General features: G+C 65.6%; 47 protein-coding genes and 1 pseudogene (2 of these 48 cut by a window edge). 31 read left to right on the top strand and 17 right to left on the bottom strand.

The window, feature by feature from the left end:
- From QJT82_RS16650 to QJT82_RS16640, 3 genes are all read right to left on the bottom strand, one after another.
- Positions 1-335 carry the 5' end (the start) of an IclR family transcriptional regulator gene (locus QJT82_RS16650; protein WP_028341598.1) on the bottom strand. The gene continues 472 nt to the left of window position 1, outside the view, so the window shows 335 of its 807 coding nt (coding positions 1-335); its start codon is at positions 333-335; its stop codon lies beyond the left edge, outside the window.
- 198 nt (positions 336-533) lie between these two features.
- Positions 534-2,273 (bottom strand): FAD-dependent oxidoreductase, encoded by a 1,740-nt coding sequence (locus QJT82_RS16645; RefSeq protein WP_028341599.1) that lies wholly within the window; start codon positions 2,271-2,273, stop codon positions 534-536.
- A gap of 10 nt (positions 2,274-2,283) precedes the next feature.
- On the bottom strand, positions 2,284-3,486 hold the full coding sequence (locus QJT82_RS16640) for an ABC transporter substrate-binding protein (RefSeq protein WP_196238180.1): 1,203 nt from the start codon (positions 3,484-3,486) through the stop codon (positions 2,284-2,286).
- A gap of 353 nt (positions 3,487-3,839) precedes the next feature.
- Between QJT82_RS16640 and QJT82_RS16635 the strand changes: the two genes are divergently transcribed.
- A complete protein-coding gene (locus tag QJT82_RS16635) occupies positions 3,840-4,769 on the top strand; it encodes an aspartyl/asparaginyl beta-hydroxylase domain-containing protein (protein WP_028341601.1) in 930 nt (309 codons plus the stop codon).
- 91 nt (positions 4,770-4,860) lie between these two features.
- Here QJT82_RS16635 and QJT82_RS16630 read toward each other — a convergent pair whose 3' ends face one another.
- Both QJT82_RS16630 and QJT82_RS16625 read right to left on the bottom strand, forming a co-directional pair.
- The gene (locus tag QJT82_RS16630; protein ID WP_196238181.1) at positions 4,861-5,016 is read right to left on the bottom strand and encodes a hypothetical protein; all 156 of its coding nucleotides are present in this window, start codon (positions 5,014-5,016) and stop codon (positions 4,861-4,863) included.
- A 462-nt stretch (positions 5,017-5,478) separates the two neighbouring features.
- Positions 5,479-6,414 (bottom strand): LysR substrate-binding domain-containing protein, encoded by a 936-nt coding sequence (locus tag QJT82_RS16625; RefSeq protein WP_028341602.1) that lies wholly within the window; start codon positions 6,412-6,414, stop codon positions 5,479-5,481.
- Between the two features lie 99 nt (positions 6,415-6,513).
- Here QJT82_RS16625 and QJT82_RS16620 point away from each other — a divergent pair, with 99 nt between their 5' ends.
- From QJT82_RS16620 to QJT82_RS16595, 6 genes are all read left to right on the top strand, one after another.
- Entirely contained in the window at positions 6,514-7,581 is a 1,068-nt protein-coding gene (locus QJT82_RS16620; protein WP_028341603.1) for an aldo/keto reductase, read from the top strand.
- Between the two features lie 13 nt (positions 7,582-7,594).
- Positions 7,595-8,725 carry an aldo/keto reductase gene (locus tag QJT82_RS16615; protein ID WP_028341604.1) on the top strand — a complete coding sequence of 377 codons (1,131 nt, stop codon included), beginning with the start codon at positions 7,595-7,597 and terminating at the stop codon, positions 8,723-8,725.
- A gap of 169 nt (positions 8,726-8,894) precedes the next feature.
- On the top strand, positions 8,895-10,592 hold the full coding sequence (locus tag QJT82_RS16610; protein WP_028341605.1) for an NAD-dependent malic enzyme: 1,698 nt from the start codon (positions 8,895-8,897) through the stop codon (positions 10,590-10,592).
- A gap of 384 nt (positions 10,593-10,976) precedes the next feature.
- Entirely contained in the window at positions 10,977-12,530 is a 1,554-nt protein-coding gene (ggt, locus tag QJT82_RS16605; RefSeq protein ID WP_245288763.1) for a gamma-glutamyltransferase, read from the top strand.
- A gap of 273 nt (positions 12,531-12,803) precedes the next feature.
- Complete coding sequence (locus QJT82_RS16600; protein WP_051447932.1) at positions 12,804-14,168, top strand: MFS transporter; 1,365 nt, start codon at positions 12,804-12,806, stop codon at positions 14,166-14,168.
- Positions 14,169-14,189: 21 nt separating this feature from the next.
- The gene (locus QJT82_RS16595; RefSeq protein WP_259266160.1) at positions 14,190-14,564 is read left to right on the top strand and encodes an SPW repeat protein; all 375 of its coding nucleotides are present in this window, start codon (positions 14,190-14,192) and stop codon (positions 14,562-14,564) included.
- 88 nt (positions 14,565-14,652) lie between these two features.
- On the opposite strand, the gene QJT82_RS16590 is transcribed toward QJT82_RS16595, so the two are convergent.
- Complete coding sequence (locus QJT82_RS16590) at positions 14,653-14,925, bottom strand: hypothetical protein (RefSeq protein WP_063607092.1); 273 nt, start codon at positions 14,923-14,925, stop codon at positions 14,653-14,655.
- Positions 14,926-15,132: 207 nt separating this feature from the next.
- On the opposite strand from QJT82_RS16590, the gene QJT82_RS16585 reads away from it, so the two are divergent.
- On the top strand, positions 15,133-15,357 hold the full coding sequence (locus tag QJT82_RS16585; protein WP_028341608.1) for a hypothetical protein: 225 nt from the start codon (positions 15,133-15,135) through the stop codon (positions 15,355-15,357).
- Positions 15,358-15,426: 69 nt separating this feature from the next.
- Here QJT82_RS16585 and QJT82_RS16580 read toward each other — a convergent pair whose 3' ends face one another.
- On the bottom strand, positions 15,427-16,128 hold the full coding sequence (locus tag QJT82_RS16580) for a fumarylacetoacetate hydrolase family protein (protein ID WP_028341609.1): 702 nt from the start codon (positions 16,126-16,128) through the stop codon (positions 15,427-15,429).
- A gap of 153 nt (positions 16,129-16,281) precedes the next feature.
- On the opposite strand from QJT82_RS16580, the gene QJT82_RS16575 reads away from it, so the two are divergent.
- A complete protein-coding gene (locus QJT82_RS16575; protein WP_028341610.1) occupies positions 16,282-17,460 on the top strand; it encodes a dipeptidase in 1,179 nt (392 codons plus the stop codon).
- A 6-nt stretch (positions 17,461-17,466) separates the two neighbouring features.
- On the opposite strand, the gene QJT82_RS16570 is transcribed toward QJT82_RS16575, so the two are convergent.
- Both QJT82_RS16570 and galE read right to left on the bottom strand, forming a co-directional pair.
- On the bottom strand, positions 17,467-19,278 hold the full coding sequence (locus tag QJT82_RS16570) for an ABC transporter ATP-binding protein (RefSeq protein ID WP_028341611.1): 1,812 nt from the start codon (positions 19,276-19,278) through the stop codon (positions 17,467-17,469).
- A gap of 109 nt (positions 19,279-19,387) precedes the next feature.
- Complete coding sequence (gene galE, locus QJT82_RS16565) at positions 19,388-20,401, bottom strand: UDP-glucose 4-epimerase GalE (protein WP_028341612.1); 1,014 nt, start codon at positions 20,399-20,401, stop codon at positions 19,388-19,390.
- 137 nt (positions 20,402-20,538) lie between these two features.
- Here galE and QJT82_RS16560 point away from each other — a divergent pair, with 137 nt between their 5' ends.
- Positions 20,539-21,579, top strand: a complete 1,041-nt coding sequence (locus QJT82_RS16560; protein ID WP_028341613.1) for a glycosyltransferase family 4 protein — start codon at positions 20,539-20,541, stop codon at positions 21,577-21,579.
- Here QJT82_RS16560 and waaF read toward each other — a convergent pair.
- Positions 21,561-22,625 carry a lipopolysaccharide heptosyltransferase II gene (waaF, locus tag QJT82_RS16555; RefSeq protein ID WP_028341614.1) on the bottom strand — a complete coding sequence of 355 codons (1,065 nt, stop codon included), beginning with the start codon at positions 22,623-22,625 and terminating at the stop codon, positions 21,561-21,563. The two genes, QJT82_RS16560 and waaF, sit on opposite strands and share 19 nt — an antisense overlap.
- A 135-nt stretch (positions 22,626-22,760) precedes the next feature.
- On the opposite strand from waaF, the gene rfaD reads away from it, so the two are divergent.
- From rfaD to QJT82_RS16525, 6 genes are all read left to right on the top strand, one after another.
- On the top strand, positions 22,761-23,741 hold the full coding sequence (gene rfaD / locus QJT82_RS16550) for an ADP-glyceromanno-heptose 6-epimerase (protein WP_028341615.1): 981 nt from the start codon (positions 22,761-22,763) through the stop codon (positions 23,739-23,741).
- A gap of 18 nt (positions 23,742-23,759) precedes the next feature.
- Entirely contained in the window at positions 23,760-25,232 is a 1,473-nt protein-coding gene (rfaE1, locus tag QJT82_RS16545) for a D-glycero-beta-D-manno-heptose-7-phosphate kinase (RefSeq protein WP_028341616.1), read from the top strand.
- A gap of 8 nt (positions 25,233-25,240) precedes the next feature.
- Positions 25,241-26,521, top strand: coding sequence for an O-antigen ligase family protein (locus QJT82_RS16540; protein WP_028341617.1), 1,281 nt, complete (start codon positions 25,241-25,243; stop codon positions 26,519-26,521).
- 84 nt (positions 26,522-26,605) lie between these two features.
- The gene (locus tag QJT82_RS16535; RefSeq protein ID WP_028341618.1) at positions 26,606-28,519 is read left to right on the top strand and encodes a nucleoside-diphosphate sugar epimerase/dehydratase; all 1,914 of its coding nucleotides are present in this window, start codon (positions 26,606-26,608) and stop codon (positions 28,517-28,519) included.
- 48 nt (positions 28,520-28,567) lie between these two features.
- Positions 28,568-29,782, top strand: a complete 1,215-nt coding sequence (locus tag QJT82_RS16530; protein ID WP_028341619.1) for a glycosyltransferase family 4 protein — start codon at positions 28,568-28,570, stop codon at positions 29,780-29,782.
- Positions 29,779-30,720: an NAD-dependent epimerase/dehydratase family protein gene (locus QJT82_RS16525; RefSeq protein WP_028341620.1), complete on the top strand. Its 942-nt coding sequence runs from the start codon at positions 29,779-29,781 to the stop codon at positions 30,718-30,720. Before QJT82_RS16530 ends, QJT82_RS16525 begins: the two co-directional genes overlap by 4 nt.
- A 10-nt stretch (positions 30,721-30,730) precedes the next feature.
- Here QJT82_RS16525 and QJT82_RS16520 read toward each other — a convergent pair whose 3' ends face one another.
- On the bottom strand, positions 30,731-31,741 hold the full coding sequence (locus tag QJT82_RS16520; protein ID WP_028341621.1) for a glycosyltransferase family 4 protein: 1,011 nt from the start codon (positions 31,739-31,741) through the stop codon (positions 30,731-30,733).
- Between the two features lie 10 nt (positions 31,742-31,751).
- Complete coding sequence (locus QJT82_RS16515; RefSeq protein ID WP_028341622.1) at positions 31,752-32,738, bottom strand: lysylphosphatidylglycerol synthase transmembrane domain-containing protein; 987 nt, start codon at positions 32,736-32,738, stop codon at positions 31,752-31,754.
- Positions 32,739-33,093: 355 nt separating this feature from the next.
- Here QJT82_RS16515 and QJT82_RS16510 point away from each other — a divergent pair, with 355 nt between their 5' ends.
- From QJT82_RS16510 to QJT82_RS16485, 6 genes are all read left to right on the top strand, one after another.
- Complete coding sequence (locus tag QJT82_RS16510) at positions 33,094-34,506, top strand: mannose-1-phosphate guanylyltransferase/mannose-6-phosphate isomerase (protein ID WP_028341623.1); 1,413 nt, start codon at positions 33,094-33,096, stop codon at positions 34,504-34,506.
- A 250-nt stretch (positions 34,507-34,756) separates the two neighbouring features.
- Positions 34,757-35,773: a Gfo/Idh/MocA family oxidoreductase gene (locus QJT82_RS16505; protein WP_028341624.1), complete on the top strand. Its 1,017-nt coding sequence runs from the start codon at positions 34,757-34,759 to the stop codon at positions 35,771-35,773.
- A gap of 33 nt (positions 35,774-35,806) precedes the next feature.
- A complete protein-coding gene (locus QJT82_RS16500; RefSeq protein WP_028341625.1) occupies positions 35,807-36,958 on the top strand; it encodes a DegT/DnrJ/EryC1/StrS family aminotransferase in 1,152 nt (383 codons plus the stop codon).
- A 102-nt stretch (positions 36,959-37,060) separates the two neighbouring features.
- The gene (gene murJ / locus QJT82_RS16495) at positions 37,061-38,590 is read left to right on the top strand and encodes a murein biosynthesis integral membrane protein MurJ (protein ID WP_028341626.1); all 1,530 of its coding nucleotides are present in this window, start codon (positions 37,061-37,063) and stop codon (positions 38,588-38,590) included.
- Between the two features lie 128 nt (positions 38,591-38,718).
- On the top strand, positions 38,719-41,028 hold the full coding sequence (locus QJT82_RS16490; protein ID WP_028341627.1) for a xanthine dehydrogenase family protein molybdopterin-binding subunit: 2,310 nt from the start codon (positions 38,719-38,721) through the stop codon (positions 41,026-41,028).
- A 114-nt stretch (positions 41,029-41,142) separates the two neighbouring features.
- On the top strand, positions 41,143-41,592 hold the full coding sequence (locus QJT82_RS16485) for a cytochrome c (protein ID WP_028341628.1): 450 nt from the start codon (positions 41,143-41,145) through the stop codon (positions 41,590-41,592).
- Between the two features lie 114 nt (positions 41,593-41,706).
- On the opposite strand, the gene QJT82_RS16480 is transcribed toward QJT82_RS16485, so the two are convergent.
- Positions 41,707-42,129, bottom strand: a complete 423-nt coding sequence (locus tag QJT82_RS16480; RefSeq protein WP_028341629.1) for a CHRD domain-containing protein — start codon at positions 42,127-42,129, stop codon at positions 41,707-41,709.
- A gap of 166 nt (positions 42,130-42,295) precedes the next feature.
- Here QJT82_RS16480 and QJT82_RS16475 point away from each other — a divergent pair, with 166 nt between their 5' ends.
- Positions 42,296-43,237 (top strand): cytochrome c, encoded by a 942-nt coding sequence (locus tag QJT82_RS16475; RefSeq protein WP_028341630.1) that lies wholly within the window; start codon positions 42,296-42,298, stop codon positions 43,235-43,237.
- A 112-nt stretch (positions 43,238-43,349) separates the two neighbouring features.
- On the opposite strand, the gene QJT82_RS16470 is transcribed toward QJT82_RS16475, so the two are convergent.
- Positions 43,350-43,595, bottom strand: a complete 246-nt coding sequence (locus QJT82_RS16470) for an Lrp/AsnC ligand binding domain-containing protein (protein WP_016845986.1) — start codon at positions 43,593-43,595, stop codon at positions 43,350-43,352.
- Positions 43,596-43,798: 203 nt separating this feature from the next.
- Between QJT82_RS16470 and thiD the strand changes: the two genes are divergently transcribed.
- The 4 genes from thiD to QJT82_RS16450 all read left to right on the top strand — a co-directional run bounded on the left by thiD (position 43,799) and on the right by QJT82_RS16450 (position 47,892).
- Entirely contained in the window at positions 43,799-44,596 is a 798-nt protein-coding gene (gene thiD, locus QJT82_RS16465; RefSeq protein WP_028341631.1) for a bifunctional hydroxymethylpyrimidine kinase/phosphomethylpyrimidine kinase, read from the top strand.
- Between the two features lie 349 nt (positions 44,597-44,945).
- On the top strand, positions 44,946-45,758 hold the full coding sequence (locus tag QJT82_RS16460) for a UDP-2,3-diacylglucosamine diphosphatase (protein ID WP_026193024.1): 813 nt from the start codon (positions 44,946-44,948) through the stop codon (positions 45,756-45,758).
- Positions 45,755-46,846, top strand: a complete 1,092-nt coding sequence (locus QJT82_RS16455) for a glycosyltransferase family 1 protein (RefSeq protein ID WP_028341632.1) — start codon at positions 45,755-45,757, stop codon at positions 46,844-46,846. Before QJT82_RS16460 ends, QJT82_RS16455 begins: the two co-directional genes overlap by 4 nt.
- A gap of 56 nt (positions 46,847-46,902) precedes the next feature.
- Positions 46,903-47,892 (top strand): threonine/serine dehydratase, encoded by a 990-nt coding sequence (locus QJT82_RS16450; protein WP_028341633.1) that lies wholly within the window; start codon positions 46,903-46,905, stop codon positions 47,890-47,892.
- A gap of 139 nt (positions 47,893-48,031) precedes the next feature.
- On the opposite strand, the gene QJT82_RS16445 is transcribed toward QJT82_RS16450, so the two are convergent.
- Positions 48,032-49,306, bottom strand: coding sequence for a hypothetical protein (locus tag QJT82_RS16445; RefSeq protein WP_028341634.1), 1,275 nt, complete (start codon positions 49,304-49,306; stop codon positions 48,032-48,034).
- A gap of 75 nt (positions 49,307-49,381) precedes the next feature.
- Here QJT82_RS16445 and QJT82_RS16440 point away from each other — a divergent pair, with 75 nt between their 5' ends.
- On the top strand, positions 49,382-50,584 hold the full coding sequence (locus QJT82_RS16440) for an MFS transporter (protein WP_028341635.1): 1,203 nt from the start codon (positions 49,382-49,384) through the stop codon (positions 50,582-50,584).
- Between the two features lie 25 nt (positions 50,585-50,609).
- On the opposite strand, the gene dgcA is transcribed toward QJT82_RS16440, so the two are convergent.
- Entirely contained in the window at positions 50,610-51,611 is a 1,002-nt protein-coding gene (gene dgcA / locus QJT82_RS16435; protein WP_028341636.1) for an N-acetyl-D-Glu racemase DgcA, read from the bottom strand.
- A 141-nt stretch (positions 51,612-51,752) separates the two neighbouring features.
- On the opposite strand from dgcA, the gene QJT82_RS16430 reads away from it, so the two are divergent.
- The 3 genes from QJT82_RS16430 to QJT82_RS16420 all read left to right on the top strand — a co-directional run bounded on the left by QJT82_RS16430 (position 51,753) and on the right by QJT82_RS16420 (position 54,648).
- A complete protein-coding gene (locus QJT82_RS16430; RefSeq protein WP_028341637.1) occupies positions 51,753-52,886 on the top strand; it encodes an ABC transporter permease in 1,134 nt (377 codons plus the stop codon).
- 2 nt (positions 52,887-52,888) lie between these two features.
- Positions 52,889-53,659 (top strand): ABC transporter ATP-binding protein, encoded by a 771-nt coding sequence (locus tag QJT82_RS16425; protein ID WP_028338275.1) that lies wholly within the window; start codon positions 52,889-52,891, stop codon positions 53,657-53,659.
- 119 nt (positions 53,660-53,778) lie between these two features.
- Positions 53,779-54,648 carry an MlaD family protein gene (locus QJT82_RS16420; protein WP_028341638.1) on the top strand — a complete coding sequence of 290 codons (870 nt, stop codon included), beginning with the start codon at positions 53,779-53,781 and terminating at the stop codon, positions 54,646-54,648.
- A gap of 261 nt (positions 54,649-54,909) precedes the next feature.
- On the opposite strand, the pseudogene QJT82_RS16415 reads toward QJT82_RS16420, so the two are convergent.
- Positions 54,910-57,671, bottom strand: a pseudogene (locus QJT82_RS16415) (negative regulator of septation ring formation); it runs 3,248 nt beyond the window's last position.

The following is a 57,671-nucleotide window of genomic DNA, read 5'->3' as shown; positions in this document are numbered from 1 at the left end:
TGGGTGCCCCAGACCGACAGCGACACCGCGTGATTGATGCTGTCGGCGAGCGCTGCGATCCGCGGCGTTGCGATCCGCACCGCGGACTGCCGGCGCAGGCTGATCAGGCCGAGCTCGAGCGCCAGCGCCCCGATCTCGTAGCGGCCGGTGGTCTCGTCCTGCTCGATCAGGCCGATGCGGGAAAAGCTGACGAGATAGGGATGCGCCTTGGCTGGCGGCATGCCGGCTTCGCGCGCGAGATCGCGCAGCATCATCGGTTCGCCGCTGCGGGCCAGCGCGCGGAGCAATTCTCCGCCGACCTCGATCGACTGTATGCCGCGGCTCTCTCTCGTCATGTGGCCCTGTTGGCGTTCCGGGTTCGCAATTAGCAGGAAACCTTGCCGTCCGCGAGACGCGAGGTGGCACATCAATCCTGGCGCATCAAATCCGTCTTCTCCTCCGTCATCCTGAGGAGCCGCGAAGCGGCGTCTCGAAGGATGCACGGCCACAGTCGGAGGCCGTCGATCCTTCGAGACGGCCGCGCTGCGGCCTCCTCAGGATGACGGGACTCTCGCCGTGCTGCTGCCTTCTGAGCCAGCAATGTGCTTGCCCGCGATATAGCCGAAGGTCAGCGCGGGCCCGAGCGTGATGCCGGCGCCGGGATAGTTGCCGCCCATGATGCTCGCCATGTCGTTGCCGGCGGCATAGAGGCCGGCGATCGGCTGGCCGTCGGCGTCGAGCGCGCGGGCATTGGCGTCGGTCCTTATGCCGGCATAGGTGCCGAGATCGCCGACCACCATCTTGATGGCGTAGAACGGCCCGTGCTGGATTGGCGCGATGCAGGGGTTGGGCCCGTGCAGCGCATCGCCCTGGTAGCGGTTATAGGCGCGCGAGCCCTTGCCGAAGGCGGGATCGCGGCCCTCCACAGCAGTGCTGTTGAACTCCGCGACGGTCGTCTCGAGCGCCTTGGCGTCGATGCCGGCCTGCGCGGCGAGCTCTGAAAGCGTCGCGCCGCGCTTGAGATAGCCGGTCTTCAGATGATGGCCGAGCGGCATCGGGCGCGGCGGCACGCAGCCGAGGCCATATTTGCGCAGCGTCTCGTGATCGCAGATGAGATGTGCCGCAATCTCCTCGCCGGGCTTCGCCGCCTTGATCATCGCCTGCACGAAGTCGTGGTAGGAATTGCCTTCATTGGCAAAGCGCCTGCCGTCGGCCATCACCGCGATCACGCCCGGCTTGGCGCGATCAATGAAATGCGGCATCACGCCCTTCGAGCCGTCCTTGCGCGTCGTGACCGAGACCGGCACCCAGGCCGCGGCATTCGGCAGCGAGTCGTCGATGCGGCCGCCGGCGGATTCCGCAAGGCGCAAGCCGTCGCCGGTATTGCCGACAGGGCCCGGCGAGTAATGCTCTTTTCCAGTAGGGGCATGCGGAAACATCTTCTGCCGTCGCGCGACGTCGTGCGGAAAACCGCCGCAGGCGAGCACCACGCCACGCTTCGCGTTGACGCGGATCGTGCGCCCTTCACGCACGACGATTGCGCCATGCACCGCGCCGTTCTCGACGATCAACTCGCGCACCGGCGAGTTGAGCCAGAGCGGGATCTTGAGGTCGAAGGCGGATTTCGCCAGCCGGCCGGCGAGCGCGTTGCCGTTGGTCAGCGTCATGCCGCGGCCGTTGCGCATCACGTCGATGGCGTGTTTCGACAGCCGCTTGGCGACATAGGCCGCCGAGGTCAGCGATCTCGTCGCGCGCATGAAATGCACGATCTCCTTGCCGGAGCCGAGCATCATGCCGAACACGGTGAGCTCGGGCAGGGGGCTGCCGAGATACTTAAGAGCGTCGCCGAGTTCGTGGGCGTCGAACGGCCGCGTCACCATCGAGCGGCCGCCCTGCGCGCCGCCGGGCGCTTCCGCATGATAGTCCGGGAAGGTCAGCGGCATGTCGAAGCGCACCGCGGTGCTGGTGGTGAAGAAGTCGACCGCTTTCGGCCCTTCGGTCAGGAACGCATCGACGCGCGCGGCGTCAAAGCTGTTGCCGGCCTCATGGCGCAGATAGGTTTTGGCCTGATCGGGGCTCTCCTCGATGCCCCAGGCCTTGGCCAGCGAGGTGCCGGGAATCCACAACCAGCCGCCGGAGCGCGCGGTGGTGCCGCCGAACCGCGGCTCCTTCTCGACCACCAGGACCTTGAGGCCGTGATGGCCGGCGGTGACCGCCGCCGACAGCCCGGCGCAGCCGGAGCCGACGACCAGCGCGTCGCAATGATACGTTTCCTGGGTTTCTTCGTTGGCCACGCGATCGATCCTATTTCTTGAGCAGCGGGCACTTCGACTCGGAGACCGGACGATAGGCGTCCTCGCCCTTCACCGTCTTGACGATGTCGAGATAATCCCACGGCTCCTTGGATTCCGAAGGCTTCTTCACCTTCGCCAGATACATGTCGCGGATCACGCGGCCGTCCTCGCGCAGCTTGCCGCCATGCACGAAGGTGTCCTCGATCGGCAGCTCGCGCATCTTGGCCATCACCGCCTTCGGATCGTCGGTGCCGGCGGCCTGGATCGCCTTGAGATAATGCAGCACCGAGCCGTAGACGCCGGTCTGGATCATGGTCGGCATCACATTGGCGCGGGCGTAGAACTTCTTCGACCAGGCGCGCGTTTTCTCGTCCATGTTCCAGTACGATGCCGTCGTCATGTAGGTGCCCTGCGCGGCGTTGAGCCCGATTGCATGCACGTCGGTGTCGAACATCAGAAGGCCGACCAGCTTCTGGCCGCCCTGCACGAGGCCGAACTCGCCGGACTGCTTGATCGAATTGTCGGTGTCCTGGCCGGCGTTGGCGAACGCCACCACGTCGGCCTTCGAGCTCTGCGCCTGCAGCGCAAAGGAGGAGAAGTCGGCGGTGTTGGTCGGATGCTTGACGCCGCCGAGCACCTTGCCGCCCATCTCGTTGATGAAGCGCGTCGCGTCCTTCTCGAGCTGCTGGCCGAAGGCGTAATCCGCGGTGACGAAGAACCAGGACTTGCCGCCTTCCTTGATCACGGCCGAGGCCGTCACCTTGGACAGCGCGTAGGTGTCGTAGGCGAAATGCACCGTGTTGGGGCTGCACAATTCGTCGGTCAGCGAGCTCGCGCCGGGGCCGGAGAGGAGCGCGATCTTGTTGCGCTCGCGCACCATGTTGTGCACGGCGATCGCGATGCCGGAATTCGGGATGTCGACGACCGCGTCGACCTTGCCGTTGTCGAACCAGCCGCGCACGATCTGCACGCCGACATCGGTCTTCATCTGGTGGTCGGCGGAGATGATCTCGATCGGCTTGCCGAGCACGGTGGGGCCGAATTCTTCCACCGCCATCCTGGCCGCCTCGACCGAGCCCGGGCCCGAATTGTCGCGGCCCCAGCTCGACAGGTCGGTCAGCACCCCGATCCGCACGACGTCATCGGAAACCTGGGCGTGTGCGGCCGTGGTCATCGCCGCGACAATGGCTGCCACCAAAAACTGTCTCATCATTCCTCCCTCTGGGTGTCCGCGCTCTTCGGCGGGTCACCTCAGGATTAGGAATTGTCTAATCAGTTTGTCAATGGCGAATTAGGTGTGTGAATAGTGTCACAAAGTTGGCGCCGGCGTGGCGTGGCGCTTCACATTTGGTGAGCGAACGCTTACATGGCTCATCCGGGACGGCACCGCGGCAAGGCTTCCGGCTCATTTGCCAGACCGTGGCGCAGTGCCAAGTCACTGTGAAACAGGGGAATTTTCGCGGACGGCGACGCGTTTCGCCGCCCGGACTGGGCCGCCCGTGAAGGGCAAGGCTCCTGCGGGGCGGGGCATGAAGGGCGTCGGCGGGCAGCGATCATAGACGGATCATGTTGAGACAGCTCTTCGCGCCGCAGCTCGTCATTCTTTACGTGCTGGTGGTCTCTACGCTCTACGTTCACTTCCGCGGCAAGCAGCGGTTGCGCTTCGCCCGCCAGCTCGGCGATCACTCGACCTACCTCGCGCCCTACAATGTGCTGATGTATGCCGGCTCCGCGGTATCAAACACGCCGGTGATTCCGGTCGAGCAGTTTCCCGAGCTCAAGAAGCTCTCCGACAATTGGGAGACGATCCGCGACGAGGCCACGCGCCTGTTCGACGAGGGCTTCATCCGCGCCGCGGCCAAGAACAACGACTGGGGCTTCTATTCCTTCTTCAAGAGCGGCTGGAAGCGCTTCTATCTGAAATGGTACGACGACTTCCTGCCCTCGGCGCGGACGCTGTGCCCGAAGACGGTGGAGCTGCTCAACTCGATCCCGAACGTGCATGGCGCGATGTTCGCGATGCTGCCGCCGGGCGGCAAGCTTGGGGCGCACCGCGATCCCTTCGCCGGCTCGTTGCGCTATCACCTTGGCCTGGTGACGCCGAACTCGAAACAGTGCCGCATCCTCGTCGACGGCGTCGAATGCGTCTGGCGCGACGGCGAGGCCTTCATGTTCGACGAGACCTTCATCCACAGCGCCGAGAACAAGACCGACGTCAACCGCATCATCCTGTTCTGCGACGTCGAGCGCCCGATGAAGTACGGCTTCATGACGGCGATGAACCGCTGGGTCAGTCACAACATCGTCAAGGCGTCGGCGACCCAGAACGTCGACGGCGAGCATGTCGGCGCGCTGAACAAGGTGTTCGGCAAGCTCTACGAGGTCCATCTCGCCAGCCGCAAGGTGAAGGAGTGGAATCGGAACGTGTATTACACGCTCAAATATTCCGCGACCGCGCTGATCCTCGGCCTGATCGTAATGTCGGCGCTGCGGTGATCGACTGCGTGGCCGCGCTGAAAGCAAAAGCCCCTGAGCGCGCTCCGGGGCTTTTTTCTGGGGCGTGAGCTGTGAGGTCCGACAGCCGAAATCAGTCGCGCTCGAAAACCTTGGCGCCGGGGTAGACTCGCCTGGCGTACGCGACGACCCACTCCCGGTCCTGGGTCTCGAGGAACGGAGTTCGGATCTTGCACGACCCGACGACGAGGTGCCACAGGCCATCCAGCTTCTGAATGTTGACGATCATTTGAGTGTTCCTCGAAGAACCCGCGTTCCAGTAGACACTTGCTTCTCGTGACAGTCTTGCGATTGTCTCCCCGGCGCAGTGATCCTGATCACAGATTTCGGAACACAATCCGCGCCCGCTGAGAATTGCTATCGTTGGTTGCGTCAATGGATAGACGCTGGGAGCTGTGCATCCGTTGGAGTAGCCGCGAGTATAAAAATCGCTCGCCGTCGCTCAACTGTACGAGCGTAAGCAGAGGGCATCTCAAGGAATCAGAGAGGCTATACTAAGGTATGTCGATGTCATATCTGTCTGGAGGTGCAGAGGGAGTGAATTGTCTTCGTCCCGCTAGGTCAGGGAACGCAATCGGAACGCGTACGACACGCCCAGATATTCAGTGACCGTGCAGACCTCGGCCTGATCGTGGTGTCAACGCTGCGGTGGAGCCGCTCAGAACGGATTTCCGGTGCGTAGGGCCGCACGTCAATCGGCGTCCGACGTCTTCACGATGGGCGGCAGGCCTTCATTCTGGCGGATCAGGTCGATCAGTTGACGCAAACCGACCGGCAATTGCCTGCGGCTCGAGTAGTAGATTGAAAATGGGGGCCCTGCCGAGGCCCACTCGGGCAAGACGATTTCCAGTGATCCGGCGGCGACTTCGTTGCTGATCCGTCGCTCCAGGCAATAGACGAACCCTGTGCCGCGCAGGGCCGCGTCGACCGAATACTCGGTCTCGTTCGCACATAGCGACCCCTGCACGGTGAGGCGGACCATGGCGTCGCCGTTGCCAAGCTCCCAGGGAAAATTGCTGTTGTCGCCGACGCGCATCCTGATGCACGGCAGCTGCAGCAGATCCTTCGGCTCTTTCGGCCGGCCGACGCGCGCGATGAGCTCGGGCGACCCCGCAGCGACCCATCGTAACGGCCGCGTCAGCGCGATCGCCACCATGTCGAGGGGAACGCGATCGCCGTAGCGGATGCCCGCATCGAATCCCTCCGCAACAATATCGACCAGACGGTCGTCGACCGTGACGTCGAGCTGCACATTCGGATAGCTGTCGCAGTAGCGGCGGATCACCGGTGCGAGCACGAGGCGCGCCGCATCCCGCAGGATGTTGAGACGAAGCTGTCCGACGGGAAACTGGCGATGATTGTCGACCGCGGTCAGCGCGTCCTCGATCGTTCGAAATCCCGTCTCGAGCGACGACGCCAGGGCCTGCCCGACTGGGGTTGGGCTGATTGAACGATTCGACCGATTGAGAAGCCTGACGCCGAGGTCAGTCTCCAGTTTGCGCAGCCGGTGACTGAGTGCCGACGTGCTGACGCCGAGCTCGATTGCGGCCTGCGCCATGCTGCCTCGCCGGAGGATGGTCATGAACACATTCAGGTCGGCCAACGTGTTTCGGTCGAACGTACTCACAATGCCTCTCAAGGGTTCGTTGAGCCAGACTCAACGAACCAGGTCTTAGCAGGAAAGTTTCTTCATCCATATTCAAGCTGCAACGAGAGGAGACTGATTATGGATTACGTTTCGCTTGGCCGGTCCGGGATCAGGGTTTCCCGCTACATCCTGGGAACCCTGACTTTCGCAGGCACCAACGGATTCGAAGCGCTCGGCAATATCGACGTCGACCAGGCAAGGACGATGGTCGACATGGCGCTCGACGCCGGGATCAATGCGTTCGACACCGCCAATCTCTATTCCAAGGGCGACGCTGAAAACGTTCTTGGCGAAGCTCTGATCGGCCGCCGCGACCAGGTCCTGCTGTTCAGCAAAGGACGCTCGGAAGTCGAGCAGGGCCCGAACGGCGGCGGGGCGTCACGCCTGCATTTGACGGCCCAGCTGGAGGGATCGCTCAAGCGTCTCAAGACGGATTGGCTCGATCTCTATTTCGTTCATCAGTGGGACGGCCTCACGCCGATCGAGGAAACGGTCGAGACGATGTCGGGCTTCGTGAAGGCCGGCAAGATCAGGTACTGGGGCGTTTCCAACTACAGCGGCTGGGCGCTGGCGAAGACCGCCCTGACCGCGCAGGCCGCGGGCTTCGTCGCGCCGGTCGCGCACCAGATCTACTACACGCCCGAAGCGCGTGAAGCCGAATACGAACTGTTGCCGGCTGCGGAGGAACTCGGAATCGGCTCGATGGTCTGGAGCCCGCTCGGACAGGGCCTGTTCGGCGGCAGGGTCAAGCATGACGGATCGGCGCCCGGCGAGACAAGGCAGGGCCACGCCGAATGGAAGGAGCCTTACGTCTCCGACCGCGCGCGACTCGAGCGCGTGCTCAAGGCGGTCGAAGCGGTTGCCCGGGAGACCGGACGAACCGTTCCGCAGGTCACGCTTGCCTGGTTACGCGCTCGGCCGGGGATCGGAACGATCGTGCTGGGCGCGCGAACCGGGCGGCAGCTTGCTGACAACCTTGCGTCCGACAGCCTCGTTCTCAGTCCGCAGCAGTCATCGTTGATCGAAGCCGCAGGCCGTCCGGCCCCGCTGTACCCATTCTGGCACCGCGCGATGTGGGGCGTGGATCGACCGACGCCTTCCGAACGCGCGTACCTCAAGGGCCATCGCCAGACAATCGGAATCTAATTGGAGAGAGACAATGACGAACCGCCGTGAGTTCCTGAATTTTGCCGCGCGCATCGCGGGTGGATTGGCGTTCCAGTCCACCGCCAGCGCAGCCCAGCCAACACCAGCAACAGGAGAAAGCAAGATGACGCAAGCAAACCGCGCCCATGACATCTTCAAGCCCGAATTCCGTTTCGGCCTCGGAGGCGTGCCGCTCGGCAACGAGTTCAACAAGATTACCGACAAAGACGCCGAAGACACGATGGAAGCGGCGTGGACCGCGGGCGTGCGCTATTTCGACGTCGCGCCGTGGTACGGCTTCGGCCTTGCCGAGCGGCGCTTCGGTCATTTCCTGCACAACAAGAACCGCGCCGACTATCTGCTGTCGTCGAAGGTCGGGAAGCTTTTCAAGGCCTCGAAGGCAAACAGGCACAAGGAGATATTTCCCCTGTCGGACTCGCCGAACGACGTGGTCTATGACTACACGGCGGACGGGGTTCGACGATCGGTCGAGGACAGCCTGCAACGGCTCGGCGTGGACAGTCTCGATGTCGCCTTCGTTCACGACATCTCGCCGGACTTTCCCTACTTCCCGAACTCCTGGCAGGAGCAGTTCGCAATCGCCGAGAAGGGCGCGTTTCCGGCGCTGTCGAAAATGCGCGAGGAAGGCATCATCAAGGCTTGGGGAATCGGCGTTAATCGTCCCGAGCCGATCCTGAGGGTGATCGAGGTCGCCGACCCCGACGTCTGCCTGTGCGCATCGCAGTATTCGCTGATCGATCACGCCAATGCGGTCAATCAGGTGTTCCCGGCCGTGCGCAGCAAGAACGTCTCGCTCGTGATCGGCTCGTCGCTCAATGCAGGCTTCGTGTCGGGCAGCCCGCGCTACAATTACGGGCCGAACAATTTCAAGATCTCGCCCGAACACATTCAGAAGCGCGACCGGCTTCGTGCCGTTGCCGCGCGGCATGGCGTGGACCTGCGGACGGCGGCACTGAAATTCTCATCCGCGCCCGATGTCGCGGTCGCCCTGGTCGTCGGGGCCAGCAGCAGCCGGCAAATCCAGGAGGACTACAACTCGATGCAGGCCAAGGTCCCCGCGGCATTCTGGCAGGAGCTGAAGGCCGAAAAACTGATCGAGGAGGCGGCGACAATTCCGGCCTAAGAGCTCAGGTCAGGGTGAGCAATCGGAAGAGGTCCCGGACGTCCTCCGTCCGGGAGCCTTCTTTTGTCAATTGTATTCAACTTTGCGAAGCACGGTGCCTTCGCGCTCCGATCCGTTACACGGGCGTGATAACGTCCCATCTGGCGTTTCGCATTGAGGGGACCTTGTCATGTCGGAGTCATCAGGAGCATTCGCGACCACTGCGCTGAGCGGCTACGAGCTGCTGGCCGATCCGCAGCTGAACAAGGGCACGGCGTTCTCCGAGGCCGAGCGCGAGGCGTTCGACCTGCACGGCCTGCTGCCGCCCAATATCCTGACGCTGGACGAGCAAGTCTCGCGCCGCCTCGAGGCGCTGCGCGGCTTTGAGACCGATATCGAGCGCTATGCCTTTCTGCGCGAGCTGCAGGACACCAACGAGACGCTGTTCTACGCGCTCCTGGTCGGCAATTTGGAAGAGCTGTTGCCGATCGTCTACACGCCGACCGTCGGCGAGGGCTGCCAAAAATTCAGTCGGCTGTTCCGCAAGCCGCGCGGGCTGTTCCTCAGCATCCCGCATCAGCACCGGATCGACCGCATTTTCGCCCATCCGCGCTTCGATCACGTCGAGGCGATCGTGGTGACCGATGGCGAGCGCATCCTCGGCCTCGGCGACCAGGGCGCCGGCGGCATGGGCATCCCGATCGGCAAGCTCGCGCTCTACACCGGCTGCGGCGGCCTGCATCCGGCGACGACCCTGCCGATCATGCTCGACGTCGGCACCGACAATCCCGATTGCCTCGCCGATCCGCTCTATATCGGCTGGCGCAACGAGCGCGTCCGCGGCCAGGCCTATGACGACTTCATCGAGGCGTTCGTCGCGGCGGTGGTGAAGCGCTGGCCACGTGTCCTGCTGCAATGGGAGGATTTCGCCAAGAACAACGCGACGCGCATGCTCGAGCGCTATCGCGACCGGCTCTTGACCTTCAACGACGACATTCAGGGCACCGCGGCGGTGGCGACCGGCGCCTTGCTCTCCGCCATCAACGTCACTGGCGTGCCGCTCACCGAGCAGCGCGTCGCCGTGCTCGGCGCGGGCTCGGCCGGCTGCGGCATCGCCAGCCTGATCCGCGCCGCGATGGTCGATGCCGGCCTGCCGGAGAGCGAGGCGGCGAAGCGCTTCTTCATGGTCGACCGCGACGGGCTGCTGCTCGAGGGCATGAGCGGGCTTGCCCCGTTCCAGCTGCCGTTCGTGCAGAACAGGCAGGCGATCGCCGGCTGGCAGCTCAGCCATCCCGACAAGATCGCGCTGCTCGACGTCGTGCGCAACGCCAGGCCGACCGTGCTGATCGGCGTCTCCGGCCAGGCCGGCGCATTCTCCGAACCGATCGTCCGCGCGATGGCCGAGTGCAACAAGCGTCCGGTGATCTTCCCGCTGTCCAATCCGACCTCGCGCGAGGAAGCGACGCCGGTCGATATCGAGGCGTGGACCGAGGGGCGGGCGCTGATCGGCGTCGGCAGCCCGTTCCCGCCGATCATGCGCGACGGCGCGCGCTTCAAGGTCGACCAGACCAACAACTCCTACATCTTCCCGGGTGTCGGCGTCGGCGCGCTCGCGGTCGGCGCCAGCCGGGTCAGCGACGGCATGTTCATGGCGGCCGCCAAGGCGCTGGCCAGCGTCTCGCCGGCGCGCGACAACCCGAAGCACAATCTGCTGCCGCCGGTCAGCGCGCTGCGCGAGGTCTCGCAGACCGTGGCGCTTGCGGTCGCGCTGCAGGCCCACAAGGAGGGATTGGCGAGGGACGTTCCGATCGACCAGGTCGAGGCGCGGATTCACGCCAAGGTCTGGACGCCGCGCTACGTGCCGTACCGCCGCAGCGATCGGGCTTAGAGCTCGGCGCGTCGGCGCGGCGCGATCCTCCGCGCCGGGCGCTGCCCCGCGTCGGTCTGGCTACCTCCTGATTCTGGCAGGGGCGCGAACTCGATCTCGCTCGCGCCTTCTCAACAGGCTTGACCGAAGTAAGAATTTTCTTCAATCTTGGTATGCCAAATGCCAGTGGCGGTCCTTCGGGGATTTGGACGTCGCGGTGTCCGCAGCCCGCGATCGCACAACATCGACACAACGAGGAAACGGGAGGGAAGTCGAATGGCCAATCTTGGCATGTCGCGCAGGGAGTTGCTGGTCGGGTCCATGCTCACGGCGGTCGCCGCGGCGGCGCCGCGACCGCTCTGGGCCCTCGACAATACGGGCGCGCTGGCGCGATCGAAGACCGGCATGGTGACGAGCCCGCACGAGCTCGCGACGCAAGCGGGACTCGAGGTGCTGCGCAAGGGCGGCAATGCGATCGAGGCGGTCATCGCCATCGGTGCCACGCTGTGCGTGACCTATCCGCATTTCAGCGGTCTCGGCGGCGACAGCTTCATGGTGATCAGTGACCGCAAGGGGAATGTGCGGACGCTGTCCGGCGCGGGTCAGGCCGCGCTCAACCTGCCGAACTACAGCGGCTCGGTCCCGATCCGGGGGCCGGGGTCGGCGCTGACCGCGGCCACGACCGTCGACGTCTGGGACCAGGCGTTCGATTTCAGCCGCAAGTCGTGGGCCGGAAAGCAAAGCTGGGCCTCGCTGTTCGCGCGCCCGATCGAATACGCCAGCAAGGGCTTCCCGGTCACGCCGTCGCAGCGCTTCTGGCAGGACATGGAAGCGAAGAACCTGAAGGACTGGCCCGACATCCAGCGCATCTTCATGCCCGCCGGCCGTATGCCTGAAATCGGCGAGCCGCTGGTCCAGGCCGAACTCGCGAAATCGCTGGAGATGCTGGCGGCAAATGGCGGGCGTGATTTCTACGAAGGAAAGCTCGCCGCGCGCATTGCGGCCGGACTGAAGCAGATCGGCTCGCCGCTGACCGCCGACGATCTGGCGCGCTGCCGCGCGCGCGACGAGACGCCGTTGCGCGTCGGCTATCGCGGCGGCGAGCTGCTCGGGCTGCGCCCGCCGACGCAGGGTCTCACGACGCTCGAGATCATGGGCATTCTCGACCGCTTCGAGCTTGCGAAATATCCGGAAGGGAGCGCGGACTACTATCACCTGCTGGTCGAAGCGGTGAAGCAGGCCTTCATCGACCGCGGCCGCTACATCGGCGATCCGGAATTCGTCGACGTTCCGGTCAATCAGCTGCTCTCGGCGAGCTACCTCGACGCGCGCGCGAAGGCGATCAACCTCGAGAAGGCGATGCCGTGGCCGCACGTGTTCAAGAAGGGCGACACGGTTTATCTCGCCGCGACCGACCGGGACGGCAATTGCGTCAGCATGCTGCAAACCGTCTACTACGATTGGGGAAGCGGCATGGTGGCCGGCGACACCGGCATCATCTGGCACAACCGCGGTGCGTCGTTCAACCTCGACCCGGCCAGCCCCAACTGCCTCAAGCCGGGCAAGCGGCCGTTCCACACGCTCAATCCGGGAATCTATCTCAAGAGCGGACGGCCGCGTCTGCTGTACGGCACGCAGGGAGCCGACGGCCAGCCGCAGACGCTCGCAGCGGTGCTGACCAGGCTGATCGACTACAACATGGATCCGCTCACCGCGCTGTCGCGACCGCGCTTCCTGCTCGGCAAGACGTTCTCCGATGCGCGCGACAGCCTGAAGCTGGAGAAGGATGCCGGTGAAGAGGTCTTCAAGGCGCTCGCCGGGCGAGGCCACGAAATCAGTCCGATACCGGCCCAGAGCCCGCTCGCGGGACATCCGGGTGCGATCCGGATCGACGCCGACGGAAGCATCACCGGGGCGCACGATCCGCGCAGCGACGGGCGGGCCCTCGGCCTGTCATGAGACGAAGCGCGGCAGATTGACGGAGCCGCCCGGCGGCTGCCGGGCGCATCCGGCAGCCATGTGCGAAGCATGGTCCGCCACTCGGTGGGCGAGCCGTGGCGGACGACGCGTTCGGCGCGTTGCGACCTGTCGCTCGCCATGGCCGACTGAAGGCCGACTAAAGTTCAAGCCTCGACGGTCCGTTCCGGTGGAACTTTCCCGGGCGCGTTATCGTTCGTACTCAAACGAACCACCGTCAATATCCGTCCGGGGGCCTGCGAGGGAGACACCCCCATGGCAACATTTGGCCCAACGCTTCGTCCAACCCCCGGCCTCGACGCTAACCAGCTCACGCCGTCCGAGCATCAGGTCCAGCTGCGCCGCGCGGTGATCGCCTCCACCGTCGGGACCGCGATCGAGTGGTATGACTTCTTCCTCTACAGCACTGTCACCGGCCTGGTTTTCGCGAAACTGTTCTTTCCGCATTCCGATCCCTGGGTCGGCACGCTCGAGGCCTTCGCCATCTATGCGGTCGGCTTCGTCGCGCGGCCGATCGGGGCTGCGATCTTCGGGCACTATGGCGACCGCATCGGCCGCAAGTCGACGCTGATCGCGACGCTGCTGTTGATGGGCCTGGCGACCGCTGCGGTCGCATTGGTGCCGACCTATTCCAGCATCGGCATCTGGGGCGCGGTGATCCTGACCGTGCTGCGCTTCATCCAGGGCGTCGGCGTCGGCGGCGAATGGGGCGGCTCGGTGCTGATGTCGATGGAATGGGCGCGCAACGATCGTTCCCGCGGCCTGATCGCGTCGTGGCCGCAATTCGGCGTGCCCTGCGGGCTGTTCCTCGCCAATCTTGCCGTGCTGGCTTTCAGCCAGATGTCGGGCGACCAGTTCCTGGCGTGGGGCTGGCGCGTTCCGTTCGCGCTCAGCATCGTCCTGGTCGGCGTCGGCCTCTACATCCGACTCGGCATTCTGGAAACGCCTGTGTTCAGCAAGCTGCTGGCCGAACGTCAGCTCGACCGCACGCCGATGCTGACGGTGATCCGCGACCATCCGAAGGAGATCCTGCTGTCCGCCTTCGCGCGGATGTCCGAGCAGGCGCCGTTCTACATCTTCACCGCCTTCGTGTTCTCCTACGGCGTCGGAACGCTGCACGTCTCGCGCGACTTCCTGCTGACCGCGGTGCTCGCGGCCTCGGTGCTGTCGTTCGTCTCGATCCCGCTGTGCGGGCACATCTCCGATCAGATCGGCCGCAAGAACATGTACATGATCGGCGCTGCCGTGACCGGCGTGTTCGGCTTCATCTATTTCGCGATGCTTAACACCGGATCGGAAACGATCATCTTCCTCGCGATCTTCCTGTCGCTGATTCCGCACGACATGCAGTACGGCCCGCAGGCGGCCCTGATCGCAGAGAGCTTTACTGGTCGCCTGCGCTACAGCGGCGCCTCGCTCGGCTATCAGCTTGCTTCCGTGATCGCCGGCGGTCCGGCACCGCTGATCGCGACCTGGCTGTTCGGCACGTTCCATTCGGCGATCGCGATCGCGGCCTATATCGCGGCTTGCGCAATCATCACGCTGGTCGCGACCGCGATGATGACCGACTACACGGGCAGAGACATCAATGCGCCCGAGGCGCATCAGCAGCGGGTTTGAGCAGCAAGGGAGCAATCGATGATGAAGTGGCGAAAAGAATCGGCGCTCGATCTCTATAACCTCGTCGCAGCGATCTTCCTGCTCGCCGCGCCGTGGCTGTTCGTGCAGGTCAACCCGACCGCAGCGATCGATCTCAGGATCAGCGGCGCGGCGATCGCGATCATGTCGCTGGCGGCGATCGTCGCGTTCTCGATCTGGGAAGAATGGATCAACCTGGTCGTCGGCTGCTGGCTGATCGTCTCGCCCTGGCTGCTCGGCTTCGCACATACCCGCGCGATGCATTTTGCCATCGCCGCCGGCGCGGTGGTGGCGTTCATGGCGCTGCTCGAGCTGTGGCTCGAGTACGAGAAGACGCATTTCGGCCCGGCCACGTCGCAGATCGCCGAACGGCAGTAAGATCCGCCGCCGGCGAGACCGAGGTGTGGCTCTTTGTCTTTGAGCATGGTCCTCGGGAGACCGCTTCGCAACTTTTCCGGATCATGCTCTAGCAGCCGCGGCAAATGCCTTTGATCTTGCGGTCGACAAGCGCGTCCTCCTGATCGATGACTTGCTGCGATGTCGATGTCGTCGCCGGAATATCGGCGGCGCGCGGCTGGCGATGGCCGACCGGCGCCGACCACGGCCTGCTCGCGGTTTCGTTTGACGCATAGGCGCGGGGCTGCCGGACCGCCGCCTGTGCGAAGCAAGCGGTCGCCATTGCCGCGGACATAATCGCAGCCAAGCCAAGCCGTACGCCGGGTCGTCGAAGATCGATCATGAAAATCTCCATGCCGTCATCGCCGCGTTTGCGCGCGGCCTTGATGACATGGAGTGCCCCGGTCGCTCCGGTATTCCCCGCTCCATCTGATGTGATCGGGCGCTCGCGGCGCGGTGATCGCGCGTGATGAAATAATTTCCGGGCGCGCGCGGTCCTGATCACAGGAGCCGAGCTAGGTCGGCTTCATCCACCGTACGGAGAAATCCCATGACCAAATTGACCCTCGCAGCGCTTGCGCTGGTTGCGGCAGCCGCCTGTTCGACGCAGGCGTCCGCCGCCGGCAACAACGCTGCGGTGCGGCGCGCCAATGCTTCGATGACGACAACGACGGTCAGCAGCAAGACCACCGATTGCGTGCGCGCGCCGAAGGTTGGATCGTTTGCGACCGCTCCCTTCACCGAGCCGCCCTGCATGCCCGGCACGATGCGCTGACCGCGCACAGCAAAAAGCCCCGGACCTGAGGTCCGGGGGCTTTGGGCCTTGCCTCGTCTCCCGAGGCGGTTATTCCGGTTTGCCGATCGTCACAGCGAGCTTGCCGACGCCGTCGACGCCGCATTCGAGCTTGTCGCCCACCTGCAGCTGCGAGACGCCGGCGGGCGTGCCGGTCATGATGATGTCGCCGGCGGCGAGCTTCACCTGCTGCGAGAGCTGCCAGATGATTTCAGGCACGTTCCAGATCAGCTCGGTGAGGTCGCCCTTCTGGGCTTCCTTGCCGTTGACGGTGAGCCAGATCTTGCCCGCGGTCGGGTGGCCGATCTTCGCGGCCGGCTGGATCGCCGAGCAGGGCGCGGAATAGTCGAACGACTTGCCGATCTCCCAGGGCCGCTCCTTCTTGCGCGAGGCGATCTGCAGGTCGCGGCGGGTCAGATCGATGCCGACGGCGTAGCCGTAGACATGCTCGAGCGCCTTGTCGGCGGGAATGTTCAGCCCGCCGCTCTTCATCGCCACCACCAGCTCGACCTCGTGATGCAGGTCCTTGGTCAGCGGTGGATAGGGGATGGTCGCGCCATCGGGCACCAGCATGTCGGCATGCTTGCCGAAGAAGAACGGCGGCGCGCGCTCGTCATTGCCCATCTCCCTGATATGCTCGAGATAGTTGCGGCCAACGCACCAGATGCGGCGGACCGGATAGGTGCCGGATTCGCCGACGACGGGAAGCGAGGGCTGCGGGGGAAGCGGAATGACGGTGGATGCGGCGTTCATGAACGGGTCCCGGAGGGTTGAAGGAGGGAGCGCGGGCGGTATTTACGCGCTTACGCCGCTCAGGGCTAGTGGCCGCGGCTGCATCCGGCGCAGAGGTGAGGCCAGCTTTCCGCCGAGCGCGGCCGCCTTTGGTCGACAAAGGCGGTGGTGCCCATGAGGAAATGGCTTTCGATCGGCCTGGTGCTGGTCGCCGTGGTCCTGATCGCCGCCGCGGTTCGCTTTTTCACGGTCGCCCCGGAGCGGATCGACCAGGCGCAGAACAGGGTCCAGCGCGTGGCGCTGGACATCACGCCCGGCGCAACGGCCCTGCAGGCGACGCTCGACGTAGCGGACATGCATGCGGACAGCCTGCTGTGGAAGCGTGACCTGATCGCGCGATCCGATCGCGGCCATATCGACCTGCCGCGCCTGATCGAGGGACACTACGCGCTGCAGGTGTTCTCGTCGGTCACCAAGTCGCCCAAGGGCCAGAACTATGATGCCAACGGCGCCGATACCGACACCATCACGAACCTCGCCATCATCGATCTGCAGCCGCCGCGGACGTGGTTCTCGTTGCTGCAGCGCTCGCTGTGGCATGCCGAGAAATTGCACAGCTTCGCCGAACTGTCCGCCGGACGGCTGCGCCTGATCGCAACGCCGGCCGACCTCGACCGCCTGCTCGCCGACCGCAAGAGCGGCGCGACGGTGGTCGGCGGCATGCTCTCGATCGAGGGTTTGCAGGACATCGAGGGCAACATCGCCAATCTCGACGTGCTCTATGCCGCCGGATTCAGAATGGCCGGTCTCGCGCACTTCTTCGACAATGATGTCGCGGGCTCGATGCACGGCGTCGCAAAGGGCGGACTGACGCCGCTCGGCCGGCAGGTGGTGCAGCGGATGGAGGCGATGGGCATGATCGTCGACCTCGCGCATGCGAGCCACGCGGCGGTCGCCGAGGTGCTGGCGATGGCGACGCGCCCGGTGGTCTCGAGCCATGGCGGCGTTCAGGCGACCTGCAAGGTCAACCGCAACCTCACCGACGACGAAGTCCGGGGTGTCGAGCGGACCGGCGGCGTGGTCGGCATCGGGTTCTGGCAAGGCGCGGTCTGCTCACTCGATCCGAAGGACGTCGCGAGGGCGATCGCGTATGTCCGCGACCTGGTCGGGATCGACCATGTCGGCCTCGGCTCGGATTTCGACGGCTCGACCACGACGGGCTTCGATGCCAGCGAGATCGTCGCCGTGACCCAGGCGCTGATGTCGCGCGGGTTCTCGGAGGACGACATCCGCAAGGTCATGGGCGGCAATGTCCTGCGCGTGCTGCGCGCAGGCATTGCCCGGAGGGGATGACAGGCCCTAGCCGGTGGCGCTGATCGGCGCCAGCGCCAGCGGTGACGGGTCATGGTGGTGCTGCAGGCGGAAGAACGAGGCGTAGCGGCCGCCGCGGCGCAGCAACTCCTCGTGCCGACCGCGCTCGACGATCTCGCCGCCCTCGACCACCAGGATCGCATCGGCATGCATGATGGTGTGCAGGCGGTGCGCGATCACGATCGTGGTGCGGCCCTGGCAGAGATGCTCGATCGCTTCCTGCACCTGCTTCTCGGACTCCGAGTCGAGCGCGGCGGTGGCCTCGTCGAGCAGGATGATCGGCGCGTTCTTGATCAGCGCGCGGGCGACCGCGATGCGCTGGCGCTGCCCGCCGGACAGTTGGGTGCCGTGCTCGCCGACCGGCGTGTCATAGCCGAGCGGGAAGCTCATGATGAAGTCGTGCGCGCAGGCGGCCTTGGCGGCGTCGACGATCTCCTGCTCGGTGGCGCCCTGCTTGCCGAAGGCGATGTTGGCACGGATGGTATCGCGGAACAGATAGACGTCCTGTCCGACATAGGCGGTCTGCTGCCGCAGCGACTTGCGCGACACCGACGAGATCGATTGTCCGTCGATCACGATGTCGCCCTCGCGCGTCTCGTAGAAGCGCAGCAGCAAGGCCAGCACGGTCGATTTGCCGCCGCCGGAGGGGCCGACCAGCGCGGTCACCTTGCCGGGCTCGGCGACGAAGCTCATGCGGTTCAGCACCGGCTCGCCCGGCCGATAGGCGAAGCTGACGTCGCGCAGCTCGATCCGCGCGTCGGAGAGTTTCAGCGCCGGCTTGTCGTCATCGGTCTGTTCGCTCGCCGGGCTGTCGACCACCTCGAGCAGCATCCGCGCGCCGACCAGCTGGCTGTTGAGGTCGATATTGAGCCGCGCCAGCCGCTTGGCCGGCTCGGTCGCCATCAGGAAGGCGGTCAGGAACGTGAAGAACTGGCCCGGCGTGGAACCGAGCGCCACCACGCTGTAGCCGCCATACATCAGGCAGCCGGCGACCGCGAAGCCGCCGAGCATCTCCATCAGCGGATTGGAACGGTTGGCGACGCGCGCCATCTTGTTGGCATTGCTCTCGACGGTTGCGATGTGCTCGTCGATCCGCTGCTGCATGGTGCCTTCCAGCGTGAACGCCTTCACGGTGCGGATGCCCTGCAGCGATTCCTGCATCGTCTCCATGATGTCGGCGGTGCCGGTGAACTGGTTGTAGGCGAGCCCCTTGATCCGTTTCACCAGCCTGCGCAGCATCAGCATCGCCGGCGGCACCGCCACGAGCCCGATGAACGACATCAGCGGGTCCTGCCAGACCATGACGGCGACCATGCTGATCAACATCAGGAAGTCGCGGCCGATCGCATTGACCAGCATGTTGAGCACGTCGGTGATCGACTTGGCGCCGGCGGTCAGCCGCGCCAGGAATTCCGACGAGTGCCGCTGCGAGAAAAAGCCGATGCTCTCGCTCATCAGCTTGGCGAAGAGTTGCCGCTGGTTGCTGGCGAGGATGGCGTTGGAGATCTTGTTCAGGATCACCATGTGGCCGTAGGTCGCCACGCCCTTGATGAACAGCAGCACCACCGTGATCCCGGCGAACATCGCGATGCCGGGGATGTTCTTGTCGACATAGGCCTGGTTGATCACCTGGCCGAGCACGTAGGTGGCGCCGGCCGTCGAGCCGGCCGCAACGGCCATCAGGGCGAACGCCGTCAGATAGCGGCGCCAATAGGTAATCCCTTGTTCCGTGACCAGGCGGCGAATCAGGATCGCCGCGCCATAGGGATCGTCGGTAATTTTCTTTGGAAACTGGGCCATCCGCGTTCCATTGACGGCGGGCAGCGCCGGCCGTCAGGGTTGCGGGACCTCCTTGCCCGCTTGGCGGGGCTTTTTCAAGCACAATAACTGCTTGATAACGGTTTGTTTTTTAGGCCGATTCCGCCTGTCGCGCGGAGCCTGCGCGCTCCCGGAACAGCTTCTCCTCCCAGGCCAGTGCGTGGCTCGCGATGGTCTCGAGATCGTCGTAACGCGGGGTCCAGTCGAGCAGCGAGCGGATCCTTGTCGTGTCGGCCACCATGGTCATGATGTCGCCGGGCCGGCGCGCGGCGTAGGCGACCGCGAAATTGCGCATCGAGACCCGGCGCACCGCCTCGATCGTCTCGAGCACGGAATAGCCGCGGCCATAACCGCAATTCAGCGTCACCGATTGCCCGCCGGCGCGCAGATAGGACAGCGCCGCGCGATGCGCCTCGACCAGGTCGCTGACATGGATGAAATCCCTGATGCAACTGCCGTCCTGGGTCGGATAGTCGGTGCCGAACACGTCGATCTTGGCGCGCTGGCCGGTCGCGGCCTCGACCGCGATCTTGAGCAGATGGGTGGCGCCGATGGTGGCAAGGCCGACGCGGCCCTTCGGGTCGGCGCCGGCGACGTTGAAGTAGCGCAGCACGACGTGGCTCATGCCATGAGCGGACGCGACGTCGTGCAGCATGATCTCGGTCATCAGCTTCGACGAGCCGTAGGGCGACAGCGGACGGGTCGGTGCGATCTCCGGCACCGGCACCTGGTCCGGGTTGCCGTAGACGGCCGCGGTCGAGGAGAAGATGAAGCGGCTGACGCCGCCCTTCACGGCCGCGTTGAGCAGGCTGCGCGTCGTCATGGTGTTGTTGCGGTAGTAGCCGAGCGGATCGCGCATCGAGTCCGGCACCACGACGGAGCCCGCGAAATGGATGATGCTGTCGATGCCGTGCTGGACGATCACGCCTTCGACGAGGTTCTCGTCGCCGGCGTCGCCAATGAACAGCGGCACGCCTTCGGGCAGGAACGCGGAGAAGCCGGTGGAAAGGTTGTCGATCACGACGACGCTCTCGCCGGCATCGACCAGCGCATGAACCATGTGACTTCCGATATAGCCGGCGCCGCCGGTCACGAGCACGGTCATGGATAGAGCTCTCCCGATATTCTTAACTGACGATGCTAGCGGGAGTGCGGTGAAGAGGGGGTTTCGCCGCGGCCGAACTGGCCACTATGCTTAATGTTGCGTATAGGAACTGGCACGAAACGGAGACTTGCGTGCCGATCGAGAACACACCTGCCGGCGAGCTCGAGCTCATCGTGCCCAATCTGCACCGACGCTATTCGGGTGTCACCGCGACCAACCGCATGGTCGCGCCGAAGCTCGCCAAAATGCTTCGCGCAGGCTGGCTCGGCTCGCATCGGCCCGACGGCATCGACGCGATCGGATTTGCCGATCTCCTGCACCTGTGGCGGCGCACGTCGCCGCTGATCTGGCATGCGCGGCGCAACGACGAGATGATCGTCGGGCTCGTGCTGCGCGCGCTTGGCTGGCCGCTGAAACTGATCTTCACCTCGGCCGCGCAGCGCCATCACACCTGGCTGACGCGCTGGCTGATCCGCAACATGGATGCGATCATCGCCACCAGCCCGCTGTCGGCCTCCTATTTGAAGCGCGACGCGACGGTGGTGATGCACGGCGTCGACACCGATCGTTATGCGCCGCCCGCCGATCGCGCGAGCGCCTTCGCCGAGAGCGGTCTGCCGGGGCGCTATGCGATCGGCTGCTTCGGGCGTGTGCGCGCGCAGAAGGGCAGCGACGTCTTCGTCGAGGCGATGTGCAGGCTGCTGCCGCGCTATCCCGATTTCACCGCCGTCATCGTCGGCGCCGTGGTGCCGGAGCAGTTGGCCTTTGCCAATGAGCTGAAGCGGAAGATCGAGGCAGCCGGCCTGCAATCGCGCATCATCATCACAGGCGAACTGCCGATCGAGGATGTCGTGCGCTGGTACCAGCGGCTGACGATCTACGCCTTCACCTCGCGCAATGAAGGTTTCGGCCTGACCCTGATCGAGGCGATGTCGGCGGGCGCGGCGCTGGTGGCGGCGCGCGCGGGCGCGGCCGAGTTCGTGGTCGAGGACGGCGTCACCGGCGTGCTGACGTCGCCCGGCGACGCCGACGCGCTTGTGGCCGCGCTGGAGCCGATGATGCGCGATCCGGCAGCGGCCGCGGCGATGGGGGCGCGGGCGCGCCAACGAGTTGTGGATAAGTTCAGCCTCGATGCCGAGGCGAACGCGATCGCCAAGGCCTATCGCGCGCTGACCTGAGCCAGCACCCGCTGCGCAATCTCCACGACCTCTTCGGGCGCGATGTCGCGCATGCAGCGATGGTCGTTCATGGTGCAGACCGTGCGCTGGCACGGCTGGCACGACAACTTGCTTTTGGTCTGCAGCACCGTCGCGGCGAGGCCGTTGAGGGGCGCCCAGAGATAAGGATCGGTCGGGCCGAAGATGCCCATGGTCGGCGTGCCGATTGCGGCGGCGATGTGCATCAGCCCGGAGTCGTTGGTCACAGCGACGCTGGCCGCGGCCATCGCAAGGATGCCGTTGCGCAGATCAGTGCCGGTGAGGTCGCGGACCCGCGCGCCGCCGACCGCCGAAATCTCCTGCGCCAGCGCCTTCTCGCCGGGGCCGCCGACCACCCAGACGTCGAAGCCATGTTCGGCGAACAGCCGCGCGGCTTGCGGATAATAGGTCCAGCGTTTCGAGGCGCCGACCGAGCCGGGGCCGAGTGCGATGGCGGGACCGCGGCCGAGGCCGCTACCCTGCCGCCAGCGTTCGATGTCGTCCGCGGGAACCCGGAGCTGCGGCGCCGGCCATTCCGGCGGGCGGGCGGCGCCGTCAGGCAGCGCCAGGATCGCGTTCTTGTCGATGAAGCGCGGCTGCCGCTTTTCGCCCCATCGCATCGCGTTGATGAGGCCGAACCGCACCTCGCCAAAGAAGCCGACCCGTTCCGGGATGCCCGCCAGCGCCGGCGCGAGGGCGGCCTTCCAGGTCCGCGGCAGCACCAGCGCGGTGGCGTAGTTCCGGCTGCGAAGCTCGGCCGCGAGCGCCTGCTGCTGGGCCAGCGCCAGCCGGCTGCGCGGCAGGTCGAACACGATCCCGGCGCGAACATCGGGCATATAATCGACCAAAGGGGCGCAAAGCCGGGATGTCAGAAGGTCGATCGGCCGGTTCGGCCAGCGCTTGCGGAGCACCCTGACCACGGTGTGCCCGCGCACGAAATCGCCGATCCAAACATAGGGCACGACGAGGATAGGTCTGGTATCCTCGGTGTCCTGTGTTTCGATATCAGATATTGAATCAATATTCATTTCTAAATAGGCCAGGGCCGATCGGGCGCGGCCAAGTCGGTAACCGGTTCGCGATGAGAGGTAAAGCCGTCGTTGCCTGCGACGCGGGAGTGGGGCAAAGCTGACGGCTGCAAAGGAATCTGGCGGGATTTCATCATGTTTCTGGTAACCGGGGGCGCCGGTTTTATCGGATCGAACGTCGTGGCCGCGTTGAACGACGCCGGGCGCAGCGACGTCGCGGTCTGCGATCTGCTTGGGCAGGACGGCAAGTGGCGGAACCTGGCCAAGCGCCAGCTTGCCGATGTCGTTCCGCCGGCCGAGCTTGGCGACTGGCTGAAAGGGCGGCGGCTCACCGCCGTGATCCATCTCGGCGCCATCTCCGAGACCACGGCAACCGACGGCGATCTGGTGATCGAGACCAATTTCCGTCTCTCGATGCGGCTGCTCGACTGGTGCACGGCAAATGCCACGCCGTTCATCTATGCCTCCTCGGCCGCGACCTATGGCGACGGCGAACGGGGGTTCGACGACGACGCGTCGGTCGAGGCGTTGAAGCGCCTGCGGCCGATGAACCTGTACGGCTGGAGCAAGAACCTGTTCGACCTTGCGGTCGCCGAGCGCGTGGCGAAGGGCGAGCGCCTGCCGCCGCAATGGGCCGGGCTGAAATTCTTCAACGTGTTCGGCCCCAATGAATACCACAAGGGCCCGATGATGAGCGTGCTGGCGCGCCGCTTCGACGACATCAAGGCGGGCCGCGTCGTGCAGCTGTTCAAGTCGCATCGCGAAGGCATCGCCGACGGCGATCAGCGCCGCGACTTCATCTATGTCGACGACGTCGTGCGGGTGATGATGTGGCTGATCGCGACGCCGCGTGTCTCCGGGCTGTTCAATGTCGGTACCGGCAAGGCGCGCAGCTTCAAGGACCTGATCGTCTCGGCGTATGGCGCGCTCGGGCTGGAGCCGAACATCCAGTATGTCGACATGCCCGAGCAGATTCGCGGCAGCTACCAGTACTTCACCCAGAGCGTCGTCGATCGTCTCGGGCGCGCCGGATACAATGGCGGTTTCACCCGCCTGGAAGACGCAGTCGGGGCCTATGTGACGGGCTTTCTCGATCGCGCGGATCGCTATCGCTAGTGCGGATGACGGTGACTGATGTTCGATTTTGAAGCGATCTCGCGTGCAATGTCCGGCCAGACCGTGCTCTGCGTCGGCGACCTCATGCTCGACGAGTTCGTCTATGGCGAGGTGTCGCGAATCTCGCCGGAGGCGCCGGCGCCGGTGATCACGGTCAGGCGCAGCGAGACCAATATCGGCGGCGCCGGCAACGTCGCGCGCAACATCGCCGCGCTTGGCGGGCGCTGCATCTTCGTCGGCCTGATCGGCGAGGACGCCGCCGGCACGGTGCTGGCCGAGGCGCTGGCGAAGGAGGCCGCTATCGAGACCGTGCTGGTGCGCGACGCCGCGCGTCCGACCACGCGCAAGGTGCGCTTCGTCTCCGAACAATTCTCGACTCACATGCTGCGCTCCGACTGGGAGCTCGCCGCGCCGGCCGCGCCGGTCATCGAGCAGCAGCTGATCGACGCGATCCTGCCGCGTCTTGCGCGGGCCGACATCGTGCTGCTGTCGGACTACGCCAAGGGCGTGCTCACCGCGCGCGTGATCCGCAACGTGATCGACGCGGCGCGCCAGGCGCAAAGGCGCGTCATCGTCGACCCCAAGAGCGCCAATCTCGCGATCTATCGCGGCGCGACCGTGCTGACGCCGAACCGCAAGGAATTCGCCGAGGCGACCCGCAGCCGCGCCGACAGCCACGACAGCATCGCGCAGGCCGCGCCCGATGCGATGCATCTCGCGGATTGCGAGGCGATGCTGGTGACGCAGGGCGAGCGCGGCATGACGCTGGTGACGCGGGGCGGCGAGTCGATCCACGTGCCGGCGCTGCCGGTCAAGGTGCGCGACGTGTCCGGCGCCGGCGATACCGTTGCCGCGGCGCTGGCGCTGGCGCTGGCGGGTGGCGCCGATTGGGAAGGCGCGCTGCGGATCGCGAGCGCGGCGGCGGCGGTTGCGGTCGGCAAGACCGGTACCGCGATCGTCAAGTCCGCCGAATTGCGCCGAAGGATCCTGCCGCACGCTTCGCTGGCGGCCGAGGAGAAGATCGTCCCGGCCGGCGGCGACATCGATGCACATCTCGAGGAGTGGCGCAGGCAGGATCTGCGCATCGGCTTCACCAATGGCTGCTTCGACATCCTGCATCCCGGCCACGTCAAGGTGCTGACCGCCGCGCGCGGCGCCTGTGACCGCCTGGTCGTCGGGTTGAACAGCGACGCTTCGGTGAAGCGGCTGAAGGGCGAGGGACGTCCGGTGCAGGACGAGCGCGCCCGCGCCGAGGTGCTGGCGGCGCTGGAAGCCGTCGACCTCGTCGCGATCTTCGAGGAGGACACGCCGATCAATCTGATCACGCAGGTGCGGCCGAGCGTGCTGGTCAAGGGCGGCGACTATACCCGCGAGCAGGTGGTCGGCCACGAGATCGTCGAAGCCGCCGGCGGCGAGGTGGTGCTGGTCGAGATCCTGGCCGGCCACAGCACGACGTCGCTGGTTGCGCGGGCCCGTGAGGGCAAGGCGTGAGCGCAAGCATGGCATCCCCGGCAGGCGCCGCGGCGTGTCCGGCCTGGCGCGATCCGGCGCGCTGGCAGACCGCGACCGATGTGGTCGCGGTCCTGATTGCGCTGTCGCTGCCGTGGTCGACCTCGCTGGTCGGCATCTTCGGCGTGGTGCTGCTGATCGCGATTGCGCCGACGGTCGATCTGAAGGCGTTCTGGGCGCTGCTGAAGCGGCCGATCTGCCTGGCGCCGGTCGCGTTGTTTTGCCTCGCGCTTGTCGGCACGCTCTGGTCGGACGCGGCCTGGGGCGCGCGGTTCTACGCGGTCGGGCCGACCGCAAAGCTCCTGGTGCTTCCGGTCCTGCTCTATCATTTCCAGCGCTCGGCCCGCGGGACCTGGGTGTTTGTCGCCTTCCTGGTCTCTTGCACGCTGTTGATGCTGATGTCCTGGCTGGTGCTTGCCTATCCGCACCTCGCGCTGAGGGCGCCCGCACCTGGCGAGCAGGGCGTCTTCGTCAAGAACTACATCGACCAGAGCCAGGAATTCACGCTGTGCGCGGTCGCGCTGGCCTATCCGATCGTGATGCTGCTGCGGACCAAGCGCATCCTGCCGGCCATGTTGCTGATCGCGATTGCGCTCAGCCTGTTCGCCAACATGGCGATGGTCGTGGTGTCGCGCACTGCATTGGTGACGGTTCCAATCATGTTCGCGGTGTTTGCGCTGCTCCATCTGCGTTGGCGCAGCATCGTCCTGATCCTTTGCGCGGCCGCCGCGTTAGCCGTGGTGGCGTGGTATGGCTCGCCGCAATTGCGCTCGACGGCGGAGTCATTCGAGCGCGACTACAAGCTCTACATGCAGCGCAACGAGCCGACCTCGCTCGGCTTGCGGCTCGAATTCTGGCGCAAGTCGCTCGGCTTCTTCGCCGAGGCTCCGGTCATCGGCCACGGCACCGGCGCGACGCGGGGCCTGTTCGAGCGCGTCGCGAAGGGTGGTGTGACCCAGGCTTCCGGCGAAGTGATCGGAAACCCCCACAATCAAACGTTGAACGTCGCCGTGCAGTGGGGCATTGTGGGTGTAGCGATACTGTACGCGATGTGGCTCCTGCACCTTTTGCTGTTCCGCGGCGACGGTCTCGTCGACTGGATCGGGCTTCTCGTCGTGGTACAGAATATTTCTAGTTCGTTGTTTAATTCACACATCTTCGACTTTCATGAGGGCTGGATGTATGTGCTGGGCGTCGGAGTTGCGGGCGGCATGGCGTTGAAGGGGCAATTGGGGGCCGATATGGAACCCGAACCTCCTGCTCGTCCATGATCGCTGGCAAGGGCTCTGCAGATACGCTATCAGCCTGCCAATGTCCCATCGCGAACTCCCAGTTGCCCGCAACCCGTCCATTAGATGACGCGCCTTTCACAATTCACCCTGCGCAATTTCCTGATTTTGGTGCATGACGCGCTCGCGACGACGTTTGCGTTGCTGGGGAGCTTCTATCTGCGTTTCGAGGGCAGCCTCCTTACCGATCGACTGCCGCATCTGCTGCTGATTCTGCCCTGGTTCGTGCTTTTCAGCGTTTTCGTCAGCTATTTCTCCAATCTGACCACGGCGAAATGGCGCTTCACCTCGCTGCCGGACGCGGTGAATATTCTGCGGGTTGCAGCTGTGCTGACGCTGGCACTGGTCGTGCTGGACTACGTCTACTTCTTCACCGGAACGAATTCGCAAAGCCCGGTGTTCCTCGGCCGGGTCACGATCATCCTGTTCTTCTTCCTCGAGGTGTTCGCGCTGAGCGCGTTGCGTCTCGGCTACCGCTATTTCCGCTACTCGCGCACGCGCCTGCATGCCCGATCCGACAATGCCGCGCCGGCGCTGCTGGTCGGACGTACGGCCGATGCCGAAGTCGTGCTGCGCGGCATCGAGAATGGCGCGATCAAGCGGCTCTGGCCGGTCGGCGTGCTCTCGCCGTCGGACGCGGACCGCGGCCAGATGATCCGCAACATTCCCGTGGTCGGCGGCGTCGACGACATCGAGGCGGTGATTCGGGATTTCGAGACCCGCCAGCGGCCGATCAAGCGCGTGGTCATGACACCGTCGGCCTTCGAACCCGAAGCGCATCCGGAAAGCGTGCTGATGCGCGCCCGGCGGCTCGGTGTGATGGTCAGTCGGCTGCCGTCGCTGGAGGGCGGCGACGCGCCGCGACTGACCAACGTCGCCGTCGAGGACCTGCTGCTGCGCCCGAGCCAGAAGATCGACTACGCGCGACTCGAGACGCTGGTGCGGGGCAAGTCGGTCATCGTGACCGGCGGCGGCGGCTCGATCGGCGCCGAAATCTGCGAACGGGTCGCGACCTTCGGCGCGGCGCGCCTCTTGGTCGTGGAGAACTCGGAGCCGGCGCTCTATGCGGTCACCGAGGCGTTGTCCGCGCGCGACTCCGGTCCCGAGATCGAGGGCCGGATTGCCGATATCCGGGATCGCGAGCGCATCACGCGGCTGATGAGCGAGTTCAAGCCCGACATCGTATTCCATGCCGCGGCGCTCAAGCATGTGCCGATCCTGGAGCGCGACTGGAGCGAAGGCGTCAAGACCAACATCTTCGGGTCGGTGAACGTGGCCGACGCCGCGCATGCCGCGGGCGCCAGCGCGATGGTGATGATCTCGACCGACAAGGCGATCGAGCCGGTGTCGATGCTGGGCCTGACCAAGCGGTTCGCCGAGATGTATTGTCAGGCGCTGGACCATGACCTGATGACCGAGGCAAGGGGCAAGCCGCACATGCGGCTGATCTCGGTGCGGTTCGGCAATGTGCTGGCGTCCAATGGATCGGTGGTGCCGAAATTCAAGGCGCAGATCGAGACCGGCGGACCGATCACGGTGACCCATCCGGACATGGTTCGCTACTTCATGACGATCCGCGAGGCCTGCGATCTCGTGATCACCGCAGCGACGCACGCCGTGACGCCGGCGCGGCCCGACGTCTCGGTCTACGTGCTGAACATGGGGCAACCGGTGAAGATCGTCGATCTCGCCGAGCGGATGATCCGTCTGTCGGGTCTGCAACCCGGCGTCGACGTCGAGATCGTGTTCAGCGGCATCCGTCCCGGCGAGCGGCTGAACGAGATCCTGTTCGCAAGCCAGGAGCCGACGCTCGAAATCGGCGTCGCCGGCGTCATGGCGGCCAAGCCGAACCAGCCTCCGATGTCGACGCTGCGCAAGTGGCTTGCGGCGCTGGAGGATGCGATCGAGAGAGATGACCGTGTGACCATCCGCGCCGTCCTTCAGGACGCCGTGCCCGAGTTCGGATCGAATGCCGCCTGACCGCGCCGTTCTGCGGACGCCGAGACAGGACCGTTTCGAAAGCCATTGATGCCTAGTTCTCGAAAAGTCGTGGTCGTCAGCCAGCACTATCCGCCGGACCACAGCACGACCGCCGCGATCATGTCTGCGATCGCCGAACGGATCGCGCAGGAGTCGGAGGTGATGGTGGTCTCCGGGATGCCGGGCTCGGCGCGGGCACCGGCGCCCGGGCGGCCCACCGTCGTCGAGATCAGGAACTGGCTGCCGGGAAAGGCGGCGCTGATCAAGCGCGCGCTGGCCGAGGCGCTGTTCACCGCCCGGATCTTCTTTGCGCTGTTGTCGCGCCTGAAGCGGGGCGATGTGGCGCTGACGGTGACCGCTCCCTTCGCGCTGCCCTATGCGGTTGCCGCCGCGGCAAGGTTGAAGGGGGCCAAGTCGGCGCTGATCCTGCACGACCTGTTTCCCGATGTGCTCGTGATGGCCGGGCTGCTGCGGCCGTCCTCGCTGGTCGCGCGGGCGATGCGCACGATCAATGCGCTGATGTTCCGAGCCCTGAACGCTGTCATCGTGATCGGCCGCGACGCCGAGAAGCTGCTGCTGCGATATGGCGGCATGACTCAGGACAAGATCAGGTTCATCCCGAACTGGGCCACGCTCGCGCCCGGCGACCGTCCCGTCAGCCCCGACAATCCGTTTCGCAAGGCCATCGCCGCCCGCTTCGTCGTCGGGCTGTCCGGCAATCTCGGCTTCACCCACGATCCGGACATCGTGTTCGAGGCCGCGCGGCTGTTGCGTGACGAAGGCGAGATCCATTTCCTGCTCTCGGGATGGGGCATCGGCTTCGCGCGGCTCAAGGAGCTGCAGGCCACCGCGCGGCTTGCCAACGTCACGCTGGTCGACCGCGTCGCGGACAGCGAACTCGATGCGCTGCTCTCCAGCGCGGACGTCTGGCTCATTCCCTATCGCAAGGACGTCGCCGGCGTGTCGGTGCCGAGCCGGTTCTACAATCTGCTCGCGGCCGGCCGGCCCGTCATTCTCGTCTCCGAGCCCGAGGCCGAGGCCGCGCTCACCGTCAGCGAAAACCGGCTGGGCTGGGTCGTCACACCGGGAAGGCCCGATCAACTCGCCGATGCCATCCGCCTGGCGTCGCGATCGCACGACGCCGCGATGGCCGAGCGCGCCGTCGCGACCGCGCGGACCTTCAGTCCCGAGCGGGCGCTGGCGAGCTATGCTGCGCTGATCCGGGAGCTGCTATCCAATCGCGATGTGGAGCGGACGGTATGAATGATGGTCGCCGGACGGTTCTGGTGACGGGCGCCAGCGGCTTTGTCGGCCGCCATGTGGTGCCCGTATTGGCGCGCAACGGCTGGGTGGTGCGACGCGCGGTGCGAACCGCGCCGCAGGATGCGAACGACGTGACGATCGGCTCGCTCAGCCCGGTCACCGATTGGAGCGCAGCGCTCGATGGCGTGGACGCGGTGGTTCATCTTGCGGCCCGCGTTCACCAGCAGTCCGACGAACAGGCGATAGAGCTCTATCGCAACGTCAATATCGAGGGCACGCTGCATCTGGCGCGTTCCGCGGCCGCCGCCGGCGTGCGCGATTTCATTTTCGTCAGCACGATCCTGGTGCATGGGCGCAGCAATTACGGGCGTCCCCCGTTTCGCGAGGACGATGTCCTGACACCGCGCGGCCTCTACGGAAACTCGAAGGCGGCCGCCGAGGTTGGCTTGAAGGAAATTGTGCCGGGCAGCGGCATGAGGGTGACCGTCATCAGGCCGCCGCTGATCTACGGCGCCGGCGCCAAGGGAAATTTCGCGTTGCTCAAGCGTGCCGTGATCAATCGCATGCCGCTACCGCTCGCCTATGTGAAGAATCGCCGCGCGTTCGTGTCGGCGGAAAACCTCGCGTCGTTCATCTTGCACCGGTTGTCGCACCCGGGAAGCGATTTCGACGTGTTCCTGGTGGCTGACCGTGAGCAGGTGTCGACGCGGGAATTCGTCGAGCGCCTGGCCCGGGCGGCGGATACCTCGCCGCGTCTGTTCTGGCTGCCGGCGCCGCTGTTGAAGATGGCGCTCGGGATCAGCGGCCGCAAGGAAGCCTATGACAGCCTGTTCGCCTCGCTCGAACTTGATCTTTCCAAGATCGCGGGCACCGGATGGCAGCAGCCGATCAGCCTCGACGAGGGGCTGCGGCGCGCGCTACGCCAAACGGATAGCTGAGCTGAGGCGATCAGAGCGGTCGCGAGAACCGCCGCAGCTGCCAGGCGACGGCGAGCGCACCGGCCAGCAGCAGCGCGATGTCTGCGGTGAGCGAATTGAGGGCGACCGAGGCGAATGCGAGCAGCGCCAGCACCGCGTTCAGCGCAAACACCTCGCCGACGACGCGCCACACCGTGAACCCGTTGTCGGTCGCGCGCTGGTAGAAGTGCGAGCGATGCGCGGCCCAGAAAGGCTCGCGCCGCGCCATGCGGCGAAACAGCGTGACCGTCGCATCCGTCAAATAGTACAGCGGCAGCAGCAGCGCGGCGGCGAACTGCCGATGCAGGGCGAGCTCGAGCAGGCACCAGCCGAGCAGCAGGCCGATCGGCAGGCTGCCGACATCGCCGAGGAATATCCTTGCGACCGGTCGGTTGAACGGCGCAAAGCCGAGCAGCGCGCCGCACAGCGCCGCCGCGACCAGCGCGGGAGCTGCGGGGACATAGCCGAAGCTGCCGAGCAGGGCGATCGCCACGGTGATCGGCACGGCCTCGGCCGCGGTCATCAGGTCGAGCCCGTCCATGAAGTTGACGAGGTTCACGAACCAGAGGCCGGCGATCAGCAGCAGGCCGCGTTCGAGCCAGACCGGGCTGGCCGGAACCAGCCTGAGACCATCAGGCGCGGAAAACACCACGGCCGCAACGGCGGCGGCCTGCAGCAACAGCCGCGGGACGACGGGCAGCGAGCGGATGTCGTCGGCAAAGCCCACCACCGCAATGAACAGGCAGGCCGCGAAGACGATGAACGGAATCGTCAGGTCCTGCGATCCGGCCAGGACGATGACGATCCCGCCCGCCAGCAGCGTCGCCGCCGTGACCGCGATGCCGGCACCCTGCGGCGTCGGAATACGGTGCGACGAGCGCGCATTCGGCTTCGCCAGCGCCACACGCAGCAGCAGCGGCCGCGTCGCCTGGATCAGGACAGCCGAGATCGACGCAGCCAGGACCGCTGCGATCAATGACAGGAGGATTTCGAAAGCGCTCATTGTGGTCCGGCTATTGCGATCCCGGGACTCGCGATTGCGATCCCGGGACTTCGATCGGTTCTGTGCCCTTGGCGGCCTTTTCCGGGCTCAGGATCCACACCAGGCCGCCAAACACGCCAACCACGAACGATACCGCGCCGAACAACAGCGAGACGTTGACGCCCTCATTGGCGATCAATCCGGCGTAGCCGAAGGCCAGCGCCATTGTGGCTTCGCGTACGCCCCAGCCCGCGATCGAGATCGGCATCATCGTGATCAGCATCACCGGCGGCAACAACTGGAAGATCTGGCCGAAGGTGACAGGTGCCGTGATCGACTTCACCACGCACCAGGCGATCACGACGGTCACCACGTGAATGGCGATCGAGAGAATTGCGACCCTCAATCCGCGCTTGCGGCTGAACAACACCCGGTTCGCGATGACAGCGCAGGCGTGGATGTGATGCGTCGCCCACCATTGCTTCAGCCAGGCCCACGGCAACACGCCGATCAGCAGGAAGCCAAATCCGGCCGCGAGTGCGGCGAGGTCGAGGAGCAGCAACGCCATCCAGCCGTGGGAATCGGAAATCAGCCGATAGCTCCAGGGCAGGGTGGCGGCGATGACGACGGCGAGGGCGATCAGTCCGATCGCGCGATCGACGAAGATCGAATAGGTGGCTGCGCGCCAGCCCGCACCGGCGCGCGCGACCAGCCAAAGCCGGACCGCGTCGCCGCCGATCGAGGACGGCAGTGTCTGGTTGAAGAAGGTGCCGATCACGTTGAAGCGCATGGCCTGACCGGTCTCCAGCGGGGCGCCGCACTCCACGCTGATCTCCCGCCAGCGCAACACGCCGAGAAAGATCTGCAGGAACGTGACCGCGATCGCGAGGCCGAGCCAGCCCAGGCTCTCGACCTGGATGCGGGAGGCAAGGTCGTACAGATTGACCTTGCGCAGCGAGAAATAGAGCAGCGCGGCCGAGATCAGGATCTTGACGGTCGAAAGCAGGATTCGGCGCATTTCCGTTCGCGCTGCCAGGTTTCAGAATGTGTCAAAAACAGCGCAAAACGCTTTCGCGCGCCCAAATTCGCCGCCTTGGTATGGTTTCCGCGCCGATCTGGCAATACCCGTACTGGTCCCTATTGCGGCAGGCGCGAAGGGGTGGCTAAAGAGGCCGGAACGGGGGGACGGCCGGCCACTCACCGGGGATTTACGTTACCGGTAAAATCCGACCAGACGCGCGGGGGCGCGTGCTACTGCTTGGATAGTGCTTCCGAGGCAACAGGGCCGCCGGCTGCGACGGCCCGGGCCGATTTGGTGTGTCGTCCGCAGGCGGATACGGCAGGACTTTTGCACGACAGGACTTGAGGCATCGATGGATCGACGAATTATTCCCCTGATCATGTGCGGCGGCGCAGGCACGCGGCTGTGGCCGGCGTCACGCGAGGTGCATCCGAAGCAGTTCCTGTCGCTGTTCGGGGCCCGCTCGACCTTCCAGGAGACGCTGCTGCGGGTCTCCGATGCCGGCCTGTTCGAGCGTCCGATCGTGATCACCAACGAGGCCTATCGCTTCATGGTGCTGGAGCAGCTGGCCGAGATCGGCCGTGAGGCCGACGTGCTGCTGGAGCCGATGCGCCGCGACTCGGGGCCGGCGATCGCGGCCGGTGCGGCGTTCGCGCAGAGCCGCGACAGCGAAGCGATCGTGCTGGCGCTGGCCGCCGACCATCTGGTGCGGGACACCGCGGCCTTCGTTGCCGCGTGCCGCGGCGGGTTGGTGGCCGCGGACGCCGGCCGCATCGTGACATTCGGCGTCAAGCCGGAGCGGCCGGCCACCGAATACGGCTACATCAATCCGGGTGAGGCGGTCGCCGGCGAGGTGCGCACGGTGGCGAAATTCGTCGAGAAGCCGGATGCCGCGACGGCGGCGGGCTATATCGATGCAGGTTATCTCTGGAACAGCGGCAACTTCATGTTCCGCGCCGGCGTGCTGCTCGACGAGTACCGCAATGTCGATGCGGACAGCGTGGCCTCGGTGGAGCAGTCGGTTGCGTCGGCGGCGCGCGATCTCGGCTTCGTCAAGCTCGATGCGCAGGCCTTCGGCGCGGCAAAGGCGATCTCGATCGATTACGCGGTCATGGAGAAGACATCGCGTGCCGCGGTGGTGCCGGTGGCGTGCGGCTGGTCAGACATCGGCTCGTGGCGTCAGGTCTGGGAGCTGTCGGACAAGGACAGCCTCGGCAACGCTGCGCGCGGCACTGCGGTGTTCGAGGACTCCCGCAATTGCAACGTCTCGACCGACCGGGCGCTGGTTGCGCTCGAAGGCGTCGATGATCTCGTCGTGGTCGCGACCCAGGACGCCGTGCTGGTGTCACGCCAGAAGGACGCCAACGGGCTGAAGCGGCTGGTCGCGAAATTGAAAGTGGCGGCGCCGGAGGTGACCGAGAATCACATCAAGGTGCATCGCCCCTGGGGCTCCTATCAGTCGGTCGATAATGGCGATCGCCACCAGGTCAAGCGCATCGTCGTCAAGCCGGGCGGACGGCTGTCGCTGCAGAAGCACCATCACCGCTCCGAGCACTGGATCGTGGTGCGCGGCACCGCGCAGGTCACCGTCAACGAGCTGATCAAGACGGTGCACGAGAACGAATCGATCTACATCCCGATCGGCGCGGTGCACCGGCTGGAGAACCCGGGCAAGATCCAGCTCGAGCTGATCGAGGTGCAGACCGGCAGCTACCTCGGCGAGGACGACATCATCCGCATCGAGGATGACTATCGGCGCACCTGAGGCGAACGGGGCCGCGCTCAAGATCGAGTCGCGGGCGATGTAACTCTTTGAATCAAAACGTGTCCGGATTTCGCCGTTGGCATTCGCCACATTTGTGACGCCGTGCTATAGCGGCTGCCAACGAAGCGGGTCGTGATTTGCGCCAAAGGCGCGGATCGGGCAGAGGGGCCTTGGTGCTGATTCCCTCGGAGCTGGGATGGCTCCCTGAGAAGCCGGGACAACCGCCAGAACGTTACTTGGGGTCTACGATATGAATGCAAAAATGTCCGCAGCCGGCGCGAAGGCCGATATCGGCCGCGCATTGCGCGTCGGCGTGATCGGCGCCGGCGTGATGGGCAGCAACCATGCCCGCGTGCTGGCCGGACTGCCCGGGGTGCTGTTGATCGGCATCGTCGATCCGCTGCCGGAACATCGCACGCGCGCCATCGACCTGGTTGGCTGCCGCGCCTTCGAAAGCCTCGATCAGCTGTTCGCCGAGGGCATCGATGCGGTGACGATCGCAGCTCCCACCCATCTGCATCACGAGATCGCGCTCGCCTGCATCGCGCGCAACATTCACATCCTGGTCGAGAAGCCGGTCGCATCCACGGTCGAAGAGGGCCGCGAGATCGTCGCGGCCGCCGAACGGGCCGGCGTCACGCTGATGGTCGGCCATGTCGAGCGTTTCAATCCGGCGGTCGCCGCGATCAAGAAGGCGATCTCGGGCGAGGACATCCTGTCGATCGGCATCACGCGGGTCGGCCCGTTCCCGCCGCGAATGTCCAATGTCGGCGTCGTGATCGATCTTGCCGTGCACGACATCGACCTGATCCGCTGGTTCACCGAGTCCGACATCGTCGAGGTGCAGCCGCAGCTTTCGAGCGCCGTCGCCGAGCGCGAGGATATCGCGCTGCTGCAGTTCCGTACCGCTTCCGGCGTGCTCGCCCACATCAACACCAACTGGCTGACGCCGTTCAAGGCGCGCAACGTGACGGTCGCAACCCGCGGCAAGTATGTGATGGGCGATCTGCTCACGCGTCAGGTCACCGAATGTTTCGGCTTCAAGCCGGACGGCAGCTATTCGATGCGTCATCTGCCGGTCGGTCACGACGAGCCGCTGCGCGCCGAATTGATCGCCTTCCTCGATGCCGTGCGCGGCGGCAAGCTGCCGGCAGTGTCCGGCGACGAGGGCGTGGCGAGCCTCGAGATCGCGATCCGCTGCCTGGAATCGCCCGCCAGGCCCGCCGCCTCGACGATGCGCAAGGGGCCGCGCCGCATCGCCGGCTGATTTTCATTCATTCAACACGTGCAAAGAGCTTCCATGAACCAGCATATGCAGCTTGAGCCCATTCCCTTCATCGATATCGCCGCGCAGCGCCGGCGGCTCGGCAAGTCGATCGATGACGCGGTCGCGCGCGTGCTCGACCATTGCCAGTTCATCAACGGTCCCGAAGTGACCGCGCTGGAGAAGGCGCTGGCGGACTATAGCGGCGCAAAGCATGTGGTCAGCTGTGCGAGCGGCACCGACGCGCTCTTGATGGTCCTGATGGCGAAGAATGTCGGGCCGGGCGACGCGGTGCTGTGCCCGACCTTCACCTTCTGCGCGACCGGCGAGGTCGTGACGCTGACCGGCGCGACGCCGGTGTTCGTCGATGTCGATGAGGAGACCTTCAACATCGACGTCAACTCGCTGAAGCGCGGCATCGCGACGGCGCGCGCGCGCGGGCTGAAGCCGGTCGCCGTGATCCCGGTCGACCTGTTCGGCCAGAGCGCCGATCATGACGCGATCGGCGCGGTCGCCGAGGCCGAGGGGCTTTTCGTACTTGACGATGCCGCGCAGGGCTTTGGCGCCACCTACAAGAACCGCAAGCTCGGCACCTTCGGACTCGCCACCGGGACCAGCTTCTTTCCGGCCAAGCCGCTCGGCTGCTTCGGCGACGGCGGCGCGATCTTCACCGACGACGAGGAGCTCGCGCGCACCCTGCGCAGCATCCGCGTGCACGGCCAGGGCTCGGACAAGTACGACAATGTGCGGCTCGGCCTCACGGCGCGGCTCGACACCATGCAGGCGGCGATCCTGCTCGAGAAGCTGAAGATTTTCGACGACGAGATCGCGGCGCGCAACAAGGTGGCGGAGCGCTATTCGCGCGCGCTCGGCAACCTCGTCGCGGTGCCGCGCCTTGCGCCGGGCTGTACCTCGGTGTGGGCGCAGTACACCATCCGCCTGTCCGACGGCATCGATCGTGACACCTTCGCGGCGGCCCTGAAGGCGCACGGCGTCCCGACCATGATCTACTATCCCAAATCGGTGCACCAGCAGACGGCCTACAGCCACTATCCGGTTGCCGACGGCGGCCTGCCGGTCAGCGAGCGCCTGTCGAAGGACGTCATCGCCCTGCCGATGCACCCCTATCTCGACGAGGTGACGCAGGACCGCGTCATCCAGGCTGTGCGCAGCGCGCTACAGGCATGATCCCGAAAAGTGGCTTCCGGTTTTCGGGCAGGATCATGCCTAAATCGTTAACGGCCTGACAGGAAACTTTTTCGTACCGTAATCATGCGCTAGAAGCAGCGCATGCTTGGGCGCATCTTCACCGTCGGCGGCTATACCCTGCTATCGCGGGTGACCGGGTTCGCACGCGACATCATGCTCGCGGCGATCCTCGGCGCCGGGCCGATTGCCGACGCCTTCTTCGTGGCGCTGCGGCTGCCCAATCATTTCCGCGCGATCTTCGCCGAAGGCGCCTTCAACGCCGCCTTCGTGCCGGCCTATGCCCATGTCCATGGCGAGCGCGGTGAGGCGTCGGCACGGCTGTTCGCCGACCGCATCTTCACGCTGCTGTTCGCCTCGCAGGTGATCCTGCTGGCGGTGGCGATGGCGTTCATGCCGCAGGCGATGAGCATCCTCGCGCCGGGCTTCACCGAGGACGCGGCGCAGCGCAAGCTCGCGATCGAGCTGACGCGGATCACCTTTCCCTATCTGCTGCTGATCACGCTGGTGACGCTCTATGGCGGCATGCTCAATGTGATGCATCGCTTCGCCAGCGCGGCCGCGGCGCCGATCTTCCTCAACCTCGCCATGATGATGACGCTGGCGCTCGCGGCGTTCTTCCCGAGCGCGGGGCACGCCGCGGCCTGGGGCGTGCTGATCTCGGGCTTCCTGCAATTCTTCCTGCTCGCCGGCGACCTGGCGCGCCACGGCGGCCTGCCGCGGTTCGCGCCCTTGAAGCTCGACGAGGACGTCCGCGGCTTCTTCCGCGCGCTGGGGCCGGCGACGCTGGGCTCGATGGGCACGCAGGTGGCGCTGTTCGCCGACACCATCATCGCGACCTTCCTGCCCGCGGGCGCGCTGTCGGCGCTCTATTATGCCGACCGCCTCAATCAATTGCCGATCGGCGTGATCGGGATCGCGATCGGCACCGTGCTGCTGCCCGAGATGTCGCGACGCTTGAGCGCCGACGATCACGCCGGCGCGATGGCGGCGCAGCGCCGCGCCTTCGATTTCACGCTGCTGTTCTCGGTGCCGTTCGTGGCGGCGTTCCTGACGGTGGCCGATCCGATCATGCGCGCGATGTTCGCCCGCGGCGCGTTCTCGAAGGCCGATGCCGCAAGTGCCGGCGCCACGCTCGCGGCCTATGCGGTGGGGCTCATTCCCTTCGTGATGATCCGCAGCGCGGTTGCGACCTTCTACGCCCGCAAGGACACCGCAACGCCGGTGAAAGCGGCGCTGACCGGGGTCGCGGTCAACGTCGCGCTGAAGATCGCGCTGGTCGGCACGCTGGCGCAGGTCGGGCTCGCGCTCGCGACCGCGATCGGGGCCTGGGTCAATCTGCTGCTGGTGCTGATGTTTGCCGTGCGCCGCGGCTACCTCGCGCTCGATCGCGCGCTGATCCGCTCGTTCGGCACCTTCGCGCTGTGCGGCGTGCTGCTCGCGGTCGCGCTGTGGCTGACCTCGCATTTCGCGGTGGTGTGGTTCGCGCCGATGCAGATCTTTCGCGACGAGCTGATCCTGCTGCTGCTGATTGCGGTCGGCGTCTTCGTCTACGCCCTCTCGATCCTCACGCTGTTCGGCCGCGGCTGGCTGTTCGCGCTCCGCCGCGTATAGTTTTACCTGTCAAATCAAATGCATAGGAGGCGGCTGTGTGATAGCGCCGCGCGCGGCGGAAAGCGGTTTGCGCTTCGCTGACAACCACGCCAATATGCATGCAAACAACCAAGGCAATTGGAGAGACGATGGCAGCTCCCATCAAATTCGGCGTCGGACAAAGTGTGCGGCGCAAGGAGGACGACGCTCTGATTCGCGGCAGGGGCCGCTACACCGACGACGTTGCACCGTCTCCCGCATTGCACGCGCTGATGCTGCGTTCGCCGCATGCGCACGCGACCTATACGATCGATGCCGGCAAGGCCCGCGGCATGCCCGGCGTGGCGCTGATCCTGACCGCGGCCGACGTCGCCGAGCTCGGCGGCCTGCCGTGCCTGTTCAATCTGGAAACCGATCCGTTCACCGCACCGCCTTATCCGATCCTCGCCAAGGACGAGGTGCGCCATGTCGGCGACGCGGTGGCCTTTGTGGTCGCCGATACCGTCGATCATGCCCGTGACGCGATCGAGGCGATCGACGTCAAATGGACGCCGCTGCCGGCGGCGGTCGGCCTCGTCAATGCGGTGAAGAAGGACGCGCCGCAGGTCTGGCCGGACAAGCCCGGCAATGTGCTGTTCGACGTCTCGATCGGCGACAAGAAGGCCGCCGAGGACGCGTTCGCCAAGGCGCATGCGGTGGCCGAGATCACCATCGTCAATCCGCGCGTCATCACAAATTTCATGGAGACGCGCGCCGCGGTCGCGGAATACGACGCCAAGAAGGACCATCTGACGCTGACGATCGGCAGCCAGGGCAGCCACCGCCTGCGCGAGATCCTCTGCGACATGATTCTGAAGATGCCGAAGGAGAACATGCGGGTGATCTGCCCGGATGTCGGCGGCGGTTTCGGCACCAAGCTGTTTCCCTATCGCGAATATGCGCTGATCTCGGTCGCCGCGCGCAAGCTCAAGAAGAGCATCAAATGGACGGCCGAGCGCTCCGACCATTTCATGGGCGACGCGCAGGGCCGCGACAATCTCACCACCGCGAAGATGGCGCTCGCCGAAGACGGCAAATTCCTCGGCATGGATGTCGACCTGATGGGCGACATGGGCGCCTATCTCTCGACCTTCGCGCCTTACATCCCGCATGGCGGCGCCGGCATGCTGCCCGGCCTCTATGACATCCAGGCCTTCCACTGCCGGGTCCGCACCGTGTTCACCAACACGGTGCCGGTCGATGCCTATCGCGGCGCCGGCCGCCCGGAGGCCGCCTATGTCATCGAGCGCCTGGTCGATGCCGCCGCGCGCAAGCTCGGCATGACGCCGGACGCCATCCGGCGGAAGAATTTCATTCCGCCGAAGTCGCTGCCCTACACGACCGCGACCGGCAAGGTCTACGACTCCGGCGACTTCGTCGCGCACATGAAGCGTGCGATGGAGATTGCCAATTGGAAGGAGTTTCCGAAGCGCGCCAAGGCCGCCAGGAAGGACGGCCTGGTGCGGGGCATCGGCATGGCGAGCTATGTCGAGGTCTGCGGCACCATGGGCGAGGAGACCGCCAATGTGGCGCTCGATCCCAATGGCGATATCTCGGTCCTGATCGGCACGCAGTCGAGCGGGCAGGGCCACCAGACCGCCTATGCGCAGATCGTCGCCGAGCAGTTCGGCGTGCCGCCCGAGCGCGTCCATGTGCTGCAGGGCGATACCGACAAGATCGCGACCGGCCTCGGCACCGGCGGCTCGGCATCGATCCCGTCCGGCGGCGTCAGCGTGCAGCGCGCGACGCATGATCTCGGCAACAAGCTGAAGGAGCTCGCGGCGCAGGCGCTGGAAGCCGGCGCCGGCGACCTTGAGATCGCCGACGGCCGCATCCGCATCGCCGGCACCGACCGCTCGATCAGCTTTGCCGATCTCGCCAAACGCCCGGGCGGCGATACGTCGAAGATGAATGCGAACGCGACCTTCGCCAGCGCCGACGGCACCTATCCGAACGGCACGCATCTTGCCGAGGTCGAGATCGATCCCGCCACCGGCATCATCAAGATCGTCAGCTACGTCATCGTCGACGATTTCGGCGTCACGCTCAATCCGCTGATGCTCGCCGGCCAGGTTCATGGCGGCGCGATGCAGGGAATCGGGCAGGCGCTGATGGAGCAGGCGGTGTACAGCCCGACCGACGGTCAGCTCGTCACCGGCACCTTCATGGACTATGCGCTGCCGCGCGCCTCAGACGGGCCGTCCTTCGTGTTCGAGACCCATAACGTGCCCTGCACGACCAACCCAATGGGCGTGAAGGGCGCGGGCGAGGCCGGCGCGATCGGCTCGTGCCCGGCGGTCGTCAACGCGATCGTCGAGGGGCTGCATCGCGAGTACAAGATCGACCACATCGACATGCCGGCCACGCCGGAACGGGTCTGGATCGCGATCCGCGAGGCGCAGCGCCGCCATAATCTGTAACGGGAATCCGCGCGGGAATAAAACCTCGCACTCGGGTTCCTATCGAGAAGCCGTGACTCGCGCGCGCGGGTCACGGCGTTGCTTCGAAACGCTCGCAGGACGGAGAATTCACCGATGAAACGGATTGTTGTTGTTGTGGGAGGTCTGCTGCTCGGCGCCGGCGCCGTGATGGCCGATCAGAAGATCGCTGTCGAGCAGGACAACCTGATGCGGGGGCAGGCGAAGAGCATGTACGATGTGATCGGCAAGATGGTGAAGGGCGATATCCCCTACGACCAGGCGGCGGTGGATGCGGCGATCGCCGACCTCGAAGCGAGCGTGCCCAGGATCCCGACAGTGTTTGCGACGAATCCTAAGGAAGATGTCAAAAACGCGACCTACGGATCGTCGCCGAAAGTTTGGAAGAGCAAGGCCGATTTCGACTCCAAGGTGCCTCCGGTGTCCAAGGCCATCGCGGACGTCAAGGGCAAGATCAAGGATATCGATGGCCTCAAGGTCGCCTTCAAGTCGATCAACGACCGCTGCTCGGACTGCCACGAGGTGTATCGTGTCAAGCTGAAGTGATTCCGCGGGGACGCGATCCCTGCGGCTGCAGCTGTGGGCGCGAGGAGCAGGCGAGTTGAAAGAGGGCGGATGCCGCGGCATCTGCCCTCTTTCTTGTCGGCCTGCGTTTGAAGCTTACTTCGTCACCTGACCGCGGATCTCACCGCCCGGATTGGCCGCGGTGTGGACGTTGACATAGTACTTGCCGGCGAGGAGATCGGCGGCCTGCGCGTCGGTCAGTGTTGCGCTGCCTTCGACCGGGCTCGACGTCGCATTCGGGATCGCGACTGCGACACCGGAATTCTTGCCGGCCTCGGCGGGGCCGTGGAAATGCGCGGCGGTGACCGGGCCCGAGAGGCCGGAATAGGTCACCTTCCAGCTCAACTTCTTGCTGGCGGCATCGTAGTCGATGTCGGCGGTGCCGGTGCCGGCGCTGGTATTCGGCGGCACTTCGCTCTTGCTATCCAGCTTCGCCGTGAACTTCTCGGCAAAGGCCGGACCGGCGAGGGCGATGGCGGCGCCGAGCGTCAGCGTGGCAAGCAAGGTCTTGTTCGACATGGTTTCTCTCCCCTTTGACGTCACAGGATGGTTGCAATCTTCAAACAGCAGCTTTTCGGATTTATTCCCCAAATGATCGTGGGTGCGGCAAATTTGATGCGAGCTTGTCCGACTGGTTGCCATCATACTGGTCCATGAACTGCCGCGACCAATGACGGATCGGTGAATGCTGCGACGAATTTTCCTCCTGGCGATTCTGGCCGGCGTAATCGGCGTTGGCCTGTTCTGGTGGCTGACGATCCCCGCGACCGTTGCCGCCGGCGCGCTGCCAGCCTATCAGCCTGACCTGGTCAACGGCCTCACAACGTTCAATGCTGGAGGATGTTCCTCCTGCCATGCCGTGCCGAAGCAGGACGACCGCACGAGGCTCGGCGGCGGGCTCGCGATCACCTCGCCGTTCGGCACCTTCTATGCGCCGAACATCTCGCCCGACCCGAACGACGGCATCGGCCGCTGGAGCGAGGCCGATTTCGTCACGGCGGTCATGAAGGGCACCTCGCCATCGGGTGCGCACTATTTCCCGGCGTTTCCGTACCCGTCCTATCAGCACGCCAAGGTCAGCGATGTGCGCGACCTGTTCGCCTATCTGAAGACTTTGCCGCCGGTCGCCGGCAAGGTGCGCGACCACGATTTGCCGTTTCCGTTCAACATCAGGCGCAATGTCGGCGTCTGGAAATTGCTGTTCATGAACGGCAAGCCGTTCATCGCGGATGCAAGCCGCTCCGCGCATTGGTATCGCGGCGCCTATCTCGTCAACAGCTTCGGCCATTGCGCCGAGTGCCACAGCCCGCGCAATGTGCTCGGAGGCATCGTCACCGCGCAGCGCTTTGCCGGTGGTCCGAATCCGGAGGGCGAAGGCTGGGTGCCCAACATCACGCCGAGGGGGATCTCGGACTGGAGTGTGAAGGATATCGCCTATTTCCTCGAGAGCGGCCAGACGCCGGACGGCGATAGCGCGGGCGGATCCATGGTGCGCGTGATCCGCAATACCTCGCAACTCTCGTCGTCCGACCGCGATGCGATCGCCGAATACATCAAGTCGCTGCCGCCGGTCGAGGGACCGCCGAAGCCGGTGAAGAAGGAGAAGGAGAAGGAGTCAGCGGGATGAGTTTTGCTTGAACCGGCTCGCCGCGGTTTCGGTTCACCTCTCCCAAGGGAGAGGTGAACTTTCGACGCCGTTCAAGCTCGACCCAATCTCATCATGCTGTCGTGGGCGCGATCTACTTCGCGCCGAACGCCTTGAAGGTGATGATGGTGAGCGTGTCCTGGATGCCCGGGATCACCTGAACCTTCTCGTTGATGAAATGGCCGATGTCGGTGTCGTGGTCGACGTAGAACTTGACCAGGAGGTCGTAGTTGCCCGCGGTGGAATAGATCTCGGACGCAATCTCGGCCTCCGCCAGCGCGTTGGCTACGGTGTAGGACTGGCCGAGCTTGCATTTGATCTGGACGAAGAAAGGAACCATCAAAGTCGTCTCCGGGGATTTCCGCGACTATAGGCCCAAAACGGGCGGCCAAGGCAAGGGGACAAGAAGGGGCAAGGCAGCGTCAAGGCAAGGCCAACCCGCGGTAAAGTCAGGCGAACTTGCCGTCGATCCGCGGCCGGGCTAGGACAGGCCATGGTCTTGTTCGCGATGGTCGCATTCGTATCAACCGCCGGTGCTGCACGATGACGCCGGTCGCGCTCACCATTGCCGGCTCCGATTCCTCGGGCGGGGCGGGCATCCAGGCCGACCTCAAGAGCTTTGCCGCGCTCGGGGTCTATGGCGCGTCTGCGATCACGGCGCTGACCGCGCAGAACACCAAGGGGGTTAGCGGCATCCATCCGGTGCCCGCTTCATTCGTCACCGCCCAGATCGACGCGGTGTTCTCCGATCTCGAGGTCGGCGCGGTCAAGATCGGCATGGTGGCGCAGGCCGAGACGATCGCGGCGATCGCCGATGGGCTGAGGCGCTGGGCGCCGCGCCATGTCGTGCTCGATCCGGTGATGGTCGCAACCTCGGGCGATCGGCTGCTTGCCGCCGAGGCGGTCGATGCGCTGAAGACCCTGCTGTTTCCGCTGGCCTCGCTGATCACGCCGAACCTGCCGGAAGCGGCGGCGCTGCTCAACGAGCCGGTCGCCTCAAGCGAAGCCGACGTCGAGCGACAAGGCAAGCGATTGCTGGCGATGGGATGTCGCGCGGTGCTGGTCAAGGGCGGCCACGGCCACGGCGCCGACAGCATCGACTATCTGATCGACGCCGAGCGCAGCATCGCGCTGGCTGCGCCGCGCATTGCGACCGCCAATACGCATGGCACCGGCTGCTCGCTGTCCTCGGCAGTCGCAGCAGGGCTCGCGAAGGGCGAGAGCATGGAGACCTCCGTGCGCAACGCCAAGGCCTGGATTACGCAAGCGATCACTGAGGCCGATCGCTTCGCCGTCGGCCACGGCCATGGGCCGGTGCATCACTTTCACAAGTACTACTGATTGCCGTGACTTGTAGCCCGGATGAAGCCAACGGGTCGCGCGAACGCGCGCCCGATGACAGGCTCCGCGAAATCCGGGGCTGCACTTTCCGCGGAAGCTCCCCGGATTACGCTTCGCTTCATCCGGGCTACGCTTCATCGCCGCTTCGAATTCGCCTCGTTCCGCCGCGTTACGCAGGCAACACAACACCTCTTCCACACAGCCGCGGCCGCCGATGTCGCCAGATTGTCGCACGCTGCTGTTATCCGCAGGGCAGGGGCGTGCTGCTGATTCTCGTTAACTGTTTGTGGGGCCTTGGGTCGCGGGGATCGTCATCGCCTTGTCACAGGAATCTGTTAGGTGCACAGGCATGGGAAGTGACTCCTTGAGTGAAGAAAGTCCCGAGCGGCACTTTCGCACTTTGTTTATCTCCGATGTCCATCTCGGAGCCCGCGGTTCGCAAGCCGACCGCCTGCTGGACTTCCTCCGCTCTCACGATGCCGACACGATCTACCTCGTTGGTGATATCGTCGACGGCTGGGCGCTGAAGTCGAACTGGTACTGGCCGCAGACCCATAACGATTTTGTGCAGAAGATGCTGCGCAAGGCGCGCAAGGGCGCCAAGGTGATTTACGTCCCGGGCAACCACGACGAGTTCCTGCGCAAATATTACGGCACGCATTTCGGCGGCATCGACGTGGTGGAGAACACCGTTCACACCGGCGCGGACGGCAAGCGCTACCTCGTCATCCACGGCGACATTTTCGATCTCGTGGTGCAGAACGCGCGCTGGCTCGCCCATCTCGGCGACAAGGCCTACGACTTCGCGATCCAGATGAATCGCTTCGTCAACTTCTTCCGCAAGATGTTCGGCGTGCCGTACTGGTCGCTGTCGCAATGGGCCAAGCTGAAGGTCAAGAAGGCGGTGAACTATATCGGCGCGTTCGAGGCGACGCTTGCCGGCGAGGCGCGGCGCCACGGCTGCGACGGCGTGATCTGCGGCCACATCCACTACGCGACGATTCATGACGAGCACGGCATCCGCTACATGAATTGCGGCGACTGGGTGGAGAGCTGCACCGCGCTCGCCGAGCATGAGGACGGCCATTTCGAGATCATCACCTGGACCGACCCGGTGCGCCGGATCGCGCCGGTTCCGCGAGTGACGGCACGCGCTGCATGACGCATATCCTGGTCGCGACCGATGCGTGGCATCCCCAGGTCAACGGGGTTGTCCGCACGCTGACCATGATGGCACAGGCGGCGAAATCGCTCGGCGTCGAGGTGAGCTTCCTGACGCCGGACGAGTTCCGCACCTTCGCGATGCCGAGCTATCGCGATCTCCGGCTGGCGCTGCCCTACCGGGCCAAGGTCGCAAGTCTGATCGAGGCGGCGAGGCCCGACAGCATCCATATCGCGACTGAGGGCCCGATCGGGCTCGCGGTGCGCCGCTATTGCCGCAAGCACGGCCTGCCGTTCACGACGAGCTTCCATACCCGCTTCCCCGAATACGTCTCGGCACGGACGCCTGTCCCGGAAGCCTGGGTGTGGCGCGCATTGCGCTGGTTCCACAGGCCGAGCCGGGCGGTGATGGCGGCGACCCCGGCGCTGGCGGCCGAGTTGCGTCAGCGCGGCTTCCGCAACGTGGTGCTGTGGTCGCGCGGCGTCGATACCGCGCTGTTCCATCCGCGCGACGTCGATCTCTGCCTGCCGCAGCCGGTCTATCTCAGCGTCGGCCGGGTGGCGGTGGAGAAGAACCTCGAGGCCTTCCTTGATCTCGATTTGCCGGGAACCAAGGTCGTGGTCGGCGACGGCCCGGCGCGGGCGGCGCTGGAGCGGAAATATCCGGACGCCGTGTTCCTCGGTGCCCGCCATGGGGAAGAATTGGCTGAGATCTACGCCGCGGCCGATGTGTTCGTTTTCCCGAGCCGGACTGATACGTTCGGTCTGGTGCTGCTTGAAGCGTTGGCGAGCGGCCTGCCGGTTGCCGCTTTTCCGGTCACCGGTCCCCGCGACGTGATCGGCGCGGCGCCGGTCGGTGTGCTCGACGAGGATTTGCACCATGCCTCCCTCGAGGCGCTCAGCATCCCGCGGCAGGCTTGCGTCGATTTCGCCGCGCTCCACACCTGGCAGGCGTCGGCCCGGGTGTTCATCGACCGTTGCATGAACGTCCGTCCTGCGCCGCCGGATGGCGAGGGGGAGGCGTTCGAATTTGGTGCCGAAGAGCACCATTTCGCCGTCCTGCCGACACCACAGCCAAACTCACGCTAGTTGGGTCACGCTAAAGCGTCTTGCCCGCCAGCCCGTCGCCGCGATACAAATCGCGAATGACGGACACCGTTCTCAATCCACCCGTCGCTGCCGCGGACATCGATGCCGCCGCAAGGGTGGTCGCGCCGTTCGCGGTGCGCACGCCGCTCCTGACCTTTCCCGTTCTCAACGAACGCGTCGGCACCCAGGTTTTCCTGAAGCCCGAAATGCTGCAGCGGACCGGATCGTTCAAGTTTCGCGGCGCCTTCAACAAGCTCGCCTCGATCCCGCAGGACAAGCGGAGCGGCGGCGTCGTCGCGTTCTCCTCGGGCAACCACGCCCAGGGCGTCGCCGCGGCGGCCAAGATCCTCAACATGCACGCGACCATCGTGATGCCTGCGGACTCGCCGATCACCAAGCGCGAGCGCACCAAATCCTATGGCGCCGAAGTCGTGCTCTACGACCGCGATCGCGACGACCGCGAGGCGATCGCCAACGGCATTGCCGGCAAGCTCGGCGCGACCTTGGTGCGCCCCTACGACGATCCCTTCGTGATCGCGGGCCAGGGCACCGCCGGCCGCGAGATCGCCGAGGACATGGCCGCGCTCGGACTGACGCCCGACATCGTGGTCGCGCCGGCTTCAGGCGGCGGATTGATCGCCGGCGTCGCAACCGCGGTGAAGGCGAAATATCCGCAGGCCCAGGTGATCGTCGCCGAGCCCGCGGGCTATGACGATCACGCCCTGTCACTCAAGGTCGGACATCGCGAGGCGCATCCGGTCGCGGCGCGGACCATCTGCGATGCGCTGATGGCGATGATGCCGGGTGAGCTCACCTTTGCCATCAACAGCAAGCTGCTGGCGAACGGTGTCAACGCCACCGATGACGAAGTCGGCGCCGCCGTTGCCTTCGCCTATCGCGAGCTGAAGCTCGTGGTTGAGCCCGGCGGCGCGGTCGGGCTCGCCGCGCTGCTTGCGGGACGGATCGACGCCAAGGGCAAGAACGTCGTCATCGTGCTCTCGGGCGGCAATGTCGACACCGACCTGTTCGCGAAACTCGTTGCCTGACACCGGGTTAGGCACAGATGCTGCCGCGGTACATGAGCCGGCTCACGTTGCGCGTGCGGTCCATGGAACATGAATGCTTCGCGCGCCTCGCGTCGTGCGCGGGTCAAGCCCGGCAATGAGAGGATATGAAAAGTCTAGGTTACGAGAAGAACGCGATCTTCTCGGCCTGGCTCATGCGGCGGATCGGCGCGAGTGGATCGTTGGCCGCGACGCTTGGCCTTTTCAGAAGACCGCTGGCGATGATCGTCGAGCCGAGTGAGATCTCCGCTGCGGGAGCAGGGGCAGGCTCAACGGCGGGCGGGATAGGTGGCGGCATCACCAGAGTCTCGGCAATCGCCGCTGCCGCTCGCGGTGGCGGCTCCATCTTGACCTCGACCTTCGGCGCGGGCGCCGGTGCAGGCTCAGGCTGAATGGCCGGCGCAACCATTTCCGGCTCGGCCGCCATCGCTTCGGCGACACGCATCTCTTCGGCGGCGCGCATTTCCTCCGCGATCGCCTCTTCGTCGATCGGATCGGGCGCACCCATCTCCATCGCGATCAGGTCAAGCACCGCCTCGTCATGGGCGTCGGCCGTCGCTTCGTCGGTGACGCGGGCGAGTTCTGCGGCCTCGGCTTCGGCCAGCGCCGCTTCAGCCTTGATCCAGGCTTCGCTCGGCTGCGGCATCACGGCCGTAGCGGCCTCAGTGCCGGGCACGGCGGCGGGAATCGCGGCTTCGACGTTCGGCGTCGCAGCGGCCTCCTGAGGCGGCGCTGGCGGTGTAGCGGCCATATCGGGGGCTGCACTTTCGCCCACCGGTGGCGGCGCGGGGGCCGCTGCCGGCGGCTCCGCAACCGGCGCCTCGGTCACATCAGGCTCAGCCGCAGTGTCCGGATCGAATTCGCTCAGGCGGCGCGCCAGCGCAGCGAAGCCGGCATCCAGCACGGCTTTGGCATCGTCCATCGAGACCTCGGCGGCGCCAGCCTCGATCGCGCTGACTTGCGAATCGATGATGTCGCAGATCCGGCCGTCATTGCCGATCTCGCGCAGCCGCCAGGAGATCTCCCTGATCACCCGCACGCCCTTGCGCACCGGCGCGAGGCTCCGCTCGAAGCTGATGCCGTCGAGCGCGGCGATGGCCGAGGCCTGGGCGGCCTCGATTGCGCCGCGCAGGGCGGCCAGCGCCTGCGCCAGCTGCTCGTCCCTGATCGCCGCTGCGGCGGCTTGCCGCTGCGCGCTGAGGCTTTCCTCGATCCGCGCCACCGCATCGAGCACCATGCGGGTATCGGCATTGCGGTTGCGCTTGGCGTATTCGCCGAGGAACCAGCGGCCCCGCGAAGTCTCCATGAAGGCCGCGCTGATCGCAGCATAGTCCTCCTCGCTCGGCAGGGCCGCGCGGGCGGATATCGGCGACAGGGCGAATGCTTCTTCGGCCATCACAATCTCTCCGCGCAAATCACTGCGCGTTACGCTAACGATCACCACGATATCGCGCGAATCGCAATTGAATTGATGTCTTCCGAATCACAAATCCCCATCGCAGCAAAGGTTGCATCGCGGCGATTCGCGAACCGACTCGCGGCATTCTACGCCACGCTGTTCGGCATGACCGGGGTTCATCTGCCGTTTTTCACGGTGTGGCTGAAGGCGATCGGCATCGACGCCACCTGGATCGGCATCATCACCGCGGTGCCGCCGGTGACGCGCTTCACCGTGCTGCCGCTGGTCACCGCGGCGGCGGAACGGCGCCAGATGCTGCGCGGCGCGATCATCGCCACCGGATTCGCCACGGCGTTCGGCTTTGCCGTGATCGGCACCCAGCACCAGCCGTTCGTGCTGCTGGCGATCTACGCGCTGACCTGCTGCGTCTGGACCCCGATGGTGCCGCTCACCGACGCCTATGCGCTGCGCGGCGTCAGGCAATTCGGCCTCAGCTACGGACCGCTGCGGCTCTGGGGCTCGGCCGCCTTCGCGGTCTGCGCGCTGGTGAGCGGCTTCCTGCTCCGCTATGTCGCGGAGGTCGACCTGATCTGGATCATCACGGCCGTGACGATGCTCGGCGCGCTGGTCGGGCTGACGCTGCGGCCGCTGGGCCGCCCAGTGGCTGCCGTCACACCTGCGGCCGGCGCGCCAAAACTGCTGCGCAATCCCACCTTCCTCGCCATCATCGTGTCCTCGGCGCTGATCCAGGGCAGCCACGGCGCCTATTACATCTTCGCATCGATCGCCTGGCAGCAGGCCGGCTTCAGCGGCCTGACGATCGCTTGTCTCTGGGTGCTCGGCGTGATCGCCGAGATCGTGCTGTTTGCGGCCTCGCCGCGCTTCACGCTGCCGTCGGCTGTGCTGGTGATGATCGCGGCGTCCAGTGCCGCGGCGCGCTGGGCGATCACCGCGCAGGACCCGCCGCTTGCGGTGCTTGCAGTTGTGCAGCTCGGACACGGGCTGAGCTTCGGCCTGACGCAGGTCGGCATCATGGGCCTGATGGTGCATCACGTGCCGGTTCACGTGATGGCGCGCGCGCAAGGCTATCTCACCGCCTGCGGCGGCATTGTCGCGAGCACCACGGCGATCGTCAGCGGCATGGTCTATGCGCGCTTCGGGCTCGGCGTCTACGACATGATGGCCGCAATGGCGGCCACGGGCGGGCTCGTGATGTGGCTGGCGCGTAAGCGCTTCATAGCGTTTTCAAGCGAAGTGGGGACCGGTTCGCGCTAGGAAAACGCGTCAACAAGAGAGCCGATTAGCCCCAGAGCGCGGCGTCGGGCGGATAGACCAGGCTGCCCTCGTAGCGCAGGCCGTGGTCGCGGTCCTTCGCCAGCAGCAGCGCGCCGTCGAGGTCGACGAAGCGTGCCTGCTGCGCGATCAGCATCGCCGGCGCCATCGCAAGCGAGGTCGCGACCATGCAGCCGATCATGATCTCGAAGCCGAGCGCACGGGCGGCATCCGCCATCGCCAGCGCTTCGGTCAGGCCGCCGGTCTTGTCGAGCTTGATGTTGACGGCGTCATAGCGGCCGCGCAGGCCGGCAAGCGAGCCACGGTCGCGCACGCTCTCGTCGGCGCAGACCGCAACCGGGCGCCGGATCCGCGCCAGCGCCTCGTCCTTGCCCGCCGGCAGCGGCTGCTCGATCAGGGTGACGCCGGCATCGGCGCAGGCCGCGAGATTGGCGGCGAGGTTGTCCTCGGTCCAGGCTTCGTTGGCGTCAACGATCAATTCGGATCGAGGCGCCGCTTTGCGCACGGCGGCGATCCGTGCGCCGTCGCCATCGCCGCCGAGCTTGATCTTGAGCAGCGCGCGATGCGCAGCCTTCGCGGTGGCCTCCGCCATCGCCTCGGGCGTCCCGAGCGAGATCGTATAGGCGGTGGTGCGCGGCCCCGGCGCGGGCCGGCCGAGCAGGTTCCAGATCCGTTTGCCGGCGCGTTTGGCCTCAAGGTCCGCCAGCGCGCAATCCAGCGCATTGCGGGCGGCGCCGGCGGGCATCCGGGCCTGCAAGGCGATGCGGTCCATGCCGCCGGCGAGTGGCGCCTGCATCGCCTGGATCGCCTGCAGCGTCGCCTCGGGCGTTTCGCCATAGCGCGGGTAGGGTACGCATTCGCCGCGGCCAATGAGGCCGCCCTGGCTTAGCTCGGCGACCACGACGATGGCCTCGGTCTTGGCGCCGCGGCTGATCGTGAAGGTCCCCGCGATCGGCCAGCGCTCGATCCGACCGGTCAGGGAAATCGCTCCGGATGGGGTGGAAGTCATTTTAAAGTCTACTATTTCCTGAACCGTAGCTTGCGACGTGCAGCCAACTATGGCTGTTTAGCGGCAGATTCGACAAGCCGATCCGGCAGCGCCGGAGATCAGCGTTAGCGGCAGCCAGCCGGCTTGAGGGGTAGGCAAAAGGTGAGCGGCGACCCGACACTGGAGCGGATAGCCCAAGGCGAAGGACTGGCGTTGTGTGCGGCGGGCAACTGGACCGCCCGCTTTGCCCCTGCGCTCGAGCGGATCGTCTCCGACGCGGAGAAGCTGCGCGGCAGCCGCCCGCACATCTTCATCGACGTGTCGCAGGTCGCGAGCCTCGACACCTTCGGCGCCTGGCTGATCGAGCGGCTGCGCCGCAGCCTCAGCGACGCCAGCGCGGAAGCCGAGATCGCGGGCCTGTCGGCCAATTATTCCAGCCTGGTCGACGAGGTCCGCCGCGTTGGCCCTGCGCCGAGGGTCGTCAGTGACCGGCTGTCGATATCAGGCATGCTCGAGCAGATCGGGCGCACCGTGGCCGGGATCGGCGGCACGATCATCGGCCTCGTCGACATGCTCGGCGCGGTGCTGGTGGCCGCGGGCAAGGTGCTGATCCATCCGCGCAGCTTCCGCCTGACCTCGACGGTGCATCACCTCGAACAGGTGTGCTGGCGCGCGGTGCCGATCGTGGTGCTGATCACCTTCCTGATCGGCTGCATCATCTCGCAGCAGGGCATCTTCCATTTCCGCAGGTTCGGCGCCGACATCTTCGTCGTCGACATGCTGGGCGTCCTGGTGCTGCGCGAGATCGGCGTGCTGCTGGTCGCGATCATGGTCGCGGGCCGTTCCGGCTCGGCCTACACCGCCGAGCTCGGCTCGATGAAGATGCGCGAGGAGATCGACGCGCTGCGCACTATGGGCTTCGATCCGATCGAGGTCCTGATCCTGCCGCGCATGCTGGCGCTGGTGCTGGCGCTGCCGATCCTGGCCTTTCTCGGCGCGATGGCCGCGCTCTATGGCGGCGGCCTGGTGGCTTGGCTCTATGGCGGCGTCGATCCGGAGGCCTTCCTGCTCCGCCTTCGTGATGCCATATCGATCGACCATTTCATCGTCGGCATGGTCAAGGCGCCTGTCATGGCGGCGGTGATCGGTATCGTTGCCTGCGTCGAAGGCCTTGCGGTACAGGGTTCGGCGGAGTCGCTCGGACAGCACACCACCGCATCGGTGGTGAAAGGGATCTTCTTCGTGATCGTGATGGACGGCGTGTTCGCGATCTTCTTCGCCTCGATCGGGATGTGATCATGGCGGAAGAGGACAACGACGCCATCATCCGGGTCCGCGACATTACCGTTCAATTCGGCAACACGCGCGTGCTCGACGGCCTCAACCTCGACGTCAGGCGCGGCGAGATCCTCGGCTTCGTCGGGCCCTCGGGCGCCGGCAAGTCGGTGCTGACGCGCACCATCATCGGGCTCGTGCCGAAGGTCGCCGGCCGCATCGAGGTGTTCGGCGTCGATCTCGACGCCGCGAGCACCTCGCAGCGCCGCGCCGTCGAGCGCCGCTGGGGCATCCTGTTCCAGCAGGGCGCGCTGTTCTCCTCGCTCACGGTGCGCCAGAACATCCAGTTTCCGGCGCGCGAGTATCTGCGCGTCTCGCAGCGGCTGCTCGACGAGATCATGGTGGCGAAACTCGTGATGGTCGGGCTGAAGCCGGAAGTCGCCGATCGTTATCCGTCGGAATTGTCGGGCGGCATGATCAAGCGCGTCGCGCTGGCGCGCGCACTCGCGCTCGATCCCGAGCTCGTGTTTCTCGACGAGCCGACCTCGGGTCTCGATCCGATCGGCGCCGGCGAGTTTGACGAGCTGGTGCGCACCCTGCAGCGCACTTTGGGGCTGACCGTTTTCATGGTAACGCACGATCTCGACAGTCTTTACACCGCGTGCGACCGTATCGCCGTTTTAGGGAACGGTAAGATCATTGCTGCAGGATCGATCGCCGACATGAAGGCATCGCAGCATCCATGGCTGCAGCAATATTTCAACGGCAAGCGCGCCCGTGCCGTTGTGGCCTAGCCCATGATCCCGAAACCTGGAGCCGATTTTCGGACGAAATCATGCGCCAACAGGGAATTCGACGGGCTCGAACGCAGGCTGACTGCGCGAGAGCCCAGAGTAATTAACGCGAGCAGTTGATGGAAACGCGGGCGAACTACGTCTTGATCGGGGCTTTCACGCTGGCGGTGATCGCCGCCGCGTTCGGCTTCGTGCTGTGGTTCCAGAGCCTCCACACCACCAAGCAGCGCAGCCCCTTGCGGGTGATCTTCGAAGGGCCGGCGTCAGGCCTGCGCAATGGCGGCAATGTCAATTTTAACGGTATTCGGATAGGGGAAGTGGTCTCGGTGAAGCTCGACAACCCGCGCCGCGTGGTCGCGCTGGCGATGATCGAGAACAACGCACCGCTCCGCAAGGACACCCTGGTCGGTCTCGAGTTCCAGGGTCTCACCGGCGTCGCCGCGATTTCGCTCAAGGGCGGCGAGGAGGCCGCGCCGCCGGTGCCGCTGGACGAGGACGGCATCCCGGTGCTGACCGCCGACCCGAATGCGCTGCAGGACGTCACCGAGGCGATCCGCGCCACGCTGCAAAACGTCAACCGCATCGTCGCCGACAATCAGCAGTCGGTGAAGAATTCGCTGAAGAATCTCGAGGTCTTCACCCAGGCGCTGGCGCGCAATTCCGAGAAGATCGACAACGTCATGCTCAAGGTCGACGGCGTGATGGGCAAGGCCGACAGCCTGATGCTGGGCCTCAATGCGATCGCGGGCGGCAACAATGGCAGCGAGCTGAACCTGATGGTGAAGTCGATCCGCGAGCTCGCCGAGGATCTCGACAAGCGCTCCAATCTCCTGATCAACGACGGCCGCAGGACGCTGTCCGACATCAGCCGCGCGGTGAATAATTTCGACCGCAATCCGAGCCGGGTGATCTTCGGCGGCAGCAACAACGCCGCACCCGAACCCGCGCCGGCACCTGCCACCGCGCCCGGGCCGCGGCGGCGGCAGTGACGTGGCGGCGAATAGTGCGTGGCGGATAGGGCTCGCTATCGGCCGCATCCCGTCATTGCGAGCGAAGCGAAGCAATCCATCGCCCCGCATGTTCGACAGTATGGATTGCTTCGTCGCTTACGCTCCTCGCAATGACGGCGGCTGATGCTGGCGCGCTGCTTTCGATACGTCGTTTGCGAGTCCAATCTCGAGCCCAAAACAAAAACGGAGACTTTCGGTCTCCGTTTTCCATTCGCTATTCGTTACTCGCTATTCGCCAGCTTATCCCAGCCGTCCCGCGGCGTGCGCGAGCAGGGTGTAGACCAGCCCGGTCTCCGAGGTGAGGTGGCTGCTCAGCTCCTGCTGGCCGCGGCCGTCGCGGGCGACTTCGTCGAGCAGGCGCTCGAACTCCGCGATGTAGCGGTCGACCGTCTGCTTGAAGCCGCGGTCGGAGCGGTACTTGCGGGCCACCTCATCGAAGGCCTTCTGGCCGGCTGGCGTGTAGAGGCGCTTGGAGAACGCCTTGTTCTCGCCGCGCTGGTAGCGATCAAGTCGGAGGCCAAGCGGTCTTAGGAAGACAAATATGTCTGGCAACTCCTTGGCTCACAGAACGACATGGCTACGATCCGACTTGCTGCTGGGCGTCGCGGCTCTGCGGGGCGGGCGGCGGCGCGTCGCTCCGGTTGAGCAGGTCGGACAGCCAGCCATCGCCATTGTTGTTGTTGGGGCCTGCCGGACTGACCGGCGGGGCCTCGGTGCGGCGCGAGCTCGCCATGCCGAGATCCGGCGGCGGCAGCGTCGAGGCGCTGTTGCCGTTGTCCCGCATGCGCACATCGCCGCGGCCGCCGGCGGCAGCCATCACCGGCTCCTCCTGGCGAATGCTGGCGCGGTTGGTGCTGACCACGTCGAGCCCGCGGCCGTGATGAGCGACGATGCGGTTCAACTCGGCAAGCGCCTCGATCTGGTCGACGATCACCTTACGCATCTGCGCGGTGTTCTCGGCGGCCTCCTGCGGCATCTCGAGCACGCCGCGGCGCAGCTCGTTGCGGGTGGACTCGAGCTCGTTGTGCATCTCGCTCGCCATCTGCTTCATCGCCGTGACCATCGCGGAGAACTTCTCCGTCGATTCCTTGAACATCGCATCGGTCTCGGCATTGCTCTGCTGGTAGAGGTCGTTCATGGCGTCGACGGTCTGCTGACGCTCGTTCTCGGCTGCCTGGCGCACCGCCTCGAACTGCCTGCTGATCGCAGCCGAACCGGCGCCTGCGGTCTCCGCCACCACGCGGGCGATGTCGCGGGCGCGTTCCTCCGCCGCTCCGAGCGATTCATCGAGCAGCCCGGTGAAGCGCGATAGCCGCTGGTCGAGATCGGTGGTGCGCAGGTCGATGGTCGTGACCAGCGCTTCCAGCGCCGACTTGCGCTCGCTGACGGAGGCCGTCGTCGAGCGGTTGGCCTGCTCGACCACGGCAGCCGCATCGATCAGCGCCTTGCCATGGGTCTCGAACTGGCTCGACAGCGCGCCGAGATCTTCCAGCGCCTTGCCGGTCTTGCTGTTGAACACCGTGAGCTGGTCTTCCAGCGTCTGGGTTGCCACGCCGTTGCGCGAGGTGACGTCGTTCATGGCGGACACGAAGTCGGCCACGCGGGTCACCAGCGCGCGCTCCAGCGAGTTGAGGTTGTCGTGGGCGCCGGTCAACACTTCCTGCAAGAGGATGTTGCCTTCGCGCAGCCGCTCGAACAGCGCGACCGTATCGGTGCGCAGGATCTTGCTGGTCTCCTGCATCTCCGTGACGGCCGAGATCGAGACCTGGCGCGACTGGTCGATCGCCGCGCGCGAGGCGTGCTCGAGCTCCTTGAGCGACTTCGCCACCGCGCCGGTCGCCTGATCGCCGGCCGAGGTGATGTTGCGCGCGACATCGCTGCCGTGGGCCGACATCGTCTGCGAGAAGGCGAGGCCGCGGGTTTCGATCGCCTTCAGCGCGTCCGCGGTGGCGCGATCCATGTCGCTCGACAGCTGCGTGGTCTTGGCGGTCAGCGCCTCGACAAGCGAGCCGCGGCGGCCGTCGACCATCTGCGACAGACGCTCGGTCTGCTGCTGCACATAGGTGACGATCTCGTCGGTCTTGCCGGTCATCGCCGAGCCGAAGGCGCTGGAGGCCGACAGCACCGAACGTTCGATGTCGGCGGAGGTCGTCTTGACCTTGGTCGAGACCTCGTTGGACATGGTGATCAGCGCGGCCTGCGCGTTCTGCGCCGAGGTCTGGATGTTGTCGGTGGTCTTGGCCGTGACCGCACCCAGCGCCCGCTCGATATCGGTCGAGAGCGTGCGGATCTGGGCGGCGGCATCGGCGGAGGTCGCCGCAAACGAGCCCTGGGCCTCGCGGGCGCTGCCCAGGATGGTCTGCGCGGTCTCCGCGCTGGCTGTGGTCAGCGAGCGCTCGATCTCGGCGGAGATCTCGCGGATCTGGCTTGCGGCCTCGCTGGAGGTTGCCACGAACGAGCTTTGGGCATCGCGAGCGCTGCCGAGGATCGCCTGCGCGGTGTTGGTGCCGACCGAGGTCAGGGTGCGCTCAACATCGACGGCCAGCGACTTGACGTGGTTGGCTGCCTCCGTCGACGCGGTGACGAGGGTGTTCTGCGCCTCGCGGGCGCCGGCCGTCAGCATCTCGACGGTGCCGGAGCCGGCCATCGACAGCGCACGCTGGATGTCGGCGGCAAGCGCAGACACCTTGGTCGCAGCGTCGGTCGACGCGTTGACCAGCGTGCTCTGGGCCTCACGCGCACCTGATGTGATCGATTCCGCGGTGGCGGAGCCTGCCATCGACAGCGAACGCTCCATGTCGGCCGCCAGCGAGCGGACCAGATCGGTGGCCTCGGTGGATGCGCCGGCCAGCGTGCTCTGGGCCTCGCGGGCGGAGGCGACGACGGCTTCCGCGGTGGCGGAGCCTGCCATCGACAGCGAGCGCTCGATGTCGGCTGACAGTGTCCGGACCAGGTTGGTGGCGTCGGTGGATGCGCCGGCGAGCGTGCTCTGGGCCTCGCGG

This window comes from Bradyrhizobium sp. Mp19, from assembly GCF_029952935.1.
Lineage (GTDB): Bacteria > Pseudomonadota > Alphaproteobacteria > Rhizobiales > Xanthobacteraceae > Bradyrhizobium > Bradyrhizobium elkanii.
The sequence above is the reverse complement of the archived record's forward strand: the minus strand, read 5'-3'. Positions and strand labels throughout refer to the sequence as shown.

Excerpts from the sequence above, each read along its gene's own strand:
- QJT82_RS16485 (WP_028341628.1), top strand. The coding sequence starts at position 41,143 with ATGAAACGGATTGTTGTTGTTGTGGGAGGTCTGCTGCTCGGCGCCGGC.
- QJT82_RS16510 (WP_028341623.1), top strand. The coding sequence starts at position 33,094 with ATGGATCGACGAATTATTCCCCTGATCATGTGCGGCGGCGCAGGCACG.
- QJT82_RS16600 (WP_051447932.1), top strand. The coding sequence starts at position 12,804 with ATGGCAACATTTGGCCCAACGCTTCGTCCAACCCCCGGCCTCGACGCT.
- QJT82_RS16455 (WP_028341632.1), top strand. The coding sequence starts at position 45,755 with ATGACGCATATCCTGGTCGCGACCGATGCGTGGCATCCCCAGGTCAAC.
- QJT82_RS16640 (WP_196238180.1), bottom strand. The coding sequence starts at position 3,486 with ATGATGAGACAGTTTTTGGTGGCAGCCATTGTCGCGGCGATGACCACG.
- QJT82_RS16450 (WP_028341633.1), top strand. The coding sequence starts at position 46,903 with ATGACGGACACCGTTCTCAATCCACCCGTCGCTGCCGCGGACATCGAT.
- QJT82_RS16520 (WP_028341621.1), bottom strand. The coding sequence starts at position 31,741 with ATGAGCGCTTTCGAAATCCTCCTGTCATTGATCGCAGCGGTCCTGGCT.
- QJT82_RS16500 (WP_028341625.1), top strand. The coding sequence starts at position 35,807 with ATGAACCAGCATATGCAGCTTGAGCCCATTCCCTTCATCGATATCGCC.
- QJT82_RS16460 (WP_026193024.1), top strand. The coding sequence starts at position 44,946 with ATGGGAAGTGACTCCTTGAGTGAAGAAAGTCCCGAGCGGCACTTTCGC.
- QJT82_RS16475 (WP_028341630.1), top strand. The coding sequence starts at position 42,296 with ATGCTGCGACGAATTTTCCTCCTGGCGATTCTGGCCGGCGTAATCGGC.
- QJT82_RS16505 (WP_028341624.1), top strand. The coding sequence starts at position 34,757 with ATGAATGCAAAAATGTCCGCAGCCGGCGCGAAGGCCGATATCGGCCGC.
- QJT82_RS16595 (WP_259266160.1), top strand. The coding sequence starts at position 14,190 with ATGAAGTGGCGAAAAGAATCGGCGCTCGATCTCTATAACCTCGTCGCA.
- QJT82_RS16530 (WP_028341619.1), top strand. The coding sequence starts at position 28,568 with ATGCCTAGTTCTCGAAAAGTCGTGGTCGTCAGCCAGCACTATCCGCCG.
- QJT82_RS16570 (WP_028341611.1), bottom strand. The coding sequence starts at position 19,278 with ATGGCCCAGTTTCCAAAGAAAATTACCGACGATCCCTATGGCGCGGCG.
- QJT82_RS16420 (WP_028341638.1), top strand. The coding sequence starts at position 53,779 with ATGGAAACGCGGGCGAACTACGTCTTGATCGGGGCTTTCACGCTGGCG.
- QJT82_RS16580 (WP_028341609.1), bottom strand. The coding sequence starts at position 16,128 with ATGAACGCCGCATCCACCGTCATTCCGCTTCCCCCGCAGCCCTCGCTT.
- QJT82_RS16425 (WP_028338275.1), top strand. The coding sequence starts at position 52,889 with ATGGCGGAAGAGGACAACGACGCCATCATCCGGGTCCGCGACATTACC.
- rfaD (WP_028341615.1), top strand. The coding sequence starts at position 22,761 with ATGTTTCTGGTAACCGGGGGCGCCGGTTTTATCGGATCGAACGTCGTG.
- thiD (WP_028341631.1), top strand. The coding sequence starts at position 43,799 with ATGACGCCGGTCGCGCTCACCATTGCCGGCTCCGATTCCTCGGGCGGG.
- QJT82_RS16615 (WP_028341604.1), top strand. The coding sequence starts at position 7,595 with ATGACGAACCGCCGTGAGTTCCTGAATTTTGCCGCGCGCATCGCGGGT.
- QJT82_RS16575 (WP_028341610.1), top strand. The coding sequence starts at position 16,282 with ATGAGGAAATGGCTTTCGATCGGCCTGGTGCTGGTCGCCGTGGTCCTG.
- QJT82_RS16445 (WP_028341634.1), bottom strand. The coding sequence starts at position 49,306 with ATGGCCGAAGAAGCATTCGCCCTGTCGCCGATATCCGCCCGCGCGGCC.
- QJT82_RS16635 (WP_028341601.1), top strand. The coding sequence starts at position 3,840 with ATGTTGAGACAGCTCTTCGCGCCGCAGCTCGTCATTCTTTACGTGCTG.
- QJT82_RS16620 (WP_028341603.1), top strand. The coding sequence starts at position 6,514 with ATGGATTACGTTTCGCTTGGCCGGTCCGGGATCAGGGTTTCCCGCTAC.
- QJT82_RS16480 (WP_028341629.1), bottom strand. The coding sequence starts at position 42,129 with ATGTCGAACAAGACCTTGCTTGCCACGCTGACGCTCGGCGCCGCCATC.
- waaF (WP_028341614.1), bottom strand. The coding sequence starts at position 22,625 with ATGAATATTGATTCAATATCTGATATCGAAACACAGGACACCGAGGAT.
- QJT82_RS16470 (WP_016845986.1), bottom strand. The coding sequence starts at position 43,595 with ATGGTTCCTTTCTTCGTCCAGATCAAATGCAAGCTCGGCCAGTCCTAC.
- rfaE1 (WP_028341616.1), top strand. The coding sequence starts at position 23,760 with ATGTTCGATTTTGAAGCGATCTCGCGTGCAATGTCCGGCCAGACCGTG.
- QJT82_RS16610 (WP_028341605.1), top strand. The coding sequence starts at position 8,895 with ATGTCGGAGTCATCAGGAGCATTCGCGACCACTGCGCTGAGCGGCTAC.
- QJT82_RS16585 (WP_028341608.1), top strand. The coding sequence starts at position 15,133 with ATGACCAAATTGACCCTCGCAGCGCTTGCGCTGGTTGCGGCAGCCGCC.
- QJT82_RS16540 (WP_028341617.1), top strand. The coding sequence starts at position 25,241 with ATGGCATCCCCGGCAGGCGCCGCGGCGTGTCCGGCCTGGCGCGATCCG.
- QJT82_RS16515 (WP_028341622.1), bottom strand. The coding sequence starts at position 32,738 with ATGCGCCGAATCCTGCTTTCGACCGTCAAGATCCTGATCTCGGCCGCG.
- QJT82_RS16535 (WP_028341618.1), top strand. The coding sequence starts at position 26,606 with ATGACGCGCCTTTCACAATTCACCCTGCGCAATTTCCTGATTTTGGTG.
- murJ (WP_028341626.1), top strand. The coding sequence starts at position 37,061 with ATGCTTGGGCGCATCTTCACCGTCGGCGGCTATACCCTGCTATCGCGG.
- QJT82_RS16590 (WP_063607092.1), bottom strand. The coding sequence starts at position 14,925 with ATGATCGATCTTCGACGACCCGGCGTACGGCTTGGCTTGGCTGCGATT.
- QJT82_RS16630 (WP_196238181.1), bottom strand. The coding sequence starts at position 5,016 with ATGATCGTCAACATTCAGAAGCTGGATGGCCTGTGGCACCTCGTCGTC.
- ggt (WP_245288763.1), top strand. The coding sequence starts at position 10,977 with ATGGTGACGAGCCCGCACGAGCTCGCGACGCAAGCGGGACTCGAGGTG.
- QJT82_RS16525 (WP_028341620.1), top strand. The coding sequence starts at position 29,779 with ATGAATGATGGTCGCCGGACGGTTCTGGTGACGGGCGCCAGCGGCTTT.
- galE (WP_028341612.1), bottom strand. The coding sequence starts at position 20,401 with ATGACCGTGCTCGTGACCGGCGGCGCCGGCTATATCGGAAGTCACATG.
- QJT82_RS16490 (WP_028341627.1), top strand. The coding sequence starts at position 38,719 with ATGGCAGCTCCCATCAAATTCGGCGTCGGACAAAGTGTGCGGCGCAAG.
- QJT82_RS16440 (WP_028341635.1), top strand. The coding sequence starts at position 49,382 with ATGTCTTCCGAATCACAAATCCCCATCGCAGCAAAGGTTGCATCGCGG.
- dgcA (WP_028341636.1), bottom strand. The coding sequence starts at position 51,611 with ATGACTTCCACCCCATCCGGAGCGATTTCCCTGACCGGTCGGATCGAG.